Genomic DNA, 57,671 nt, shown 5'->3' on the forward strand with positions numbered 1-57,671 from the left:
CTCGACCATTCTGCCATCCTCCAAACGTTCTATTTCATTCTCTTCATGACCTCAGGCATACTGCGGTCATGAATACGCTGCCTGACTTAAGCCAACTGACCCATGAACAACTGCTGGAATTCACCAGACAGTTGGCAATGCAGCATCAGTCTCTAGCACAATCTAAACAACAACTGGAACAATCAAATCAGCAATTAGATGCCAGAGTTCAACATCTTGAAGTCACCAATCAGCAATTAGATTCTAAAGTTCAACATCTTTCCATTCTCAATCAAAAATACGAGCATGAACTCGCACTATTTAAACAGCACAAATTCGGCAGTAAAAACGAACATCTCACTGCAAAACAAATCCACCTGTGGGACGAAGCTGTTGAAGAAGATATTGCCGCGGTTGATCTGGAACTGGAACGGCTGAATGCAGATAAAACCAATGCAGCGACACAGAAAGCCAAAACCAATAAACCTAAACGTCGACCACTGCCAGATCATCTACACACCATCCGTATTGAGCATGAACCTGCATCAACCCAATGTGCTTGTGTGGATGCCAACTCCGGCGTATCGGCGAAGATGTCAGTGAAAAACTGCATTTCAGACCGGCACAGTTCTATAAGGAACAGCATGTGCGTGGTAAATGGGTCTGTGATCAGTGTGACACTCTGACTCAGCAAGCGATGCCCGCCTATGTGATTGATAAAGGCATTGCTTCACCTGAATTACTCAGCCATGTGCTGGTATCGAAGTATGCCGATCATTTGCCGCTGTACCGTCAACGTCTGATCTATCAGCGGGCGGGAATCGAACTTTCTAGATCAACTTTATCTGACTGGATAGGTCGCTGCGGTGTAGAACTGGAACCTCTGGCTAATGCCTTAAAAGAGGTGGTACTACAACAGCAGGTGCTGCATGCAGATGAAACACCGGTCACCATCATGCGGATGGGTGAGAATGATAAAAAACCGAAGAAAGGTTATGTCTGGGCCTATGCCACTACACAGTACAATCCAGTTCAGGCGGTGATCTATGACTTTCAGGATAGTCGTTCAGGCCAGCATGCTGCAGAGTTCTTGAAAGGCTGGCAGGGTTATCTAGTCTGTGATGATTACAGTGGTTATAAAGCACGCTTTAAATCAGGCCAGGTCATTGAGGTGGGCTGCATGGCCCATGCACGTCGTAAATTCCATGAACTGCATGTGACCAAAAAAAGTCAGGTCGCTGAACAGGCATTAGTGCTGATTCAGAAACTGTATGCCATAGAAGCAGAACTCAGGAAAAAGACCGATGGTACAGCAGAACAGCGCCGCGAATACCGACAACAGCATAGTCAACCGGTGATGCAACAACTGTATGAATGGCTCAACCAACATCATCTGACAGTGCCATCGAGTTCTCCCACCGCCAAGGCCATCAATTACACTCTGAAGCGTTGGCCAGCCTTAAGCCGCTATCTGGATGATGGCAATCTACCTATTTGCAATAATTGGGTCGAGAATCAGATGCGTCCCTGGGCGTTGGGGCGCAAGAACTGGCTGTTTGCAGGTTCGCTGCGCAGTGGTCAGCGAGCGGCAAACATCATGACGTTAATCCAGTCAGCAAAGCTGAATGGGCTGGATCCGTATGCCTATTTAAGTGATGTGCTGAAAAGGTTACCGACACATAAAGTGACCCAAATTGAAGAATTGCTGCCGCACTGCTGGAAACCTAAATCGAATTAAAAAATAGGTATGGGATTCAGCGGACGCTTACGAACGTCATGGCTAAAAACACAAAAGGCATATTTCAACTTGCATGAATTGCAAATGAAATATGCCTATATGGATCACATGACTATTTTATCGTGTTTAAATTATAGTGTTCTAAAAGTGCTGAGGCTAATTTTTGCCTATTAGCCTTTTTTCACCAAATAATGAAATTCTTTATTGCCTTGCTCATCTAAGCGTTCTTCTTGCAATAACAACTCATGCCCCAAATGCATGCAAAATTTTGGAATATCCCAAGACGTCGAATTGTCAGTTGCAAACACTTCAACCACATCGCCAGACTTAGATTTGCGAATGGCTTGATGCAGCATCATCACAGGTTCAGGGCAACGCAAACCGCGGGTATTCAGTTGAATACTAGGTGTGACAGGAAGTTCAGACATGCACAGACTCGATATTAAAACATCGGGCTAGTTTAGCATAAAGCGCAGCCTTGTTTTATGTGTTCCCGCTACGCATAGCAACACATCTCGTGACGTAATTGCCGTCATTTTCTCCCAAGATTAGCAATAGACAACTGTATTTTCTAAGGTATGATTAAGCTAAGTTTTTTAGATATAAAGAGTCTTTAGGAAAGATCATGCACGAGGAATCAGGCCCATCGTGGGGTATGCGTGGCCTAAGAAAATGGTTAGGCACTGCACCAGAAACCCGCGATGAATTGCTAAAATTAGTACAAGATTCACGTCGTTTTTTAGAACCCGATACGGTGGCAATGCTCGAAGGTGTTCTGGATTTACCTGCCACCAAAATCCGTGAAGTCATGACCCCACGTACCGCCATGATTAGCTTACAAGAAGATGATGAGCTACTCGACATTTTGCATGTACTGGTCGAATCGGCACATTCACGTTTTCCTGTGTTCTCATCTGACCAACCCGACAACGTGGTGGGGATTTTATTGGCAAAAGATTTATTGCCTTTACTGACCGAACAAAGAACCAAAGTCGATATTCGCGCCTTAATGCGTCAGCCGTTATTTGTGCCTGAAAGTGCTCGTTCAGACCAAGTATTGCGTATGCTCAAAAACACCCAAACCCATATTGCAGTGGTGATTGATGAGTATGGCACCACTTCGGGCTTGGTTACTTTAGAAGATATTTTAGAAGAAATTGTCGGTGAAATTGAAGATGAACACGACAATATTGACGAAGAAGCAGAATACATCATCCCCGATCACGACCCAAAAACGGCAAATACTTGGTTAGTACAAGCACTTACACCAATCGAACATTTTAATAATGTTTTAGATGCAGATTTTTCTGACGATGAAGTAGAAACTGTGGGCGGTTTATTGCTTCAGGAAATTGGTTTGGTGAGTGATTTGCAAGGACAAGTGATTGTGATTGGCAACTGGGAGTTTACCATTCTTGAAGCAGATGCCCGCACTATTCATCTGATTCGAGCCGTACGTCAATGAGGACTTTTTTTTCCAAGCTGTCTAATCCTGCAGAACATCAACAACTGCCCTTAATTTATCCATTAATCATTGCCCTATTGGCAGGTGCAGTGTTTAGTTTGGCACTTGCTCCCTATCATTACTGGTGGATTGCCTTACTTTCACCTGCTTTGCTGTATGCGACTTTAAGCAAACGCACCCCGAAACAGGCCTTTTTGATTGGTTGGTCTTACGGGATTGGGTTGTGGTTTGTCGGAGCATTTTGGCTCTATACATCCATTCACGTCTATGGCGACACCAATGCCTTTTTAAGCGTGCTGATGATTGTCATTATGGCGCTGTTGATGGGTTTGTTTACTGCCGTACAAACGTGGTTATATCGTCGGTTTTTCCCTGAAACACCACTGACTTTTGCACCGCTATGGGTATTTTTTGAATGGGCGAAAACTTGGGTCTTTACAGGTTTTCCATGGCTGTTTGCAGGTTATGCCTTCACCGAACGCTTTTTGGATAGCTATGCACCGTTGTTTGGTATTTTCGGGGTGTCTTTTGTGGTCATCTTGCTGGCCTGTGCGTTGGTTGAAGTCCTTAAAAAGCGTATCTTCTGGCTGATTCCATCGGCAATTTTACTTTTGGGTGCATGGGGTGCAGCACAACTCAGTTTTGTAACTGCAAAATCTGAAAAGCCACTCTCGGTTTCTCTGATTCAAGGCAACATTCCTCAAGACTTAAAGTGGCTAACCGAATACCAAATTAAGACCTTGGAAATTTATACCCGCTTGACCCGAACTGAATGGGGACGCGACATTATTGTTTGGCCTGAATCATCCATTCCAATGTTCCAGACCGATATTGAACCGTTTTTGGATGCCATGAAAACACAGGCTGAAAAAACGGGCAGTTCGTGGGTGACAGGTATTCCGTATTGGGACTTGCCTGAATCACAAGTGCAGCAACATCCAATGTATTACAACAGCATTATGGCAACGGGAGATGCGGCTGAAGGCTTGTATAAAAAGCAGCGTCTGGTGCCTTTTGGTGAATATATTCCGCTTTCAGGCTTACTGAGTTGGGTACTACCTGCGATGCAAAATGACCCATCCATGAGTGGTTTTTCACGTGGAGCGTCTGAGCAAAAACCGCTTGCAATTAAACAGCATCATTTGGGGGCAGCCATTTGTTATGAGGTGGCTTATCCGAACCTGACCCGCCGCAATGCTAGCCAAAGTGACTTTTTGGTAACAGTATCCAATGATGCTTGGTTTACGGGTACTGCAGGGCCATTGCAACATTTACAAATGGTACAAATGCGCGCCAAAGAAAATGGACGCTGGTTTGTTCGTGCCACCAATACAGGTGTGACCGCATTTATTGACCATCATGGGCATATTGTCAAACAAGCGCCAATGGATCAGGAATTTGTGCTGCGTGGTGATCTGCCTGCCATGCAAGGTCAAACACTGTATACCCAACTCAGCGATTGGCCTGTGCTGATTTTCTCATTGCTGTTGTTAATTATGGGGTGGATTTATCGACCACGTCAGGTGGATGTGTCGTTTAAATCACGTCGTTAATAGTACTGTTCAATAGCGGCTAGAAATAACCATTCATAAAAAAACCGAGCATTAAGCGCTCGGTTTTTTTTGGAGTTCACTGAATCAATATATAGACTCAACTCATCTTCTATTAAGGCTGATAATAAATGTCGGCATCGGTACCTTCACCACCCTGCTGACCATCTGCACCAAAAGAATACAAGTCAAATGGACGACCTTCTGAACCCGGAATCACATATTGGATGTCATTATCCCAACTGTCTTTCGGATAGCCTCCTTTCACATAACCGCCTGGTAACCAGTTTTTAGCCGAAGCAGGCTGATTCACCAAGGCATCTAAACCACCATCTTGCATAGAGGGATATTTTTGATTATCAAGTTTGTATTGATCGAGTGCACCTGCCACACCTTTTAAGGTAATTACCGTGGTATCGACTTTGGCTTTTTCACCACGTCCCATTACATTCGGTACGATTAAAGCCGCCAACACACCTAAAATTACAATCACCACCATGACTTCAATCAGGGTAAAACCTGACTGTTTGCTCGATTGCTTCTGTTTCATTCAATCTCTCTCATTTATTGATATCAATTCGACATTTATTTTCGGTTCAGTCTGAAGAACCATGCTTTAAATTGATTTAAATCATATTGTTCATATTCACAATTGGCAGCATTACCGCAATCACAATCACCAGTACAATACTCGCCATCAGTACCAACATCAACGGTTCTAATAATGCCAACAGGGTAGAAATCAGTGTGGTCACTTCACGGTCTTGCATGTCTGAAGCACGTGACAGCATACGGTCTAACTCGCCCGAGGCTTCACCACTTTTGATCATTTGTACCATCATCGGTGGGAAATAACCACTGCGCTCTAATTGCGTCGCCAAGTTACCACCTTCAGTGACTTTTTCTGCCGCCAAATTGACCGCATCACGAATGACCCAGTTGTTACTGACCGCAGCACCAATTTTTAGCGCATCCACCAAAGGCACACCCGACTGAGTCAAAATAGACAAGGTACTGGCAAAACGCGCGGCATTAATCCCACGTGATAATTTTGCAAATAACGGCAACTTTAAGGTTAAACGGTCAAAGGCATAATGCCCTGCGGTGGTGCGTAAAAAACGCACCAACAACAATACCCCCACCACAGAAGCCACCAGTAAAAACGGCCATGCAACACGAATAAAGTCACTGGCTTTCATTAATGCCACGGTGATCCACGGCAAGGCATCTTTGCTCTGATCAAAGGTTTTAACAATATCGGGTACGACATAAGTCATTAAACCCATCACAATCGCAAAAGACATCAGCATTAAAATGATGGGATAAATCATCGCCCCTTGAATTTTTTTCTGCATGGCAAAGCGGTTTTCGGTGTAATCTGCCAATTGTTCCAGAATTAAATCCAAATGCCCCGAACGCTCGCCTGCGGCAATGGTGGCAATATATAAGTCTGGAAAACGCCCCGATTGTTGTAAAGCATTGGCCAGTGAATAACCTTCCAAAACTTTGGAACGCACCGACATCAGCAAATTTTGCACATGGGCTTTTTCACTTTGTTTACCCACAGCGCGAACGGCTTCTTCCAAAGGAATCGCAGCAGCCACCAAAACCGATAACTGACGGGTCAGCAAAGCTAAATCATAGGCGGTGATTTTTTTCTGAAACCATTGTTTGCCACTGTGTTTATCTTTTTGTTCAACGGCATCGACACTGACAGGAATCCATTCTTTGTCACGTAATTGCTGACGGATTTGTCGTGCAGAATCACCCTCTAAAACACCTTTTTGCTGCTTCCCTGAAGCGTCAATGGCAGTAAATTGATATGCTGGCATTGTAATGCTCTAATTTTCCAAAATTTCTTGCAACGCAGTTGCGTCTGACCACTAAAATCATTCATATTCTTAGATATAAATTCTGTGCTCACTCTAACACATGCCAAAGTCGAGCACGAAGCCATTTTTCACAGGACGATACGACTTTTTCTATGCCAGATTCAACTTTAGACCCACAGCCTGTTTATCGTATTCGAGTGGCTGTGCCCGTATATCTTTACGACTGCTTCGATTATATGCTCAGTGCAGCACAATATCAGCAAGCAGAAGTGGGTGCGCGGGTCTTGGTTTCTTTTGGTCGGCAAAACTTGGTCGGGATTATTGTCGAAAAACTGGCACTCGATACTCCAATTGATCCACGCTTTAAACTCAAAGCCATTAGCGAACTGTTAGATGAGCAAGCGATTTTAGACCCTAAAGTTTTAACTTTGTTGACATGGTCGGCACAATATTATCAATTCCCGATTGGTGAAGTGATGCAAAGCGCCTTGCCTAGTTTATTGCGCCAAGCCAAACCCTATAATTTATTGGCACGCACTTGGAAATTATTGGACGCACATGCCGAAACTAAAATTACACGCTCGGAAAAACAACAAGAAGCCTATAAAATTTTAAAGCTGCATCCTTCGGGAACTTCTGAAAATATTTTAAATTTGGCAGGCATTGAAACAGCAACCCTAAAAGCCTTGGCGAATAAAGAAATTTGCGCATGTGTTTTGGAAGCCCAAGATTTTAGCCCAATGCCAGTGACTTTGGCGCAAATGCCTTTAACCCCTAATCCAGATCAGAAAAAAGCCATCGACAGCGTACTTAAAGTACGGCAGCAATATAAGGCATTTTTACTGGATGGTTTAACGGGTAGCGGTAAAACTGAAGTGTACTTACACATCATGCATGAGGTACTAAAACAGGGCAAACAAGTGTTGGTGTTAGTACCTGAAATTGGTCTAACGCCACAAACCATTAGCCGTTTCCAATCGCGTTTTCACTGCCACATCGCCCTCTTACATTCAGGTTTAAATGATTCCAAGCGTTTGCAGGCGTGGCAAGCCGCACAAACGGGCAAAGCCTCGATTATTTTAGGTACACGTTCTGCGATTTATACCCCATTGCCAAATTTAGGCTTGATTATTTTAGATGAAGAACACGACCTGTCTTTTAAACAGCAGGAAGGTTTTCGCTACCATGCCCGTGATGTTGCGCTCTATCGTGCCCATCTGGAAAATTGCCCTGTTATTTTAGGTTCGGCAACTCCAAGCATTGACAGCTATGCACTAGTCGATCAAGGCAAAATGCAATGTCTGGAATTAAATCAACGCGCGGGCACGGCACTCATGCCCAAAATCCACCTGATTGATTTAAAAATTGCCAAAAAACAGCACGGTATTAGCCAACAATTGATTGATGAAATCAAAAAACGCTTGGCTAAAAAAGAACAAGTTTTGGTGTTTTTAAACCGACGCGGCTATGCACCCGTATTGATTTGTGAGAGCTGTGCATGGCAAGCCAAATGCCCGAATTGTGATGCCAACTTTACCTTGCATCATCAACCTTATACACATTTGCATTGCCACCACTGCGGTACGATTCATCGTAAACCTGAGCAATGCCCTGCCTGCAACCATGCAGAACTCAAACCAATTGGCATGGGCACTGCCAAAGTCGAAGACAGTTTAAACGAGCTGTTTCCCAATGTAGATGTGATTCGGGTAGATCGTGACTCAACCAGTCGTGTTGGCAGTTGGCAAAAAATTTATGACCGTATTCAACGCAGCGAACCACTGATTTTATTGGGCACGCAAATGCTGGCCAAAGGGCATCATTTTCCGTATGTGACATTGGTGGCAATTTTAGATATTGATTCAGGCTTACTTAGTGTGGATATTCGCGCACCTGAACGCACGGCTCAACTGATTGTGCAAGTGGCGGGACGTGCAGGGCGTGGTGAGCATAAAGGTGATGTTTATTTGCAAAGTGTGCGTCCTGATCATCCACTTCTCACCACATTGGTCGAGGGAGATTACCGCAAGTTCGCCAAACAAAGTTTAAAAGAACGCAAAGCTGCACAATTACCGCCTTATCGTTACAGTGCTTTGATTCGCTGTGAATCTAAAAGTCAGGAATTAAACCAGCAATTTTTACAACAACATGCACAATGGCTTAGAGAACATTCAGAACAATTAATTGAAATTTGGGGGCCGATTCCTGCGCCAATGGAACGTAAAGCAGGACGTTTCCATGCACACATGGTGTTGTTGTCTAAAGATCGGGCACGCTTACATTTTTATATCAGGAACTGGTGGCAAAATATGTTGCATGAAAAGCCATCCAGCATGAAACTAAGTTTAGATATAGATCCGCAAGAATTTAGCTAATACTGTAAATTGAAACTTAGCTGTATCAACACTTATTTCAATAATCCACCGCTTTAAACTTTGGATGACCACATGTCCTTATTGTTACAAATAACCATTTTTCTAGGCGCTTCATTGGTTTTGGTTCCCTTACTAAAACGCTTTGGTATTGCGACCGTATTGGGCTATTTGTTTACAGGCATTTTGCTAGGGCCTAGCGTATTCAATATTGCCAGCGACCCCGATGATATTCAGGAACTGGCAGAATATGGTGTGGTGTTCCTGATGTTTATTATTGGCTTAGAACTGCGTCCACAACGGCTGTGGGAAATGCGCAAGCCCATTTTTGTTTTGGGTAGTTTACAGGTCGGCATCACGGGTATTCTACTTGCAATCTTGGCTTTTTTTGCCTTACAGCAAGGCATTGCCTCAAGTGTGGTGATAGGTTTTGCACTGGCACTTTCCTCTACAGCCTTTGTGCTACAAATGTTGCAAGAAAAGCAGCAACTCAACAGCAGTTATGGACAACAATCCTTTTCCATTCTGCTGTTTCAAGATATTGCCGCTATTCCTTTAATTGCCATCATTCCCATGTTAGCAGGTGCAGAATCGACTCATCATGGCATTGCTTATTTTGCTGCAATCATGGCGACCTTTAGCGGTTTGTTCTTATTTAGCCGTTATCTCATGCGTCCATTTTTTCGTTTTGTGGCTAAAAGTGGCGCACATGAACTGATCACTGCTGTCGGTTTATTCATTGTACTTGGCGTGGTCAGCATTATGGATGTGCTGGGCATTAGCACCACCTTAGGTGCATTTTTAACAGGCGTATTGTTGGCAGATTCCGAATTTAGACATGAGTTAGAAGCCAGTATTGCCCCATTCAAAGGCTTATTGCTAGGCTTATTTTTTATGACCGTCGGGATGAGCACCGAACTGGCAATCTTAATGAATACCCCTTGGCTGATTGTAGGCGGTGCATTGCTGCTCCTGCTCATCAAACTGATTAGCCTCACGGCCATTGCCCGTTATTTCCAATATTCTTGGCGCAATAGTTTGTTGTTGGCGACTTGCTTGGCACAAGGCGGTGAGTTTGCCTTTGTGGTGCTCAGTGTCGCACAAAGTGAAAGTGTGCTCAGCCAGTCCATGCTGCAACCACTGACCTTAATTGTGACTTTGTCGATGGTGTTGACCCCAATTTTATATTGGTTGATGAGCAGTCAAATTATTCCTCGCTTAGAACGTGAAAAATCGCCTGAATATGACGAAATTCCCGATACACATCACCCCATGATTATTGCGGGTTTTGGTCGTTTTGGACAAATTATTGCCCGTGTGGCGTACTTGCAGCATCTGCACTTTACTGCCATCGACAGCAATATGGATAAAATTGATTTTGTGCGGAATTACGGCGGTAAAGTCTATTATGGCGATGCCACTCAACCTGAAATTTTACGTGCCGCAGGCATCGAGCATGCCAAAATCTTTATTCTAGCCATTGATGATATTGAAGACTCAATGAACGTGGCACGGCATATTCGCCTGAATTATCCAGCGCTAAAATTACTGGTACGCGCTCGTGATCGTCATCATGTGCACTTATTGCGCGATTTAGGCGTTACCTATATTTGGCGTGAAACGTATTTATCCTCTTTAGGCATGGCCTATCAGGCTTTGCGCGATTTGGGCATTAATGAAAAAGATGCCTATAAAAGCATTGAGTTGTTCCGTGATTATGATGAACAACTCTTGGCACAACAGCAGCACATTTATACCGATGAACAAAAAGTATATGAAACCCATCGTAACGCTTTGGCAGAACTGGAACACCTGTTTGAAAGTGATGCACAAAACCGTGAAATGCCCTTGGGTGTCGATTTAAAACGCGGCTTGCATAGCAGTCATATTGATGTAACACGTGATGCAGCAAACTGACTTGTGTTTTACAATATTGCCACCATTAAAACAGGGTTATGGAGAATTTTATGTCTGATTTACGCCAACGCTTTTTTATTGAAGATAGCCCTGTTCGTGGTGAAGTAGTTCATCTCGAAGAAGCTTTGCAAACCATTTTGAAACAACGTGATTATGTGCCTGCGGTACAAGTGTTGTTGGGAGAAATGCTTTGCGCCACTGCCCTACTGGCCAGTACCCTAAAAATTAAAGGGCGTATTAGCTTACAAATTCAGGCATCTGGCACATTTAAATGGGCCATGGCGGAATGTAACCACTTGGGTGAAGTGCGTGCGTTGGCAGACTACGAACAAGACCCGCGCTTTTTAAGCGCTGAAGACAGCAGTACCGTCCTGAAAAGTTTGGTCAGTCCTGTACTGTTTATTAATATCGAGCCTGAATTTGGTGAGCGTTATCAAGGTATTGTGCCTTTGGACAAAGCCAATTTAGCTGAATGTTTAATGCAGTATTACGACTTATCGGCACAAATTCCAACTCGTATTGTGTTGGCAAGCAATGCCGAACGTGCGGGCGGTTTGCTGATTCAATTGTTGCCGCGTAACAGTGAAGAAGAACAACAACGGGTCGATGAAGATTTATGGCCGCGTGTGACCATGCTGACTGAAACCTTAAAAGCGGAAGAATTGACTGATTTAGACGTCAATGAAATTTTGTACCGTTTATACAATGAAGAACAAGTGCGTTTGCCTGAAGTGGAAGCCTTACGTTTTGGTTGCACTTGCTCCAAAGAGCGCTGTGCCAATGCCTTAATGCAAATTGGTGTTGCTGCGGTACGTGAAACTTTGGAACATCAGAACCCTATTACTATGGATTGTCAATTCTGCAGCACACAATATAGCTTTAGTGCCGAAGAAGCCTTAGGTTTATTTGGAGAACATCTCAGTTAAATGGCATGGTGAATACCATGATTAATATGTGATGTAATGCTGAAAATTCATCAAAAATGAGCAGTACATTCTGCTCATTTTTTATTTACGTGATGACCATCGTCAAAACCTATTATTTTATTACTTTTCATGTGATTAATTTCACAAAACTTTCATGCAATTACTAGAAAATACCGCGTAAATTGGGTATAAATAATCCCATATTTTTTTTATGCCTTTATATATTTTAGGCTGCTTCTTCTCTGGGATATTGATTTTATGAACACCCTGTTCTTTTCTCGTTTAGCATTCATCAGCGCGATTTGCTGTTCAAGTTTAGCTTATGCAGCCAATGCAGACCCACTTTTGGGCAAATGGAAAACATTAGACTACCGCACAGGTTTTTCATTGTCTGACGTAGTCATGAGTAAAGATAAACAAGGTGCGTATGCCGCTACGATTATAGAACTACGTGCGGTTCCTGGCGCACCGCGTTTGGAAAATTGCACACTCTGTACGGGTAAAAATAAAGATAAGCCACTGTTAGGTTTTGTGCCATTAAGTCACTTAAAAGCTACGCCAAGCAATCAAATTGAATTTTATGAAGGTGACTATTTAGACCCGCGCACAGGTAAACAATATAAAACTCGTGCACGTTTAAGCAGCAATGGCAAACATTTAACCCTTTATAATGTAGACCTTGCCACCAATGCCAGCCGCAAAATGACGTGGGTGAAATACTGATATTATTCCTCACCAATGCGATAAAAGCTGTGTTCTGCACACTTTTATCGGAATGATTAGATTTAAATTACCAACTCCATAACACTTATATCTTTTCCTGCCTGACATCTCACACTGCTCAATTTGCTTGTTTATTACATTCTTGCTATAAAACCCGAAATAGAATTTTTACTCTATTTTTTAAAATAACAATTTTGGGGATGCTGTTCATGAAAATAAATTTCAGAGGGATTTTTGCGGGTTTCGTTTTAACAACCCTCTCAAGTGTTGGCTTTGCAGAAAGCGATCTACTGGTCGGTAAATGGAAAACCATTGATGATCGCACAGGTTATTCACGTGCCGATGTCGAAATTCGCAAAAAGCCAGATGGCACTTATGAAGGCATTATCGTGGAAACCCGTAATATTCCGGGTGCAGAAAAAATGGTGATTTGTAGCAATTGTCCAGGTAACTTAAAGAATAAACCTTTTATTGGCTTGCCATTTATTTGGGGCTTTAAACAAGATGCTAAAAACCCACGTGAATTTAACCAAGGTCATGTTTTAGACCCAATTGGCGGTAAAGTTTATAAAGGCAAAGCTCGTTTAAGCGCTAACGGTAAGCGCCTCACCTTACGTGGCTATGTAGGTGTTTCAGTGATTGGTCGCAGCGTGACTTGGGTAAAATACTAATTCCAAAAACTAAGATATTGATTTACAGGGTTCTTTTTAAAGAGCCCTTTTTATTACCAAATTTTGAAACAATCCTTTTAAACACCGTACGACCGTTCAATCCAAAATATTGAAATAAAGGATGGCATTGAATAAAAAATAGACTAATATCTATAAGACATCTATACGCACAAGCCAAATTGACACATCAATATAACAGGCGTGAGCACAGCAAAGGGTTGGCTGAATTTCACCAAAGGAATACAAATAAAAGATTCTATTACAGCGTACACAGGCTAAATTAAAGAGAATCACTTATTGGATATCCACCAATTATTGATGTAAAGCAATCCCTCATTTCAGGCGAGCCAACTCGTTTGAATTCGATCAGAAGGAGTATGCCATGACCACTATTTTATATCGTGAAATCACTTCAGACGGACAGCACACAGAAATTATTGAAGAATTTACCCAGTTAGATTTAAAAAAATTTGCCGAAGCGTGTGGGCAAAGCCCTGAATGGGTCTTACAACTTTTAGAATATGACATCCTGCCTTCCCGCCCTGCCGAACGTATCCACCAATTTTTTGGTGAAGATATCAACCGTGCACGCCAAGCCTATCGGCTGCAACGTGATTTTGATGCCAGTTTTTCAGCTGTCGCCATGATGCTTGACCTGATTGATGAAGTGCAAAAATTACGTAAAGAAGTTAAACATCTGAATTTTCAACATAGTTAATCCTCACGCTCTAGTTGTGTGATTCATCACCTTGCTAGAGCGTTTTTCTTTCTATGCCCGTAAATTTTTTTGATGAGAATGATCTACACAATGAAAACTAAAGACTGCAACAAGAAGATTAAAAATATGTTTCCTGAGTTTCGTGATTTAATTCAGGGATTACGCGACAGCAATCCACATTTTTCAAAAATTTTTGAAGATCACGAACAGCTAGACCGTGAAATTAGCCAGTTAGAGCTTGATCCTGTGCATCAGATTAATGATGACATTGAAGCGCTGAAACGCAAAAAATTAAGACTGAAAGATGAAATGTATCACTTGCTGCTTAAAGCGCAAAATGATCAATTAGCTTAAAAGCTCATACAAGTCTAAACCGTACATCTAAATGCAATGATATGCAGGACACAGCAAGAAAAGGCAAAAAGCAAAAAAGATGGCATATTCAAATCTGAAGCTAGTGTTCAAAAATCTGCCATCTTGAGCTAAATGTCTGACTATCCTGCTCAATCTGTGGATAAGCTTATCAGTCCTATGGATAACTTTTGAGGTCTGTGGACAACTTTTAAATCAATACATTATCTTGTGAATCCGCATTGGATGCAGGACTCAATCCATCACCACATCCGTAAGTTTATCTTCTAGATCATTTAAGTTTAGTCAGTTTTTCAACTTCTTTAATGGTGCCTTTCACGGTTTGCTTAATGGGTTCATAGTCTAAAAACCAAAATAAATTCATGGGTTGGTCATTATGTTGCTGTGCCAACATATCAATCACACTTTTTTCACCCAGACCGACAAGGTGCCTACGATAAAAATAATACAGCAACAACAAAGTAGTCATCACCATTACCCCAAGCATGATCCAAAAGGCCTGTGCGTGTTTCAGCCCCGGCATAAACTCAAAGTTCATACCATACACCCCTGTAAATAAAGTCAAAGGTGCAAAAACTGCGGTAATGATGGCTAAAATCCGCATGTTTTCATTGGTCTGGTTGGCAATAGCAGAAAAATGCAGATCAATTGCGGTTTGCACTGCAGAGCGTAAGCGAATGGTATGCTTTTGAATTCGTTCAATGTGACTGGTCAAATCATCCAAACGTACCAAAATAATATCCTGCCGTTCACTACGTTTTTTGCCACGTAAATGTGGGTAGTTATCGACAATTTCATCACGCAATTCCTGCAAGGCTTCTATTTGCTCTTCACATAAATTTTCAACTTGCTGAAACGCCATATTTTCTTGCAGCAATTGATGCCAACGGGTAAAACGACGATGTCCCTGCAACAACTCTTGTTGCCAATATTCCACACGGCGGGTTAGCGGCATGCGAATATCCAAGTAATCATCCGCTACCAAATTCAGTAAACGCAACGTTAAATCTAATGGTGTTGCTGCCAGTTTGCGTGCTTTATTCTGTTCTTCAATCGGGCGTTGTACCGCTGCTTCCACACGTGACAAATAGCTTTCCATGACTTTATTGCCCTGTTCCCGCACACTAATCAAAATCTGCGGTGTCATAATAAAGCTCATCGGCGTAGTGGCCAGTCCAAAAATCCGTTCATGTTTCTCCCCGACTTGTTGCCCTGTTGCAATACGGTCTTCGGGTGTGATCAGTTTACGGAAAATCAATAAGTCATAATCATCTAAAGTATCAAACGCACATGGATGCTCTATATTTAAAATATCGCGCACATGATATTCATTGAGCGATAATTGACTGTACTGAAAAATCTCTTGTTGCCACTGTTCTGCACGGTTAAGCACATCATCACGGGTGCAATCAATCCAGATAAATTCAGGCTCAAGCCCTTCAATTGCCTGTTTTTGCACATAAATATTGGTTTTATGATTGGTATGCAGATAAAAATAATAACTTTGCATAGAACGGGCACTCTATTTCAGTTTTTTTGTACGGTTTTTTGAGATTTTAAGATGTACTCAGTTTAAGCATGGATCAGGCTTCTTTTCAAATACATGCTGTAATTTATGCCGCTTTTCATACAACAAAGATGGTTTGTACGATGCAACAAAATTTTTAGCATAAAAAAACCCGCATTCAGATTGAATACGGGTTTTTTGACCATTTCAGATCATCAACACAGCATTACGCTTGTTCGATATCTTTCATAGTTAATTTGATACGACCACGGTTGTCTACATCAGCAACCTGTACTTTCACTTCCTGACCTTCTTTCAACACGTCTGCAACGTTGGCAATACGCTCATTTGAAATTTGAGAAATGTGAAGTAAACCGTCAGTACCCGGAAGGATATTTACGAACGCACCGAATTCAACAATACGGATTACTTTACCTGTGTAAATTGTACCCGGCTCGATTTCAGCAGTTAAAGCCTGAATTTTTGCAACAGCAGCTTGTGCAGCAGCTTTGGTTTCACCAAATACGCGCACTGTACCGTTGTCTTCAATATCAATTGCCGCTTTAGTTTCTTCAGTAATTTGACGGATGGTTGCACCACCTTTACCAATTACATCACGAATTTTGTCTGGGTTGATGTTAATCACTTGGAAAGTTGGCGCATGCATTGAAATTTCTGGACGCGCACGTGAAATCACTTGGTTCATTGCATTTAAGATATGCATACGACCCGCATAAGCTTGGTTTAATGCAACTTCCATAATTTCTTCGGTGATGCCTTCAATCTTGATGTCCATTTGCAGTGCAGTAATACCGTTGGCAGAACCTGCAACTTTAAAGTCCATGTCGCCAAGGTGGTCTTCATCACCCAAAATGTCAGAAAGTACCGCGAAACGCTCGCCTTCTTTCACTAAGCCCATTGCGATACCCGCAACTGGTGCTTTCAATGGAACACCTGCATCCATAAGTGATAACGATGCACCACAAACAGACGCCATAGAAGATGAACCGTTTGATTCAGTAATGTCAGATACGATACGAATTACATACGGGAAGCGATCTGCTGCAGGAAGAACAGCTTGCACACCACGACGTGCCAAACGACCATGGCCAATTTCACGACGTTTAGGGCCAGACTCACGACCTGTTTCACCTACAGAGTATGCAGGGAAGTTGTAGTGCAACATGAAGTTGTCAGTTTTAGTACCCGATAAGGTATCAACCATTAAGGCATCACGTGTATTACCTAAAGTGGTGGTAACCAAAGCCTGAGTTTCACCACGGGTAAACAATGCAGAACCGTGCGCACGGTCTAGAACGCCAACCTGTACGTCAAGCGCACGAACGGTTTTGGTGTCACGACCATCAATACGTGGTTTACCAGACAAGATGTTGTCACGTACGGTACGGTATTTAAGATCTTCAAAGAGTTCGTTCAAGTCATCTGCAATGCCAGTTTCGTCATTTTCAGGAACGAATTGCGCAACGGCTTCTGCTTGAAGTGCATCTAATGCCGCATAACGGTCTTGTTTGATGGCAATGGTATAAGCTTCAGAAATTTTTGCTTCAAACGCTTCTTTTAATTTTGCACGAAGGTCTTCGTTTTTCTCAGGAGCAGTCCAAGTTGACTCAGTTGCACCAGCAGCTGCAGCAAATTCTTTGATCGCTTGAATCGCGATTTGCATTTCGTCATGACCGTAAAGCACTGCGCCTAACATTTGGTCTTCTGAAAGTTCTTTCGCTTCAGATTCAACCATCAATACAGCAGATTCTGTACCTGCAACCACAAGGTCAAGGTCAGATTGCGCCATTTGTTCAAAGTTCGGGTTCAGTACATATTCGCCGTTAATTAAACCCACACGCGCCGCACCAATTGGGCCACGGAACGGTGTACCTGCAATTGCAAGTGCAGCAGAGGTACCTAACATTGCAGCAATGTCAGCTTCCATTGTTTTGTCAGAAGATACAACAGTCGCAGTGACTTGAATTTCGTTGTAGTAACCTTCTGGGAACAACGGACGAATTGGACGGTCAATTAAACGTGAAATTAAAGTTTCTGCTTCAGAAGCACGGCCTTCACGCTTACCATAACCACCTGGGATACGACCTGCAGCATATTGTTTTTCTTGATAGTTAACAGTCAGTGGGAAGAAATCTTGCCCCGCTTTTGCTGTTGGTTGAGCAACCACTGCAACCAATACAGTCACGCCGCCCATAGTAATCATCACCGTGTTGGCTTGACGCGCTACACGACCAGTTTCAAGTACAACTTGGTGCTGACCAAATTGGAATTCTTTACGAATAATATTAAACATCGACATGTTTTATTTTTTCCTAGTTCTTGTGAACAATTATTCTCGTGGAGACCCCTAAGGTTTGGCATTCACAATACAATTGTTTAGGTAAATGACAAAGCTTAGAAGCCGACCTCACTCGAATGAAACACGATTTTTAAACACAAAGAAGGAGCGAATCATTCGCCCCTTCCACTGATCTAGCCAAGGCTAGATATACTTTAGTTTTCAGTAATACAGCATTCAACATGCAATAGTCCGAAAATAAAAGCTTAAATCGAATTAACGACGTAAACCTAAAGCAGCAATCAATGCGCTGTAACGAGTCACATCTTTGCCTTTAAGGTAGTCAAGTAACTTACGACGTTGGTTAACCATACGGATTAGACCGCGACGGCTATGGTGGTCGTGTTTGTGCTCTTTGAAGTGACCTTGTAAGTCATTGATTTGAGCAGTTAAAAGTGCTACTTGAACTTCTGGTGAACCAGTGTCGTTTTCAGCACGAGCAAATTTAGCAATGATCTCTGCGCGATCTGCGTTTGTTAAAGCCATTCGATTTCTCCGAGATGCTTAATAAAAAGATTTGATACCGATCAATTGATTGCTCAATTGACTGCCGTGCATCACTACAGCAAGGGCATTATTTTAAGGCAAAAACGTGCCGATTGCAAAACAGAACGACAAACAAGCACTTTTAATTTTGAGATGTACCAATAAAAGTATGATTTATGCTAAGGGTATACACATCATGTTAGGTATAAAGTGTCTAAGGAAAATAAATATACAATTGTATATGATTGATAATATGTAATATTTTGCCAACTGCTTTTCATCCACTGGAATATTTTGCCGTTAAAATAAAACAGCCCGAGCATAGCTCGGGCTGTTTTTTGCGCTGTAGTTTCTTGTCTTATTATTCTTATTGTCTTGTTTATTGTGGTTATTTGCGCGTTTTCGCGTCTTATTCTCTGAACATTCCTGTTCTTGCTTTCACGTCCTTGTGTGGTAGATTTTGCCACAATACTAAAGTGAAAGAAGTCGTATTTCTCGTATCTGTTTGTAAGCTTTTTCTTACAACAGGTAAGCATTGTCAGCATTTTGCAAATCACCCAAACTTACAGGCATAAAAAAGCCCTGTAGTCTCTCCCAAAACTACAAGGCTTAGCGGCTGTAAGTTTCCTCTTCTCACTCACGTCCTGTCAGTTCGCTGTCTTTCGACATTTATCGTTATTATTCTGCGATTATGCTCAACTATCCCTATTGAGCTTTTTATGTGAAGTCATCTTCTCAAAAAGATCTTGAAATCTCTATGCGCAAATTTCTCGAATCAATGTAAGCCATTTCGTACAAAACCATCTCTTATTCAGTTTTACTTAACAATCCAAAGCGTCATTAATTCTGGCTAATAAACCACTGCTGCGACGGGTACGAATCATCAAAGCTTGCTGCAAAGCTTGCGCATCAACCAACAAACTTACGACTTTTTTAGCACGGGTAATGGCAGTGTAGATCAGCTCCTTACTCAGCAAGTTTTTTGCCGCAGCATCCAACACTACAGCTGTATGAGTAAATTCAGAACCTTGCGATTTATGAATAGTAAGTACAAATGCGGTTTCAATATTTTTAGGTAAGCGTGTTGCAGGCACCCACTTATTTAAACTTGGAAAATATACTTCAAACTGGCGCTGATCATTCTGCTCTCGCATAAAACAGATGCCAATATCACCATTCGACAACCCCAGTTGATAATCGTTATAGGTCATCATGACGGGGCGTCCTGCATACCAATCGCCATGTTTGGTTTGTTTTAACTGTTGCAACAAGCGTTTTTCAATCTGCAAATTCAGTTGTTGTAAACCCAAATGACCATGACGAATTGCGGTTAAAATACGGTAATCATCAAATACATTCACCACATTCTCAACATGCGCTTGAAATGCTGTACTTGATTGTTCCAAGCCCAAAGTATGTGCTTTTAATACCGCTACATAAGCCTGATAACCATACATCAGCTGATCATAATAATGCGCTAAATTTTCCGCTGAAATTTGCCCATTTTGCTGAGGTAAATATTGCAGTTGTAGGGCATCTATTTCGACTTGCTTAAATTGAATTGGCTTTAATTCACCTGCTGCCACGACTTGCTGTTCAAACTCAGCCAAAACCTGTGCAGGAGAATGTTCTTGCTGAATAAACTTCGCCATTGCGCCAATTTTTGCACCTTCAGCAAAACGACGTGTGGTCACTAAATTGACACGGTTATTTGCGAGTTCAGGCACTTGCTGTAAATCGGCCAATACTGTACCGACATCGACTGAAGCCAATTGATTGGCATCGCCCAACAGAATTAAACGTGCCTGCGCAGGAATGGCAGCCAATAACATCTGTGACAGGCTTAAATCCAGCATCGACGCTTCATCGACCACAATCACGTCATAAGGTAGAGGTTGTTTAGCGTGAAAACGTGGCTTGCCTGTATTGCCTAAGCCCAATAAACGATGCAAAGTCACGGGTCGTAATTGACGTAAAGCATCGACATTAAACATTTGTAAAGCTTGACTATTCAAGGCATTTTGCAAAGCTTCATCCATCCGCTGTGCCGCTTTGCCTGTTGGTGCAGCCATCGCAATCCGAATATTTGGCAAAGCTTGATTAAGCACCGCAACAATATGCGCCAAAGTATAGGTTTTTCCTGTACCTGGCCCACCAGTGATAATACTTAAACTTTGAGTTGCCGCAGTCTGTAACGCTTTTTGCTGCTGTGGATCTTGCAATAAATTAAGCTGTTCGGCTTGTAATTCAAAGGACAAAGGCGGCTGCGCCTGAATCCGTAAAATATCGCTAGCAACCTGATGTTCCAGTTTCCAGTAGCGATACAAATACAAACGCTGCCCATCAAATACAAACGGTGCAATTTGTGGATCAGGATTTAAAGCGCTACGCTGCAAGTTCATGTGCAAATGTTGCAATGCCGCCACTTGTTCTGCGGTTGCAGGAATACAGCTATCCCCTTGCTGAATAGCATCGAGTACCTGTTGCATCAAAATTTGCGCTGAAGCATCAAAAGTGACATTGCTAAATGGCGGCTGACATAGGTAATCCATCCACGCCTGCATTGGCGTTTGAGCTGAATTTAAGTGAATATGCTTGTTTTCCACACAGTTATCCTCAAAGTTATCCACAGGATAAGCAATTGTTTTATTAAGTCGATAAGCTGACTTAGCGTTATTTTTTAAGTTCAAAGTAACCCAATATTTGATCTAGTTGCAGAATAAATTCCGCATCTGGCCGCCAATGACAAACCCCTTGCCCTGCTTGCCCCTGCATACCACGCAAATACAAATAACTGGCTCCACCCAAATGTTGCCGAATATCATAATCTTGCAAACGACTGCTCAAATAACGGTGCAACGCCACCAAATACAAGGCCGCTTGTAACCAATAACTCGATTGGGTCATGTTGTGTTCAAGGTTGGTTTTTTCATAATCGCGCTGATCGGCACCCAAATAATTACTCTTATAGTCGGCAATGTGATAACACTGCCCATCAAAATAAACCAAGTCAATTGAGCCTGTCAGATAACGCGCAGTAGCGGCTTCATTTAAATCTTGAATAGGATGTCCCGCATCTTCAAACAATTGCTGAATTGCTTGAATAAATAAGCGCTGATCTGCCAACGCCAAATAGAATGGAAACTCTGATAAATAATGTGCAGTAGATAAGGCGGAAAGCTGGAAAGTATCGTGCAAAGGAGTATTCAACACATCCTTCAGCCACTCGGTCATGTGCGCAAAAATATCTGCTTCCTGCACAGTCGCGCTGCCTTTGGCAGTGTCGAGTTTTGCAATCAAATCTACCAATAACACATCTGAATTAAACTCTTTGTCGTTATGAAAACGGCGTTTGACTTCTTCAAAAATGTCATCATGACTGGCTTGAAAGTCGATATATTCAAAGAGTTTATGTAAAAAACTCCCCGCTTGAGTACCACGCTGAAAATTAGCTTTGATCCATGCAATCGGTTGAGCCACCTGTACGATTTCCTGTTCCGTTTCGACAGGTTCCTGATTGATTTCGTCGGCGGCAGCAGCCTGCTCCTCGCTTGCCAATGCCAAAGTATCGCTACGCATGGCGGCAGGTAAATGTTGTGCCAAGCCACTAAAACTGGTTTTGGTTCGTGGATAAAAGCGACGCTGCGGAAAATCTGCAGCTTCAATCTTAATTTCTTGCACTTGTTCAAGTTGTAATGCTGCCGCCAATTGTGTCAGAGGTGCTTCATCACAGCTCCATGCTGCTGCAATTTCTGCTGAACTTGGCGCTTGTAAACGCCAGACATTTAAACCAGCAGATTTTGGTGCAGCCTCTTTTTTACCTTCTTTTGCAGGCGTAGGCTGTTTTAGCATCGCATAGACCCGATAACTGGCACGGGTGAGTGCCACATACCAAAGCCGATTCAACTCTGCCAAACGGCGCTCACTGTGCTGCTGCATTGCTGTGGCATCTATGTCTTTATGTTTAATGGCAATGATACGTTGCTCAATGCCTTGCTCTTCCTGCGTTGCAAACACCAAAGCAGACTTGTCAGATTTGGGCGGCTGATCTGCCGACATCAAAAAGACCACTTTAAACTCCAAGCCTTTGGACTGGTGAATGGTCATCAATTTCACGCCTGCCGCATTAGAAAGTTTTCGTTCAATTTCCCAATCGCGTTTGGCAGGTGATTCAACTTGCTGTAAATACCAGTAATACAGCATGTAAGCCCCTTGATGGCGTTCACTTTGACGACTCAGCAATTCGGTTAAATGGCGTAAATTCACCACATGCCGTTCATTGTCAAAACTGCGTTTTGCCACCAAATTTTCCCAAATTTTAAATAAGTTCAGGCAGTAATTCCATGCGGTTAAAAAGCCTTTATTGACCCACATTTCCCGAATGCAGTCGAAGTCATAAATAAACTGACCTAACCCCTGTTGCTCAAGTTCAATCAACTGTTGCAGGTTATAACCCAATAAACGTGTCAGTAAGGCACGCTTGACCTTGGCTTCATCATAAGGATGTAAAATTGCAGTTAAAATTGCCGCCACATCTTTGGCTAAAAAGCCTGTAAAAACACTGCGCTGGCTACTTCTATTGACCTGAATTCCAATCCGCTCAAGCTCGTATTGGGCTTGATCTAGCTTTTGATGACTGGTCGATAAAATGGCAATATCATCAGCTTGCAAAGCAACTTTGCCTTCAGAATGATCAAAATATAAATCGCCTGCGATACCTTGATTTAATAACGCGCGAATTTTCCATGCAATTTGAATGGATTCATCCTGATCATGTTCCACCGTCACCCAACGCAGCGGTGCAGGATTGACCTGTTGCCGATCCATTAAAGCAGGATGAGGACGTGAACCTGCAATGACAGGTTCATAAATCACTTTCTCACCAAAAGCGGGTTGGCGTTGAAATAGCTCGTCCACCACACAGACCAACTCTTTCACTGAACGATGATTTTGTCTGAGTGAATAAATGCGACCTTGCTTTTTCAGCACGTCATCACGGGCATTGTTATAGGTCAGCATATCGCCACCGCGAAAACCATAAATCGCCTGCTTAGGATCGCCCACCATAATCATGCAACCGCGCGCATACCACTTCGGATTACGCCAAATTTGCGCCAGCATGTCGTCTTGATCTTGGTTAGTATCCTGAAACTCATCCACCAAAATCAGTGGATAACGGGTATGCACAAACTGCGCAAAACGCTGCCCACGTTCGCCCTGCAACGCTTCGGCTAAGCTGCGAATTTGTTGGGCAAAAGTGGTTTCCCCTTTTTGCTGTAAAAGTTGCGGTAAACGCTGCTTGACGTGTTGTACCAAATAGAATTTTAAATTGGTATCCACCAATTCAATTTGACGCTCAAAATTAAGTTTGGCATCCACAACTGCTTTAATTTTTCGGATTACAGGATGATCAAAAAAAGCATCTTGCACCTCTTGCGTACATGGCGCTTTCGCTTTGTTAAAAATAGATTTTCTGAGCTTACCGTCTTGATTCAAATATAGTGCAAAGACCGCATTAAACAATGCGGCAAGATGTGAATTAAAATAATGTTCTAAAGGGCTGTGCTTAATTTTTTCAATCAGTTTTGGCAAAGTCACTGTAAATAGTGGCTGCAACCCCTTCTTATCACTCCCCGCGACATAATCGGAAAAATTAAAGCTATATTCACCATCATAATATTCTTTTAATTCTTCAATTTGCGTCATGGTGATACTGGCTAAATTCTGCAACGCCTCTGCTAAATCTTGTACATCCAATTGTGCCTGATCTATGCCCTGAATCTCTGCCGATGCAAAATTCAAACTGGTATTGACCAACCCCTCATAGTCTGCTGCAGATTTCAACCGCCCACATAACAGCATATAGTCCACAACATGCTGAGGCTGTGCTTGAATCCATTCACGCAGCACATCATGCACCAATTGTTCAGTATAGACCGATGCTTGGTCGGTAATATTGGCGCGCTCAATTTTGCCGCTTTCAAAGGAAAATTCACGCAATAATTTTTGGCTAAAGCTATCCAGCGTTCCGACAAATAATTCATCGAGTTGTGCAATCACCAAGTTCAAACGTGAACTGGCATAGTCCAGTTTTAAGCGATATTCCTGCAGAACATTTTTGAGTAAAGGGTCTTGTAGTTGTGTAATTTTTTCTGCAAGGGCACGCTGATCTAAAGACTGGTTTAAACACTGATCGATATATTGTTGGGTTTCAAGCAAACGTGCACGAATACGACTTTTTAGCTCGGCTGCTGCGGCACGGGTAAATGTGGTCGCAATCACCTGATTAGGCAAATAATCTTTCAGGAAAATCCGCACCATCAAACTAGATAAAGTATAGGTTTTTCCTGTACCTGCCGATGCTTCAATCCAATGCAAGCCTTTGAATTGCATCTCTTGAATTGGGTCATAACAAATTGGGAATGGGCTAGATGAGTTCACGCAGATTCCCCTTGTTTTTGAAGATTTTTCGCAGATTCATAATTTTCAATGATGGGCTGATACAGTCGATGGCTATATTGCTGAAATGCCTCAATCAACAACGGTTCAGTTTCACTGTCTTGAAAAATAAATGACCAGTCTGGGTGATTTTTCTCACTTTCATCAATAAAGCTCCTCCTAGCACCGTCATGCCAATGTTTTACGAAGCTTTCCATATTCAAAACTTGATCGGACTGAGCTTCATCCCACTGAATTTCAAATTCTTTTTTATCTTTCATTTTTAAAACCAAAGCCGCAGGCAATAACACAGGATATTGCTGTGCGTGTTTCCAGAACTCAAACCACTGGGCTAAATACTCGTGTGCTTGCTGTGCATGGATATTGGCAAAATGAATCACCGCATCTTTACACACCACAATCCGCTCTAAATCTTGATGTTCTGTGTTCTGATAGGCCACCCAAAACAAATATTCCAACCACACTTCGGCATATTTTCTTGGTCTGGCACTCGCTGCCACCACGCTACACCAAAGCTTTGTCGGCTGTTCAGGCACTTGAATACGGATATGCAAATGCGGATTCATTTTCCAAAGCTGTTGCGTTGTTGTGGTTGCCTCGTCTGCAAATTGCTGGAGTGTGTCACGTAAATATTGCTGTTCTTGCAGTCCCGTTTGAAACGTGGCATTTAAGGTTTTACCCACAGGCAAGGTATCTTGCAACAAGCTTTCTGCATCTTGCTCGCCATGTTGCAGTAAAAAATCACGCACACTATATTTTTCCAAGCCATTTAAAATCAGCGGCTCGTGGTTCATTGCAGCAGTGTCGGATTGTAAATTTTCGACCCCAATCGCTTTTAAATAGGCACGCGCAGGGAAACACACATCTCGAATCCATTGCATACTGTCGAGTACCACCACGTCTTGTGGCAATAATGGATATTCACCAAACCATGCTTCGCGTGGTGTGGTTTCTTGCTGCATTTGTTTGGCAACCCGATACCATTGATCTTTAAAGCGAACTTCACGGCTTTCGGCAAAACGCAGTTGATCAAAAGGTTGCAAACTATGCAGGTAATAAAGAGATTTCAATTGCGCAGGAATCTCGACACCGTTCAAGTTTAAGCGTGAATCGCTAGCCCTATCGGGATGTTTCACAATCAATTCCAAATGCTGCACAAATTCCTGCACCAGCACGGATGGATCACGTACCTCACCATCGCTGACATCAAAACCGTTATAAAATAACCAAACACTGTCTTGCGCCAACAATAAACTGTCTAAAAACGCCCCCTGATCATCCTCAATGCGTGAACGATCTCCCAGTTGTGGTTTTAATAGTTGCATCAAATCAAAAGCCAATTGCTGATCACGACTTGGGAACACGCCATTGTCCAAATTCAACATCACAATCAACTTATATGGCAGCGGACGAATTGCACCAATTTGGCTAAAGGTAATGGCGCCCGATGGACTGGCTTGTTCGAGTTGGGTTTCGAGCTGGGCTGAAATTTCTTGCAGAATATAATCCAGCGGTAAGCTTAAATGACGCAAATCTTGACCCGACTGCACATCAAAATAACTGGCTAAGGTCAGCATACGGTCATGTTTTTGCACCAAACTAAACACCGATGCCAACACATCTACCCCTGCATCCTGAAACTCACTCAGGTCTTGCATCAGTTGTTTAAGCCAATATTCCACCGTTTTGGCTTGCCCCAATTCATGCTGAATTAGCCAATCACGGCGCTGTGCAAAATCCTGATAAATTTGAACCAGTTTAAAAATCAATTCAAAATCGCTACTTTGCACATCGGCATAACTTAAAGTGTGCTGAACCACGCAATGCTCTGGCACTGCAACGCCCAAAGCCAAACGATCTAAAGCAAACTTTAAGCTGAACCGATAATCTTGATCATCTGCACTCAGGCTGCGTTTTAAATGCTCGGCATCTAAACCACGTTTAAAACCTGCATTGGCCAACAACTCATTCATGCGCTCAATGTTGTTTAAATTCAAGGCATAACGCTGTTGTGTGGCAGCCAAACTCAACCAGTCGCCAAACTCCTCAAAGCTAAAACGTCCTTGTACTAGCGCTATACGCCCAACCACCGCACGCCAAGCATTATGAATGTCTAAAGAGCTGATGCCTGCAATTTGAATAGGCAAATACACACTATCTTGACTGAGTTGATGCCCTAAAGTAGCTTGATTCTGCTGTGCTTTTTGTTGTCCTTTCTGATAGAGATCACGCTCACTTGGCGGTGCAGCAAATACGCTGCGAATTAAAGACTCTTGTTCTTTGAGTTTCGGACTCAATACCAAAATATCACTGGCTTGGCGGCTGTCATCTTGTCCTAGCCATGCAATTAAACGATCTTTGAGTACCTCAAGCTGACGTAAACTTGAATGACACACATGAATTTGCAATGACTCATCGGCAGGATCTAAGTCATACGCCTGCGCGACTGGCTCAACCAAATTCAATACATCCGATTGAATTTTACCCAGTAAATGCTGCGGCTCTTCTTCAGGGAAAAGATCATACCACTCGCCTTCATCACCACTTGACAACGCCGCCAATAAAGAAAAGTGATCACGTGCCTGTTTACCAAAGCGTGTCAGCAAAGGATGATGTGACTCGCGCATATCGGCATTAAATTCGCCATTATATTTTTTGATATATGCAGCAATATCATCATCACTTACGGTTTTATTTTGACTTTCCATCTCACGAATAAAACGACTTTTGATTCGCGCATCCATGTTTAATTTCCACTTAGGATCGACCATGTCTGCCCAATATTCTTGCGATGGGTTGTAATGCAGAATAAAAATATCCATATACTGCGCCAAACGGCGGATAAACAGCAACTGACTTGGCGGCAAATCCAATAAGGTAAAAATCACCAACTGTTTGGGTAATTTGTTAATACACGAATTTGGATTTTCAGGCTCGCCCAAAGCTTGCCAAAATTGCAGATCAATCTCCTGCATTTTTTCAAAATCTGCATGAAAAATATGCAACCACAACCAACTTTGCCATTGCTCTAATTCTTCGGCTTGCTCTTGAGTAAATGCGGCTATTTCCAATGCCGCTTGTTTTTCTTCTTCGCTCTCAAAGTTTTTAGGGATATAAATTTGCTGCTTTAAGTTCAGGCGTTTCTGCTGTCCCCAAACCGCTAACCAATTGCTTTGACATTGGCAGACACCCTCGCAGCCTTTTTGGCAAAAACCACGATAAACCATGTAATTGCTAAATAAACGTGAAACTTTATCTGCCACCCAATACAGCATGTTTTGCTTTTTGAGCTGCTTTTCTAAACCCTGTGACAATTGCTCTGCGCTGTCATAAATTCGCTGAATCAAACGATGTAAAGCATGCTCGGCAGGAAGTGGGTTTTGTTCGTGTTGTATCCACGGTTGTAAGTCATAAAACACACGCCATTGCATCACAATACGCGGAATATTTGCCTGACGCACCCGATCTTTATCGTCTAAAACTGCCTGATAAGCGGCCCATTGAAAGGCACGAATACGATGATGAAATTCAGTATTGGCACTAATGCCTTTTTGCTCGGCTATTTTTTCCGTCAGCCACTTTTCTACTGCCACTGAAGGCACAATAAAATGCTGGGTTTGTAGCACCTGAAGCGGATTCGATGTCGGTTGACGTATGGTTTTCAGCATTTCATTGACTAAAACTTCTATACGTTGGCTTTGTATGACATGAATCGCCATAAGGTATCCTTTAATTTATTTTGAATAAGAATGTATTAAATGTACTAGAAGGCCGTTGATCTATCATTTGCCTCAAGCACAACAAAAGAATAAAGATTATTGGCTATACACTTACAACGGTGTATGACACTTTACAAGCATACTTTTATTGCCTACTTTATTCAAAAAGTGCTTTGAATAAAGTGGTTTAATTTACCAAACAGCATACGATTATCCGCCATTTTAAGGTTGTACTTATGATAAAAAGAGAGACAATTCCAGACAGTATTGATCCAAGCCTAGACTTGGAAATGATTCGTGCAGAATGCCTAGAACTGGTCAAAAAACGTGCCTATTTTTCTGCAGGTGCAGCCATCATTCCTGTGCCGTTCTTAGACGTTGTCATTGATGTGGGCATCTTGTCGCAACTGATTCCAGAAATTAATGCACGTTTTGGCTTATCTCCTGAGCAAGTCAGCGTGTATGATCCTGAAACCCGAAAAGTCCACTGGAGCGAATTGCGTAAACGCGGTGTGGAATTTTCAGGCTTAGTCGTGGCGCGTACTGCAGTAAAAAAATCCCTGAATAATGTCGCAGCCAAGTACATCACCAAACAAGTCACCAAGTTTATTCCATTGGGTGGACAAATGGTGGCAGCAGGTTTGGGTTATTTTATTATGAAAAAAATTGCCGAAACGCATGTTGAAGAAAGCTATAAACTGGCAAAAAGCATTCAGCTTAAACAAGCCAAAGTTGTGAATGCTTAATTTTTAAACTAAACAGGCTCAAATTCAGCTAACTTAACACGCAGTCTTTGCATCCTCGAGGCAGATTATTCTGCCTTGAGTTGTTTCAAGATGGTTCTTAAAATTTCCAAACGTGCTGCATTTTTGTCATTACTCGGAATGATGTGCCACGGTGCATATTCGGTACTGGTACGTTGCAGCATATCTGCCGCTGCCACCAAATAATCATCCCAACGGCTACGGTTGCGCCAGTCTTCATCTGTAATTTTAAAACGCTTATGTGCGGTTTCCTGACGTGCTTTAAAACGCAGCTCCTGCTCATCTTTACTAATGGCTAACCAAAATTTGATGACGACAGTTTGATGATCATTTAAGTCTTTTTCAAAACGGTTGATTTCGTCATAAGAACGCTGCCATTCCAGTGGGCTAATCAAACCTTCTACACGTTCTACCAATACCCGCCCATACCAAGAACGGTCAAAAATATTGATTTTTTCTTCAGGCAGAATTTTCGTCCAAAAACGCCACAAATAAGGACGACTGATTTCAAAGGCTTCAGGTGCACTAATGGTGTAAATTTCGTATTCACGCGGATCCAGTTTTTTTACAATCCGTTTAATCGCGCCGCCTTTGCCTGCTGCGTCCATTCCTTCAAAAACAATGCTGACATTACGGTTATCTAAACGCAGTGCATCTGCCACTTTTTTCGTGAGTTTCTTTAACTCTGCTTTATAGTCATCCTCATTGACCGATTCAGATACAGGATTAAGCAAAACTTCTGGAATTTCTGCAGCTTGCCAAGTGATGCCCGAACTGGTCGGATGCACAGGACAATGCTCTAAAGCACGTAAAATATGCTGTGCAAATTGTTGATCGCGGATGGTTTCATCTTCGCAATCAATCATAATCCAGTCATCGGTAAAGCGTTGGCGCAGCTTTTGCAAGCTGTCATATTGCTTTTTATTGCGCCAATCCAAGCCGTGCAATTTATGCCAATGCACTTCGCTCGGTTCCATATCATCTAGTCGTTTTTGTAGTGATTTCCACGATAAATCGAACCAGATTTTAATGACATCCACATGGTTATTTTTTAAGTCTTCTTCATAGGCACGCATTTTTTCGACATAGTTATCAAACATGGTGTCATCAATTTGTTTAGACACATGCATGGCTGTGCTTAATAAGTCACTATACCAATTGCCAAACATCACCATAATTTGACCTTCGGCAGGAATAAAACGTGCATAAGGCTGCCAAAGTGTCTGTTTGGGATTAAACGGGTGTGGCGCATCGGCTTTTACCCTTAAATAACGCGGATCGACCCATTCCCTAAGTTGTTTGACCGACTCTCCTTTCCCCGCCAATTCAATGCCGCTCACTAAAATCAGCAAACTTTTGGCATTTTTTTCACCTTTGGTATTTTTTAAAGCATATTGGGCTTCAATTAGCTCGACTGAAAGTTGTTCTTCTTCCATGAGTTTAAATTCAGTATGTGCTTGTGACATCATCTACCCTATTGTTGTGTTATTTAAGCTCTGCTGATCATTCGTCTATATTTACGATATTAGAATGAGCGACAGACTTTGATCAGTATACGAATATCGACCCATTTTTTAACAACTTTTCGCGTATTTTTGTAGATTAATCTCACACACTGACCTTTGCCGTTTGGAATTCTGTGTAATTTGTCATAGCGACGAGATCAAACTCACATTAAGATTTGCCCATTCAACTCAATAATGAGACACCCTATGTCTAAACTTGCTGCTTTAGATGAGCTGTTAGAACTGTATTATCAATTTAAATATCATAAAAATCCTATGCTTTTTCAACGCTTACAAGATGTTCAAGCATGGCAAAAACAGCGTATGCAACGCACCCATGCCACACAGTTTGCCGAAAAGCACAATGTCTTGATGGCCGAATATTTTTTAAACCGCTTATATGGCGGTCCAGATTTTGACGCTTTGGCAGGTCAAATTGCTCGCCTACTGAAATATGCACACAAAGCTGAAAAAATCATCCCTGAAAATGCAATAAAAACAGGGACTTCTGGGGTAAGTCTGGCGATTTTGGCAGTGCAGTTAGATGAACAAGTCGCGATACAATTGCTACAGGACTATCCTGAAAATATGCCTTTAAATGATGAGATGATGCGTCTGACTTATTTAAAGCTCGATCAGGGCGAAGCACGCTTAAAACAATTAAATATGTTGGATGAACTGGGTAAAAACCTAGATAAATATATGCGCTCTTTTGTGGTCTATACCGCTTTTAAAATGTGTAAAGGCGCGGCGCAAAAATACAGTTTTCAAATTATGTATGAGTTTATGCAAGATGGCTTTTTAGCCATGAAACCATTAAAGTCTGCAGAGAAATTTGTGAAGCAATTTACTACCACAGAACGGGAAATTATTGCCAAAGTACATGCAGGTGATTTACATCCATTTTCATAATCCCAATGTGTGAAATAACCAACACTTATTCAGCACACTTACGCTATCTTTGGTTTTTTCTGTATATTATTCATAACAATTGCATGATGATTACTGTACAAGTGCTTAGAATCTGTCATCATGCATACACTGCAGCCTTAAGCCTTTTTATCCTGAGGAGTGACTCCAATGTCGAATGAAAATCAAACGCCTACCGCTACTCCCGAGTCGGCACAACCAACAGACAAAGTGAGTCCATTCTTAACCGAACCTCTACCGCAAGGCGCTCCACAAGGTCAGCAACAATCTTTAGAACAAAAATTAACGGATACACCTGTTACGGGTTCAGTGCCAAAATATAATTTGCCGCGCGGTGCCAACACAGGCAATGTCGGTGCAACCACACACTTCGGCTACCAAACCGTCAGCAGTGAAGATAAAGCCCAGAAAGTCGCAGAAGTCTTCCACTCGGTTGCAAGCAAATACGACATTATGAACGACTTAATGTCATTTGGTATTCACCGCTTATGGAAACGCTTTGCGATTAATATGTCAGGTGTACGTCGTGGTCAGCGCGTACTGGACATTGCAGGCGGTACGGGTGACTTAGCCAAAGTCTTTAGCCGTGAAGTTGGCCCTACAGGTCATGTGGTACTGTCAGATATTAACGAATCTATGCTGAATGTTGGCCGTGACCGTCTAATTGATGCAGGCTGTACCAATGTCGATTTCGTGTTGGCGAATGCCGAAACTTTAGAACCATTTGAAGACAACAGCTTTGACTTACTGACTATTTCATTTGGTTTACGTAACGTGACCGATAAAGATGCAGCTTTGGCAGCGATGTACCGCGTACTCAAGCCGGGTGGTCGTTTATTGATTTTAGAATTTTCAAAACCAGTATTTGAACCGTTCTCAAAACTCTACGATTTATATTCATTCACAGCATTGCCATTGATGGGTAAAATTGTCGCAAACGACTCAGAAAGCTACAAATACTTGGCTGAATCTATTCGTATGCACCCAGATCAACGCACTTTAAAAGGCATGATGGAACAGGCAGGCTTCCAAAACTGTGATTACCACAACCTGACTGGTGGTATTGTTGCCGTTCACCGTGGTTTTAAACTCTAAGGCGTACCGCAATGTGGTCAATTCTCGCCCTTGGTGCAGTTGAGAAACTGATTCATCATGTTATTGATTTGGATGCGATTACTCGCATCCAGCTCAACCAACTACACGGCAAAATGTTGCGTGTGGTGCTCGATTCGCCACAGCTTTCTGTAGATGTCTTTTTTGATGACAACAAAGTTCGTTTAGAACCTACTGCAACAGGTCACAGCGAGCAGCCTTCTATTTTTGAGCATGAGAAGCGCTCTAGCTTCGCAAGGTTTGATCAAGCGCAAAATATCAGCCCCGCAACGACCACTTTGCATGTTAAAAATGTGGTGCAATTGCTCAAACTGTTGCTATCCGATGAAGTGGGCAATATTCCCCTACAAGGTGACTATCATCTTTTACAAGATATTCAGCGCATTATGCAGCAGGCTGAACTAGACTTGGCCGCACATTTAAGCCCTTGGATTGGTCCTGCTTTGGCTCATGAAGTTGGCAAAATTCAGCTTGCACCCAAGCATTTAAAACGCAGTCTACACAGCCATTTGTTCTTTGCTGAAGATGCCCTAAAAGAAGACAGTGGTCTATTTGCCCCACGCTGGCAAATGGATGACTTACAACAAGACACGCGCATTTTTCAACAAAATTTAGACCGCGCCGAAGCCAAAATTCAACAGCTACAAACGCAGCTTGATGCACAGCCAGATACCGCTTCTGACACCTTAAACTCCACTCAACCCTAGGGAATAAGTCTTTATGATTCCGCACGTTTCACGTTTACTCGAACTTTGGCGCATTGCCGCGCACTATAGACTCGACACGTTGTTTCCTGCGGAAGAACTACCAGAAAAGGCACGTCATGCGCTCAGTTTTATTCGCATGCACCCTGCGGCTTGGTCAAGTAAAGAACGTAAAAACCCGCTGAAGCTCAAAGAAGCTTTAGAAGAAATGGGACCATTGGCAATTAAACTTGGGCAATTGCTGTCTACGCGTCGTGACCTGATTCCGCCTGAAGTTTTACAGCAATTGGTGTTGCTACAAGACCGTGTCAAACCATTCGGTTCTGACGTGGCACAAATGCGAATTCAGCAATCGCTCAAGGCAGACATCAACACCCTGTTTGCCCGTTTTGATGAGCAACCTTTAGCAGCAGCCTCCATTGCGCAAGTCCATACCGCTGCCTTGCATGATGGTCGTGAAGTCGTCGTTAAAGTCACCCGTCCCGATATTCGCCAGCAAATTCTACAAGATTTTGAAATTCTGGAATGGCTCGGTGCAGCACTGGAAAAACGTCTGGAAGCGGCACGCGCTCTACATTTATCTGAAATTATTCAGGACTATCGTCAAATTATTCTCAACGAACTGGATTTGACCTTAGAAGCGGATAACACCCGCCGCATGCGTCACTACTTTACAGGCTCAAGCATGATGTACGTGCCTGAAGTCTATATGGACAGTAAAGATGTGATGGTGGCAGAGCGCATTACAGGTGTGCCAATTTCCGACACGGCAACCTTTGATCGTTTGGGGATGAATCGTGCCGATTTGGCAGAAAAAGGCCTCACGATTTTCTTTACCCAAGTGTTCCGTGACAACTTTTTCCATGCCGATATGCATCCTGGCAACGTCTTTGTGGAAACCATCAATCCGAATAATCCGCGTTTTATTGCGCTAGATTGTGCGATTATGGGCGAGCTGTCCAAGCATGACCAAATGACCGTAGCACGTATGTTGCTGGCGGTGATGAACAGCAACTTTATGCAGCTGATTCAAGTGGTACACCAAGCTGGCTGGATTCCACCGGGCACAGATCAAGATGCTCTCGCCCGTGAAATGCGCCGTACTGTCGGGCCAATGGTGTCTAAACCGATGCACGAATTGGACTTTGCAGGCATTCTGATTCAGGTCATGGATATTGCACGTCGTTTCCATTTGGAAATTCCACCGCAATTGATGCTACTCCTGAAAACATTGGTGCATGTTGAAGGCTTGGGCACAGACTTATATCCAGAACTGGATATCTGGAAACTGGCAAAACCAATTTTAACGGATTGGATTAAAGCCAATATGAATCCAGTCAAAAATGTCAAAGAAATTGGGCAGCAAATTCCCGACCTGTTACTGGGTGCGCAAGACTTACCAAGTTTAATGATTGACAGTTTAAATGGTTTAAAAAACCAATCGGCTTGGCATTCCAAACAATTGCATGAATTACAAAGCATGCGTCTACAAATGGAACATCAGCAAAAACGCAGCTGGATTTTTGGCAGCATTATGGCCATTTTCCTCTCCATTGCGATTATTGCACCGTGGTATGTCTCTATTGTTTTAATCGCGTTGGCAAGTTTCTTGGCGATTTGGCGTATAGCTAAATAAAGCCACATTGCTTGATAACAAACTGATTAGACGATAAAAAAATTAGAAAGCCTGTTTTAAAGCAGGCTTTTTTATCACGCTGATTTTCTCTAACTCATCCTAAAAACTACCGCATGACTCATCAGTCACCAAGTGATGCCTCTCGCCATTGTTGTAAATATCACCACGCCTACAATTAATGCACATTTGTAGCGTTATAGATCAAGCATGACTCAGATTTTGCATAAACGTGTCCCTGCACTTAGTATTCGCGCAGGACATCTGGCACGCCAACTGATTGAACAAGAAGGCTTACATGCCCAACACGTCGATATTATTCCAGGTGCAGCAGGAGGCCCCAAAGGCATAGGCATTCAGGGCTTAGACCAAGCTATTTTTGGCGAGTTTTTTGCCCAAGCCCCAAAGCGTCGTACTGTGGTCGGTTCTTCAATTGGCAGTTGGCGCTTTGCCAGTATTTTGGCGTGGGGCGCAAAACAAGGCACTGAACGCCTGTCCGATTTATATACCAACTTGTATTTTCATAAAAAAATGTCGCGCCAAGAAGTCGCTGAGATTTGTCAAAATATGCTGTTTGAACTGATTCAGGGACAGCAACAACAACTGATTCAGCATCCTGACTATCACCTCACGGTCATTTCCGTCAAAGCTCAACATATTTTCCAAAGTGACCAAGCCTTGCCTTTGCTTGCGTCTGTGGCAGGAATTATTGGCAGCAATGCCATTGCGCGCAAACACAACCGCTTATTTATGCAGCGTGTCATCAGCCAACCTGCGCAAGGTCAGCAGTTTATGGTAGAGGATGATTTTGTCACCCATTACCAAGCCCTGAATGAGCAGAATGTCGCACCGTGGCTGCTCGCCTCAGCGTCTATTCCCGGGGTGATGTCTGCTATTCGTGACATTCCTGATGCGCCCGTGGGCAGTTATCGGGATGGTGGCTTAATTGACTACCATCTAGATTTACCTTACCAAAGTCAGGGCATTGTGCTGTACCCACACTTTACCGACAGCATTACCCCTGGCTGGTTTGATAAAATGTTGAAGCATCGTAAAGCCAATCCTGAAAATCAGGCCCGGACACTCTTGCTATCACCTTCGGCAGAATATTTAAGCAGCTTGCCTTTAGGCCGTTTGCCCGATCGTAAAGACTTCACCTTAAAAGGTTTAGATCAGGCACATCGCATTCGCTTATGGAAACAATCGGTGGCAGAAAGTCAGCGTTTGGGCGATGAATTTCTGGAAATGGTGGAAAAACAAAACTTCCCTCAATTTATGCAAACGCTTTGACAGTACAAATCTGGCAAGATAATTTAGGTAAATTGTCTTGAATCACGTACACTATAGGGACGATGCAAAATCGTGCGCTCAGAAAATAGCGTCCATACAATTTAAATTAATTTTGGTGAACAACTCATGAATAACTTGCAATGGCTCGATGAAGTAAAATTTAACGAACAAGGATTAGTGCCTGCCATTGCACAGCATCATCAAACAGGACGTGTGTTGATGGTGGCGTGGATGAACCGTGAAGCCTTGGCACTGACTGCCGAAAAAAATCAGGCGGTGTATTTTTCACGTTCACGCAATAAATTGTGGCACAAGGGTGAAGAATCTGGACACTTTCAAACTGTGCACGAGATTCGTCTAGACTGCGATGCCGATGTGATTATCCTGCAAATTGAACAACATGGTGGAATTGCTTGCCACACAGGGCGTGAATCTTGTTTCTATCGCAAACTCACCGCCAATGGTTGGGAAATTGTAGATGCACAGCTGAAAGACCCGAATCAAATTTATGGTGAACAAGCCGCCAATGCTCACACCTTAGCCATGAGCCAATCAAAGGCACAAGCTGAACAGGTTGAAGTTTTGGCTTATTTAGGGCAAATGATGAGCGAGCGCAAAACCGCTAATCCTGACTCATCTTATGTAGCCAAGCTATACCATAAAGGCTTGAATAAAATTTTGGAAAAAGTCGGTGAAGAAACCGTGGAAGCAATTATTGCCGCCAAAGATTTCAACACCGAAGCCAATGCCAACAACAAAAATGACCTGATTTATGAAGTGGCCGATTTATGGTTCCACAGCATTGTCATGTTGGGTTATTTCGATATTGAACCGCAAGTGGTACTGAATGAATTGGCTCGTCGTCAAGGTTTATCAGGCTTGGTTGAAAAAGCCAACCGTAGCCATTAACGCGAAAAGCCAACCCTGATCTGTGTCTGTAATCACCAAGCCTCGCCCGACCTATGAGCAAGCCACTGCTATAGATAATGCACGTCTGGGCAAATCTTTTAAAGTGATTGCCTATGCAGGTACAGGTAAAACCACGACCTTACAAATGATCAGTGATGCCATGCCAGAACGGCGTGGCATGTACTTGGCATTTAACAAAGCCATTGCCGCAGAAGCACAAAGTAAATTTCATCGTCAGGTCGATTGTCGTACATTTCACTCGCTTGCATATCGCAGCGTTCCACGTGGAGTCACCGACAAATTACGCCTACCTCGTTTAAGTCCAAGTTTTATTGCCAAAGAGTATCGTTTAGAACCGATTACCCTTAGACGTATGATGGGCGGACGCTATGAAAAATATGTGTTGATGCCAAGTCGTTTAGCCAGTTTGGTGGCCAATGCCGTGAGTCATTTCTGCTCGACCAGTTCGCAATACCCTGCCCCACGACATTTACAAGCACCCAGTTGGTTGCATCCAGATGACATCGACACCTTACAAAAGCATCTTTATCCTGCGGTAGAACGACGCTGGTTGGAGTCAATTGACCCGAATCATCAGGCAGGCATTGGACACGATATTTATCTGAAACTTTGGGCCTTGTCTGAACCCAACATTCCTGCAGATTATGTGCTGTTTGACGAAGCTCAAGATGCCGACCCGCTCATGCTGGGCATTTTACTCAAGCAACGTAATACTCAAGTGATTTATGTGGGCGATGCGCATCAGCAAATCTATGCTTGGCGTGGTGCAATCAATGCCATGCAGCAATTACCTTTGCCTGAATCACGACTGACCACATCGTTCCGTTTTGGTGAAGAAATTGCCCTGACCGCCAATGCCATTTTAGGTGGGCTGAATGAAACCGTGCCACTCTTGGGCAATCCAGAATTACATTCCAAAGTGGTCAACAAACCGCATACCAAAATGCGTGATGCGATTTTATGCCGTACCAACGCCCGTGCCATGGAACTGCTACTGGCAGGTTTAGTGCATGGCGATAAAGTCAGTCTGCAAGCCGACCATGTGCGCTTAAACCGTTTTGTGGATGCTGCCGCGATGCTCAAACAAGGCAAACGTGTGACCGACGTTCCGGAACTGGCATGGTTTAACTCTTGGCATGATGTACATGAATATTGTGAAACCAACGATGGCAGCGACATTAAACCTTTGGTCAAACTGGTGGATGATCATGGTACTAATCCACTCAAACGGGCGTTGGCAAAAATCACCCCAATTGACCAAGCCGACTATATTATTTCGACAGCGCATAAAGCCAAAGGTTTAGAATGGAATCGGGTACATATTGAAGACGACTACCAATTTAAACTGAACGACAAAGAGCATAAAATTAGCGATGAAGAATTAAGATTACTGTACGTGGCATGCACACGTGCTAAAGTCAGTTTAAATATTCATCATATTTACGATTTGGTACAACAACTGAAAATAAAAATGCCGACATCGTTACGCAAAGCGGTGGGGTAATTGCAGCAGGTGCGCTATGAAAATTACATCGGTTCATTTCAGACACATCACCCATTTTGCAGACCTAAAACTCGAACTCAATTATCACGACCTGCCCATTACGCTTATTTTGGCAGACCAAAGCGCGGGTAAAACCTCGCTGTTACGATTTAGTTATCAAGCACTGACTTGGTTTGCCGCTCGCTATAAAGACTTACGCACTGCGGGTTTGGTGATGCAAGATCAAGATATTTTGTTCAACCGCTTGCAAGCTAAAATTGATGTTTGTGTGGAAATTCCAGCAGAAATAGGCAGTTTGGCAGAATCAAGCAACACGCAAATTGAAAGCACCCAACATTGTGACTGGCAATTATATAAAACCCTGAATAGTAGCGGCGTAGGAGTAAGCAAAGCAGAAACCGCCAAGCTTGAAAAAATGGTGCAGCTCTATCAACACGCCATTAAACATGACCCGATGCAAGGTCTACCGCTGATTGCCTACTACCCTGCAGAACGCTTCGTGAATGAAGTTAATTTACTCAATAAAAATAATCCGCTGATTTTACAACCTGGACATGCCTACGAAATTGCTGCGATTCCATTCACGACATTTACTCGTTTTTTTGAATGGTTGCGGGAAATTTCCGATATTGAAAATGCCCAAAGTGCGCAGCTTTTACACAAGCTATATCAGCAACAACAAAGCGAACTCGCACAAACCCTGAATCAGTCCTTATTGCATGCCTATACCCAAATGCATGCACCGAGTTTACAAGCACTGAAAGATGCCTTACAAATCGTGCTGCCTGAAATTGAAGACCTATATCTACAACATCTGCCTAAATTACAACTCATGGTGCGCTGTCAGGGCAAAGATATGCTGTATCAGCAATTGTCGAACAGTCAGCGCAACTGGATTGCTCTGGTAGGCGATATTGTACGTCGCCTCTGTTTGCTAAACCCAAACAGTTTGTATCCGTGTCGCGAGGGAGATGGTATTTTGTTGATTGACCAGATTGATCATCAGCTCGATCAACAACAGGCCGCACAAATACTGACTCGTTTACATCATGCTTTTCCGCGCTTACAAATTATTGCCACAGGCAACCGCAGCGAACTTTTGGAACAAGCGGAACGCTTTCAATGTTTAAAACTGGAACATCAACAGCTGCATCCCATCGCATGGCAAAGTTTACAACCGCAGTTTGCAGAAATTTATGCTGATGTGCTAGAAACCACTCACACGACAGAAGACGTCAGCCTACAAGAACAAAACCCAACACAATTAGGCACGGCTGAAATTTTGCAGCAGATTCAAAACCATTTAACTGCCGAACAAAAACAGGAATTGCTGCAACGCTTACAGCAATTGGATAGTGAGCCAACACCTGATCAATTGCCTGAATCTTAATTGCCGAAGTCTTTCAACGCATACTTGGGCAAAAAGCAAGGAAATACTTTATCCCGCATATAACAGACGGTATATAATGACTTTGCTGTATGCAAAAAAAATTGATGTTGTTTTATTCATGTAATAAAATCAGATTAATTTTGAACTTTTATAGTAAAATCCGATTTTGCTGTAGTTTTTAAAGTTGCGCAATACAACTTTTTTTATACCTTGAATAGTGTCTATTGACCTTTCAAACACGGTGAATGCTGTAAAAATGCAGCAGATGCAGATCAACTTCATCCATAGTTCAACTAGGTTGTAGATTGACGCATCTAAATATTTTTAACACAGCTTTAACCAAACCAAGCACAACCTTATTCGCTGCATCGTCAGCGAAAGATCAGCATATTTTTTGCTGCTTGAGCCGCCTAGCCATGTAAAATTATTTTTGCATGATCTTGTTTTGAGTTTAAGTTGCGACAATACGCTCATCAAAACAATAGACTACGTGTTTACTGACACGACTGATTGGCTTTCAAGATTGAATCTTTTGGATGGTGTGTTGCTGTCCTGTAATCCTTGGAAGATAAGATTCATCCTTTAGGTTTTCAACCTATTCACGACAATGGATATGAGTGTGCTACCGATTATTATATTGTTACCGTTAGTACTGGGCACAACCCTTGTCTCGTGGCTGAAACAATTTTCACGCGGGGTAACGGCTTTAGGGGCGATTGGCGTCAGTCTGAGCAGTCTTATTCTGCTCCTGACTCAAGCAAAAGCAGTCTTTAATGGCGAAACGATCATTCAAACATGGTCTTGGCTGCCACAGTTGGGGATTGATTTAAGCTTTCGTCTAGATGCGCTTGGTTTATTATTCTCCTTGCTGATCACGGGGATCGGCACACTCATTTTTATTTATGCCTATTATTATTTAAGTCCACAAAACTCGCTCAGTAAACTCTATGTTCTCCTCATGCTGTTTATGGCTGCCATGTTGGGAATTTCGCTCTCCAATAACCTGATTTTGTTGCTGACTTTTTGGGAACTGACCAGTATTTCCTCTTTCTTATTGGTGGGTTATTGGAGCAATTACGAGGCAGCACAACGCGGCTCACGTATGGCACTGACCATTACAGGCATGGGCGGACTCGCCATGCTCGGTGGTTTTGTGTTATTGGCGCAAATCACAGGCACCTATCAAATTGACCAAATCTTAATGATGACTGAACAAATTCAAAGTCATCATTTATTTGTACCAACTTTATTGCTGATTTTATTGGGTGCATTTACCAAAAGTGCGCAATTTCCGTTTCACTTCTGGCTACCCAATGCCATGGCTGCACCCACGCCTGTTTCTGCCTATCTACATTCGGCAACGATGGTCAAAGCAGGGATTTTCTTGCTGGCGCGCTTATTGCCAATTTTTGCAGGCGCAGCGTTATATCACAACCTAGTCACCTTTATTGGTCTATTTACCCTGTGTATGGCAGCATTCTTTGCCATTTTCAAAGAAGATTTAAAAGGCTTATTGGCGTATTCCACCATCAGTCATTTAGGTCTGATCATGTGCTTACTCGGCATTGGTTCACCGTTAGCAGTAGCTGCTGCAATTTTCCACATCATCAACCACGCCACCTTTAAAGCGGCCCTGTTTATGATTGCAGGAATTATCGACCACGAATCAGGCACACGTGATTTACGTAAACTTAGTGGCTTATGGCAACTATTACCCTTTACCGCCACCCTCACTATGATTACCGCGGCCTCTATGGCTGGCGTACCGTTGACCAACGGCTTTTTATCCAAAGAAATGTTCTTCACTGAACTGGTAGCAAACTTATCTGGCCCTGTACTGTTGGTTTCTGCAATTGTTGCGACACTGGCGGGTATTTTTGCAGTGGCCTATTCAATACGTTTGGTACACGGCGTTTTCTTTGATGGTCCAATTGGTAAAGATGTCCCAAACAAAGAAGCTCACGAACCTCCGTTTGGCATGCGTGCACCCGCAACTTTATTGGCTGTTTTATGTATTTTAGTCGGCTTGATGCCTGCCTTATTGGTCGAGCATATTGTCAATAGCACGACTCGTGCCAGTACCCAACTGTCGCAGTTTGAAGGCATACATCTGGCAATTTGGCATGGCTTTAATCTTCCCCTGCTGATGAGTGTTATTGCACTGCTTGGCGGGATCATTTTCTATTTCTCGCTCGCCAAAGGTGGAAAAATCCGTGAAATTGACCTCGACCCACATTTAGGTCAATTCCAAGGCAAACTGCTGTTTGAATTATTCTTAAAACATTTGCTACAAGTTTCACGCAAAATCAAACGTAAAACCGAAAATGGTTCACTGCAAAGCTATTTGGTGTGGATCATTGCTTTTACGGTATTCATGGTCGCGCTACCATTATTCAATCAGGGATTAACAACTGGCACACGTGAACTCACACATGCGCCTATGATTGCCATTGTTTTATGGTTATTGCTGTTCTCTGCCTGTTGGATGATGCTGTGGTTCCACCATGAGCGCATCAAAGCTGTCTTAATCAGCGGTGCAGTTGGCTTGGTCGTCACCATGATGTTTGTCGGACTGTCTGCTCCCGACTTGGCACAAACTCAAATCACGGTTGATGTCGTCACCACTGTTTTATTGCTGATGAGTCTATCGCTGCTCCCACAATTGACCCCGTATGAATCTAGCCGTTCACGTCGTTGGCGAGATGCCTTCATTGCGATTGGTGGCGGCATTGGTATCGGCTGGATTGCGTGGCTGGTTATGACTCGCAACCACAATTCAATTTCATGGTTCTTTAATCAGCAATCCATTCCACTCGGTGGCGGAACCAACGTGGTCAACGTCATTTTGGTGGACTTCCGTGGTTTCGATACCTTTGGCGAAATTACCGTCTTGGGCATTGCCGCGATTGGTACGCTGTGTTTAATGGATGGTATGCGTGCTCACGGCACCATCATGACGCAGGGTTTAACTTATCGTTTTAATCCTTCACCGTTGATGTTACGTATTACCGCCTCATGGATTTTACCTATCGCCCTTGTGGTCAGTCTGTATATTTTCTTGCGCGGTCATAACTTACCAGGTGGTGGCTTTATTGCAGGCTTAATTACCGCAATGGCGTTGATCATCCAATACATTGCGCTTGGTCAAGACCACACCGAACAAATGCTCAAAGCTAAATCTGGACGTTTATACGAAATCTGGATTGGCGTGGGTTTAAGTATTGCAGGTCTGACAGGACTTGCCGCATGGTTCTGGGGACGTCCATTCCTCACCAGCGCACATATTTATGTCAATCCTCCGATTATTGGTGAAATGCACCTCGCTTCGGCTGCCTTATTTGATGTAGGCGTGTATGTCACGGTGGTTGGTGCGGTAATGTTGATGATTTCTGTCTTGGGCGACTCACGTCACTCAGGCATGTCTGGCCCACTTCCAAAGGAGTAATGCAATGATTAGTATTGAGTTTTTAATTGCGTCTGCCATTGGAATGTTAGTCGCGACAGGAATCTATTTAATTTTACGTGCCCGTACCTTTCCTGTGGTTTTGGGCTTGGCGATGATTGGTTATGCCGTCAATATTTTCTTATTCAGCATGGGGCGTATTCAGCTCAATGCACCTGCAATTTTGACTGAAGCTTCAAAAGTCACCGACCCATTACCACAAGCCTTGGTATTAACCGCAATTGTGATTGGTTTTGCCACCACCGCATTTATTGTGCAATTGGCGCTGCGTAGCCGTTATGAAACAGGGACAGACCACGTCGATGCCAAAGAAGAACATCCACTGCTTGACCCACGTGAGGATGAGCCATAATGACTGATTTCCTCCAATTTTGGCTACAGCATTCACCTATTTTTAGCATCCTGATTCCAACCTTTACCGCATTTATTTTAGTGCTATTAGGCAATCCGGGCTTTGGTTCACTCTCACATGACTGGCGTCAGCCATGGCGTCGTGGCATTAGCTATCTTTCTGCCACACTCGGTTTAGTCACTGCAATTAGCTATTTAATTCAAGTCAGCAGTGGGCAAATTATTATTTATAATTTGAGCGAATGGGCCGCCCCGTTTGGCATTATTTTAGTGCTAGATCAACTGTCTGCCCTCATGTTGGTACTGACTTATTCACTTGCCTTGCCATTACTGTGGTTTTCCAGCAAAAAATGGGATGAACGTGGTCGCTATTTTCATACCATGGTGCATTTCCTACTCATGGGACTTTGCGGTGCATTCCTCACAGGCGACTTATTTAACCTGTTCGTATTTTTTGAAATCTTGTTGCTCGCCTCGTATGTGTTGTTATTGCACGGTCAAGGCAAAGCACGTTTTCAACTCGGGATTCATTACGTCACCATCAACCTGTTGGCCTCTGCCCTGTTCCTAATTGGTTTGGGGATGATTTACGGCAGTGTCGGCAGTTTAAACATGACCGATGTGGCACGTCTTATTCCGCTACTCGATGCTGATGCACATAAAATTGCGGTGGCAGGTGGCTTACTGCTATTTGTGGTATTTGGTATTAAAGCCGCTATGCTTCCTGTCGGTTTCTGGCTTCCTAAAACCTATGCCGTGGCGACAACCCCTGTGGCAGCCTTATTCACCATCATGACCAAAGTGGGTGTGTATGCCATTTTGCGGGTTAATGGAACCGTATTTGATGATGCACTGAGCCATAAAATCCTACAAGACTGGTTGCTGCCGATTGGTCTAATTACCTCACTGTATGGGGTCATTGGCGCAATTGGTGCAGAGCGCTTACGTCGTTTTGTCGGTTTTATGGTGCTGTCTTCGATTGGTACGATCCTGATCGCCATTTCGATGCTGAACACACAGGCATGGTCAGCCGCACTGTATTACTTAGTACACAGTACCTTAATTGCAGCGGCTTTCTATTTGCTGTGTGGCTGGATTACCTCACAACGTGGCGCATTTAAAGATCACTTCAATATTGCCCCGCAAATGAAGCAACACAAAGTACTGGCAATCACATACTTCATGATTGCCTTAATGATGGCAGGTTTGCCACCGTTTAGTGGCTTTTTGGGCAAGGTCTTTATTTTGCAAGCCACCGCCAATATGGCACATCAAGGCTGGATTATTGGCATTATTCTCTTGGTCAGCTTGCTGAGTATTATTGCATTCACCCGTGTCGGCTTTATTTTATTTTGGCGCGCGACCAAACCTGAAGATGATGCGCAAACTGAAGCCTATTATGAATATCAGGCACTACCTGCGATTGCACCGCCCCGTAATGACCGTGTCATTTATTTTCTCCTAACGGGTTTAGTGCTGTACGTGGTATTTGCCAATCCAATTCAACAATATATGCTGAATACTGCACAGCAGATTCAACATAATGCGGCCTATGAAGCACTGATTCTGAAAAAAGACCGTGCTGCAAATGTGATTAGCGTACAACCTTATGATCCATTGTACTTACCTCAAACCAAGTACGGTGGCGAAGCAATTGACACCAATGCACATTTAATTCCCTATGTGATTGATCCAAACACCTTGGAAGGCGAGCATATTTCTGACTATAAACAACGTCAGATTCAACAGCAAAATCGTGAGGAAGCACAGCAACCTAGCGATACTCAACTCAAACCTGCGGAGCCCTAAACATGCAAAAAACGAGACCAAAAACTTCGTTTTGGGATAACCTGCTGCCACACCCGTTTGTATCTGTCTTGGTGGCACTGAGTTGGCTGATGTTGGCGCATAGTGTTTCTGCAGGGAATCTGTTGATGGCACTGGTCTTGGCGCTCTTGATTCCCAAACTGATCCAGCCCTTTATTGCGCGTACACCAGACATCAACTGGACTGCAGCCATTCGCTTATTCTTCGTGGTGGTCTGGGATATTATGATTTGTAATATTCGTGTCGCAAAACTGGTACTTGGCCCAACAGACCGTATGCAGCCAAAATGGTTCCGTGTCCCTCTCGAAACACAACACGAACAGGTCAACAGTATTTTGGCGATGATCATTACCACCACACCAGGCACGGTTACAGCAGGTATTGACCAAGACCGTGGCGATATTTTGGTGCATGCCTTAAACACTGCAGATGAAAGTGTAGATATTCAAGACATCAAAAATCGTTATGAAAAACCGCTGATTGAAATTTTTGGTGCACAGTCAGGAGAAAAGCAATGATGATTCTGCCTTATGCACTTGGAATCTGCATGGTTGCGATTACGCTGTCCATGTTTATGTGCCTATATCGCCTGATTATTGGCCCTTCAATTGTAGACCGCCTGTTGGCCTTGGATACCTTGTTTTTAAATGCGACCTGCTTGGTGGTGGTTCTGGGTATCTATTGGACCAGTACCTCATTATTTGAAGGTGCGTTATTGGTGGCGATGCTAGGCTTTGTGTCTACTGCAGCACTGGCGCGTTACTTCACCAGTGGTCATGTGATTGATTAAGGAGAATGAACATGCAATTACTCATGGAAATTTTAGTGTCATTCTTTTTAATTATTGGCGCATTTTTCATGTTGGTGGGCGGCATTGGCATGGTTCGCCTACCCGACTTATTTATGCGACTGCATGCCCCTACAAAATCCAGCACTTTAGGACTAGGCAGTTTCTTAATTGCAGCCATTATTTATGCGGCATTTGAAGGACGATTTGGCTTTGCAGAAGTATTAATCACCCTATTTGCGTTTATTACCGCGCCTGTTTCTGCCAATTTAATGGCACAGGCAGCACTGCATTTACGTTTACGTTCGATGAGTGGCAATGTGCCTGAAACCTTAGACCGTCCATTACCGTGGCAACGCCAACGTCGTAATTTACGTCGTTATGAAAAAAAGTCCCATGATGATTTGGTCTAGAATATTAGTCAGGCATTAAAAAAAGCATCGTATCCGATATAACCTTGCTTACATTGCAAAAGCTCAAACATGATAGACAAAAAAATGCCACCCGAAGGTGGCATTTTTTATCATCACTGATTTATTCTTCATCTTGCTTAGGTGCTGCAGGAGGTAAATCTTTTACCGCTTCTGCAATCAAACCAAACATATAGTTACCATAGGCATTGGTTTTATCGTAGTGAAAACGCAAACGCGGGGTAATACGTGTCTTAATACGACGGCTTAACTCATGGCGCAAGAAGCCTGATGCTTTATTCAACACATCCAAGGTTTCTTTATTTGCCGTTTCGCTTTGCTCATCGCCTAATTCACGTCCCATGACGGTCACGTACACTTCCGCATATCCTAAGTCTGGGCTCACCTTCACTGCAGAGATGGTCACAAGACCACCTAAGCGTGGATCTTTCAGCTCTTGGCGAATCAGTTCTGACAGCTCACGCTGTACTGTATCCGCCATACGCTTCAGACGTTGACTACCCGCCATTAAAGACTCCGTTTAATCAATTGAACATCGTACACTTCAATCTTATCAAGTGGTTTGATGTCTTTATAGCCTTTTACTGCAAGACCACATTCCATACCTGCGCGAACTTCTTCCACCACGTCTTTATAACGACGAAGTGACTCAAGCTCACCTTGGAATACCACCACATCATCACGTAATACGCGAATTGGTTTGTTACGGTGAAGTACGCCTTCAAGTACCATACAACCTGCAGCTGCACCGAACTTACTTGAGTGGAACACTTCACGCACTTCTGCAACACCCAAAATAGTTTCACGGTGTTCAGGTGCAAGCTTACCGCTCATCGCATCTTTCACATCATCAATTAATTGATAGATGATGCTGTAGTAACGAATGTCAATACCATCGGCATCGGCTTTTTGACGCGCAGTATTGTCAGCACGTACGTTAAAGCCCAGTAATACAGCTTCTGAAGATTCTGCAAGCGTAACGTCAGACTCAGTGATCGCACCTACGCCTGAACCAATCACACGTACACGTACTTCATCGGTAGACAACTCGCCCAATGCAACAATCAAGGCTTCCAAAGTACCTCGTACATCGGTCTTCAATACCACATTGACAAATGGAACGTCTTTTTTGCCCATTGATGCCATGATGTTTTCAAGACGCATTGCGCTTTGACGCTCAAGACGTTTTTGACGCTCACGATCCATACGCGCATCGGCAACTTCACGTGCTTTCTTCTCGTCATTTACAACAAGAACTTCGTCACCTGCCATTGGCGCTTCAGGTAAACCTAAAATTTCAACTGGAATTGAAGGACCTGCAGATTTAATACGCTTACCGTTTTCATCAGTCATGGCACGTACGCGACCATAAGATGAACCTGCAAGTACCAAGTCACCTACATTCAAAGTACCGTTTTGTACCAGAATTGACGTCACTGCACCGCGACCTTTATCTACACGCGCTTCAATCACCACACCTTGCGCTGCACCTTCTTCAGATGCTTTCAATTCCATCATTTCTGCTTGAATTGAAATTAAGTCAAGAAGTTCATCAATACCTTGACCTGAATGCGCCGAAACCATTGCAACAGGTACGTCACCGCCCCATTGTTCAGGTACGATTTCTTTGGTGGTCAATTCATTCAATACGCGGTCTGGATCAGCCGATTCTTTGTCCATTTTGTTAATGGCAACAATAATTGGCGTACCCGCTGCACGCGCATGGTCAATGGCTTCTGCAGTTTGTGGCATCACACCATCATCTGCCGCAACGACCAATACCACGATATCTGTCGCTTTCGCACCACGTGAACGCATTGCAGTAAACGCTGCGTGTCCCGGTGTATCTAAGAAGGTGATAATGCCTTTATCGGTTTGTACGTGGTATGCACCAATGTGCTGGGTAATACCACCCGCTTCGCCTGCAGCCACTTTGGCACGACGAATACGGTCAAGTAATGATGTCTTACCATGGTCAACGTGACCCATGATGGTCACCACTGGTGGACGTGTCGTTTGAACACCACGTGCCTCTTCAGCAGCTTCAAGTAAGTTATCTTCAGCTTGCGTATCAGATACTAGAACTGGGTTGTGGCCCATTTCCTCAACTACAAGTGCTGCAACTTCTTGCTCAATCGCTTGGTTTTGCGTAACTAACTCACCCATTTTCATGAGTGATTTAATAACTTCGCGTACTTTAACTGCCATTTTTGCAGCCAAGTCCGCAACCACAATCGTTGCACCAATTTCAACATCATAAACTTGTTTTTTAACTGGTTTTTCAAAGCCGTGCTTGTTGGCTTGGCTCGTTTTCAAACCGCGTTTATGTGAGTTTTGGCTGAAAGACTGTTCTTCCTGACCACGACGACCACCTTTTTTCGGTGAACGTGTATTGGTGGTGCTGGTACCACGCTTGATTTCACGGTCTTCTTTGGCAAATGAATCTTCATAAGCCTGACCCACAAGACCAGCCGCCAATGGAGAATCATCTACCACACGAATGGTAGCGGTTGCATCTTCATTTGAGTATTTAGATGCCATCTGACGCATTTGCTCAAGCGTACGTTGCTGCGCTTCTTCAGCAGCTTTACGACGTGCTGCTTCTTCAGTCGCTTTCAACTGAGCTGCTTGCGCTTCACGCGCTTTCTTTTGCTCAGGTGTTTCAGTGACTTTCACTGCTTGCTTCACAATTGGCTTGTTGGTTGACTTACGTTTCACCACAACCGCAGCTTTTGCAACTTCTTGCTTGGCTGTTTCTTGCTTGGCTGCTGCACGCATTGCATCTAAAGCTTGTTTCGCTTTTGCGGCACCTGCTTGAGGCGCGTCTGCTTTCGCTTTGCTCTTTTCTGCCACGTCACGTGCTTGCTGTTCTGCTTGCGCTTTTTCAGCTGCTTCCGCCTGTGCTTTTGCCAGTGCTTCCGCTTTAATCTGTTCAGGATCTGGCTTTACAAATGTATGCTTCTTGCGAACTTCTACATTAATCGTTTTCGCTTTGCCCGAAGTACTTGCCACTTTAGCGGTACTGGTGGTTTTACGTTTCAACGTGATTTGTCCTGCTTTACCCTCTTGACCGTGAACCTTTTTTAAATGGTTCACTAGGGTACTTTGTTGTTCCGTGGAAATAATATCGTCAGCGTTACGCTGTGGTAAACCTGCGTCACGAACCTGTTCCAGGAGTTTCTCAACTGGACGACCTACACTGAGCGCTAACTCTTTAATCGACTTGTCCGTCATATATTACCTCCTAGTTAAACCATGATTCGCGCGCTTTCATAATCAATTGACCCGCTTTTTCTGTACCTAAACCTTCTATATCTTCGATATCGTCAGTCGCTTGGTCAGCTAAATCATCAACTGTAATGACACCACGAGCGGCAAGCGCATAAGCGATCTCTTGTGTCATGCCTTCCATTGCTAGAAGTTCTGCACTCGGATCTTGGATATTTTCTTGCTGTTGCAATGCGTCTGCCAATGCCACTTCTTTGGCACGACCTTGTAACATTTCAACAATTTCTTCATCTAAATCAATTTCGTCAAATGTTTCCGCAGGAACATACGCAATTTCTTCTAATGAAGTGAAGCCCATTTCTACCAATGCCATCGCCAAATCTTCAGCAATGTCTAGACGTGAAACAAACAAGTCCAAGTATTGTTGCGCTTCATTTTGCTGACGTGCGTGATACTCTTCTTCAAGCATCATGTTCAGCTTGTAACCTGTGAGTTCAGAGGCTAAACGTACGTTTTGACCTTGTGAACCAATTGCACGTGCCAACTGATCGCTGGTTGCGAAAATAATGTCGGCAGTACGTTCTTCTTCATCAATCACAATACCCGATACATCGGCTGGCTCTAAAGCACTGGCGATATATTGTGCTGGATCATCAGACCACACCACAACATCAATACGCTCACCATTTAACTCTTGCTGTACCGCTTGGATACGTGTACCACGCATACCAATACATGCACCTACAGGGTCAATACGATGGTCGTTGGTTTTTACTGCAATTTTTGCACGTACACCTGGCTGACGCGCTGCTGCTTTAATTTCGATGATTTCTTCAGAAATTTCTGGAATTTCTTTTTTCATCAATGCAATCAGCATTTCAGGCTTGGCACGTGACAACAACAATTGTGCACCACGACCTTCACGGTTCACGCTGTACAAAATTGCATTCACACGCTGCTTAGGACGCAAAATTTCTTTGGCGATCATTTCTTCACGCGCCAAATATGCTTCTGCATTGTCGCCCAAATCAATAATAAAGCCATCTTTGGTTTGCTTTTTCACTTCACCGTAAATCAGCTCGCCTACTTTGGCTTCATAAGCATCTGCAACCAATGCGCGTTCTGCTTCACGAATTTTTTGCACAATCACTTGCTTGGCAATTTGCGCAGCAATACGACCGAAGTCAATTGACTCAACTTCAAGTTCGCGAATATCGCCAATTGACCACTTTGCAGGGTCTACATCAGAAATTGCATCTTGGCATGCAGGCATTTCATGATCTTCATCTGCCACCACTTCCCACTGACGGAAAGTGCTGTAGTCACCTGTTTTACGATCAATTTCCACACGTAAACGTGCTTCTTCTGAGTTTGTGCCTTCGTAGAATTTCTTTTTCGTCGCAGCAACAAGAGCCTGTTCAAGCGCCTCAAAAATTGCCTCACGACTTACACCTTTTTCGTTACTAACCGTTTCAACGACGGTAAGAATTTCACGTGCCATAAGTCACCTATTCGTTCAGATTCTTATTAATTTGATTAATCTTGGTAAATCAGGTTTGCTTTATCAATATTGTGACTGTCAATCTCCAATACCTGCTGTTTTTCCACTTCGACCTGAATGGTTTCATTTTCCAGATCTACAGCAACCAATTTCGCTTGAAATTTACGACGGTTTTCTACAGCACTGATTAAACGTAACGCAATGGTTTGCCCAATATATGCAGGCAATTGCTCTAATTGGAAAAATGGACGATCCCAACCCGGAGAGGATACTTCAAGTGCATATTCACCTGAAATTGGATCATGCACATCAAGCATTGCACCAACTTGCTGGGTTACACGTACACAATCTTGCACACCAATACCACGACCTTGCTCTAATTCGCCATCTTCATTTAAGACAGGTTCTGCATTTTCATCGACAGCTTTGTCGATATAAATACGTAACAAAGAACGCTTACCTTGTGGAATAAACTCGATTCCCCAAAGATCCACATCACATGCTTGCACTGCTGGCGCAATTAAGTCCTGAAGTGCTTGAGTTTTATTTGATAGCTTCATTTACTCTCGTCATTCTGCTGCGGTTCAATGGTCTTATTTGACCACTACACATTCATACAAACTATAGTAGTAGTGAAACATGACACTTTGACTTTAGGCCGCGCACGGCTTGTATCGACACTACACGATAGCCAATAAAAAAGGGCGTAATCGCCCCTATTCTTGCACAGTAAAACCAATATCCACTGTGCAAAAAGGCCCACCTAGTTGTGAGCCTCTTTAGAAACTTGGTTGCGGGGATTAGACTAAATCTAACCATCTTTGCTAGTTTATTATGCTGAATTCAATCAACTAAAACTAACGTACCACACCATTAGAAACTTGGTAGCGGGAGCTGGATTTGAACCAACGACCTTCGGGTTATGAGCCCGACGAGCTACCAGACTGCTCCATCCCGCATCAACGTGCAAAAATTATATACAAATATGAATAAGTTTTCAATCAAACTTAGCATTTTTGCCTGACTTAAGTTGCACCTTAGTCAGTATAAAGCGTAAAACTCATATTAGAGCATAATCACACTTTTAAAATATTGGTAGCGGGAGCTGGATTTGAACCAACGACCTTCGGGTTATGAGCCCGACGAGCTACCAGACTGCTCCATCCCGCAACAACATGTAAATACTTATCTCAACCTAAAATAATTTAAGTTGCCTACGCTTAATTCACGATAAGCTTAGGATTGATTGGTAGCGGGAGCTGGATTTGAACCAACGACCTTCGGGTTATGAGCCCGACGAGCTACCAGACTGCTCCATCCCGCATCAACAGATTTGCTGCTTAACACCAACTTATGTTTTCTGGATTATAAGTTGGTGCGGAAGGGGGGACTTGAACCCCCACGCCCGAAAGCACTACCACCTCAAGGTAGCGTGTCTACCAATTCCACCACCACCGCAGCTGTGACGCATTCTAGTCGCATCATGCGAAAAAAGAAAGTGCTAAATAAAATTATTCAGCGCTTTTAGGCGCAGTTGGTGAAGTTTCAGGCGATACTGGCTGTGCAGGTGCAGTCGTTTGTACAGTCTGCAAACTGTATGCACCTGTGATTTGTTTCTTGGCAAACACCGCTAAAGTTAAACTGGTTGCAAAAAACAATGCTGTTAAAATTGCCGTTAAACGGGTTAAAAAGTTACCTGAGCCTGACGCACCAAATACGGTTGCCGCACCACCGCCACCAAAAGAAGCACCTGCATCTGCACCTTTACCATGCTGAACCAAAATTAGTCCAATCATTAAAATGGCTAAGATAATATGTACTACCAGCACAAATGTTTGCATGCTGAACTCCTCATTATTGTGTATTTGCAAAGGCTTGCGCAATTTGATGGAACGATGCCGCATTTAAAGATGCACCACCAACCAAAGCACCATTAATGTCTGGGCAGGCTGCTAACTCTACGGCATTTTCTGGTTTTACACTACCACCATATAAAATCGGTAGAGTCACAGCATAAGCGGTGATTTGGCTTAAACCTTCACGGATTTTTGCATGCATGGTTTGCGCATCTTCAGGTGATGCGGTCTTGCCTGTGCCAATTGCCCAAATAGGTTCATAGGCAATCACAATCTGTTGCCATTGCTCAGCCTCAACCACGGCAGCAATATCACAAATTTGTTGCAAAACAACTTGCTCTGCCTGACCACTTTCACGTTGTTGCAGACTTTCACCCACACAATAAATAACTGTCAAACCTGCCTGCAAGGCATTTTTAACTTTTTCATTCAAAATGCTTGGTGTGTCTGCAAAAAGTTCACGACGTTCTGAATGCCCAACCAATACATAATCAATTTGACTGTCTTTTAGCAATTCTGCACTGACTTCGCCTGTATATGCACCCAAACCCGCAATACGGGAAAGGTCTTGTGCAACGGTATAGACAGGACGTACTGCTTCGCTCAATGCAGCTTGAATTTGAGTTAAAGCCAAAGTGACAGGTGCAATCCCCAAATGACACTTTTCAGCCTCTACAGGGCTGTCTTGTAATAATGTTTTAAATTCAGAAATAAGTTGCTGAGCATCGGCATGTATCGGATTCATCTTCCAATTGCCAACCACCCAAGGCTTAATCGTCGTAGCCGACATAGAATAACCTGCAAAAACAATTCATTTAATCGCGCACATTCTACACGCAAATCACATTTCTGCTGAGTTTTTTGTACAAGCTTTGCATCAAACTGCTGCATGAAGTATCTTTTCATGGCAGGACTTACAATTTTTTTAGCAGATTAATGTAACTGGTTCATGCTTTTAGGCGATACTTAGGTGGTGACAGCACTTTCAGATATGGTATTTTTGTGCAACAAAAGTATAATTTTAAGATACCAATTATAAACAATCTTGATTTTGAGGACGTTGGGGAATGTCAGTACAACAAGCTACACCTAGATTTACAGGTTTTATTCGACGTTTGGTCGAAGATGGGCTCGTTTCTGCTGAAAATATGCAAACTGCCATTAAAGCCGCACAAAAAGATAATGTTGATATTGTTCCCTATCTCATTCAAAACCTAAATATCGCGCCTTTAATCATTGCTGAAAAAATTTCTAATGAGTTTGGCGAACCTATTTTTGATTTAAGCGTGTATGACTCTGCGCTCATCGTGCGTGAAGGCATTGATGAAAAGCTTTTCAGCAAATATAACCTTTTACCTATTTTTAAGCGCAATCACCTGCTTTACGTTGCGACCAGTAACCCGACCAATATCGAAGCAATGGATGCCATTCGTTTCAACAGTAAAATGAATATTGAAGCCATTGTGGTCGAACACGATAAATTGGTAAAACTGATTGAACAAAACTTTGCGAGTGAGTCTGCTTTTGAATTTGAAGATGATGACTTCGATCTCAACTTTGAAGATGGTAACAGCGAACCAGAACAAGCTGCAGAAGATGAACCGCAGGGTGATGAATCCCCAATTGTTAAATACATCAACAAATTACTGATTGATGCAATTCGCATGGGTGCTTCGGACTTACACTTTGAACCGTATGAAAAAACCTATCGAGTGCGTTACCGTGTCGATGGTGTATTACGTCAAATTGCCACCCCACCCTTACAGTTAGCTAACCGCTTGGCATCACGTTTAAAAGTGATGTCCCAAATGGACATTTCTGAAAAACGTGTGCCGCAAGATGGTCGTATTAAATTAAAACTATCTAAAAACAAGTCCATCGACTTCCGTGTGAACTCGTTGCCAACCTTGTTCGGTGAAAAAATTGTACTGCGTATTCTTGACCCATCTAGCGCGATGCTAGGAATTGACGCTTTGGGCTATGAACCAGAACAAAAAGAATTGTTCATGGAAGCCTTAGAAAAACCGCAAGGCATGTTACTGATTACAGGTCCAACGGGTTCGGGTAAAACGGTATCGCTATATACAGGCTTAAATATCTTAAACAGAGAAGATACCAACATTTCCACCGCCGAAGACCCTGTGGAAATTAACTTAGAAGGCATCAATCAGGTTAACGTCAACAATAAAGTAGGCTTAACCTTCGCTGCCGCCCTGAAATCTTTCTTACGTCAAGACCCTGATATTGTCATGGTGGGTGAGATTCGTGATCTTGAAACTGCAGAAATTGCAATTAAAGCTGCCCAAACAGGTCACATGGTTTTATCTACCCTACACACCAACAGTGCGCCAGAAACTTTAACGCGTTTACGCAACATGGGCGTTCCTTCCTTTAACATCGCAACTTCGGTAAACCTCGTCATTGCACAGCGTTTGGCACGACGCCTATGCCCGCATTGCAAAGCTCCTTCCGATATTCCAAAACAAAGCTTATTGGAAATGGGCTTTACTGAAGCCGATTTGAGCAATCCAGAATTTCAGGTCTATCAACCTGTAGGCTGTTCTGAATGCCGTGAAGGTTATAAAGGACGTGTTGGTGTTTATGAAGTGATGAAAGTCACACCAGAAATTTCTAGAATTATTATGGAGGATGGTAATGCCATCCAAATTGCTGATGCGTCAGCAAAATCGGGGTTTAACAATCTGCGTCGTTCGGGGTTACTTAAGGTCATGCAGGGGGTGACTTCATTGCAAGAAGTCAATCGTGTGACCAGTGAATAGTTGTAAAATTTAAAATAAGGATAAATACGCATGGCTGTCAAAAAAGCACAGATGATGCCCACCTTCGTTTATGAAGGGATTGACCGCAAAGGGGCTAAGTTAAAAGGGGAAATTCCAGCGCGTAATATGGCCTTGGCAAAGGTCACATTGCGTAAACAAGGGATTACCATCAAGACGATTCGCCAAAAGAAAAAGAATATTCTTGAAGGCTTAATGAAAAAACGGGTGTCGACCTTAGACATCACTATTTTCACGCGTCAGCTTGCCACTATGATGAAAGCAGGTGTGCCTTTGGTACAAAGCTTTGAGATTGTTGCCGAAGGTCTTGAAAACCCCGCCATGCGTGAAGTGGTTTTAGGCATTAAAGGTGAAGTGGAAGGCGGGAATACCTTTGCTGGCGCATTGCGTAAATATCCTCAATATTTTGACAACCTATTTTGTTCTTTGGTCGAATCTGGTGAACAATCGGGTGCCCTAGAAACCATGCTAGATCGTGTCGCGATCTATAAAGAAAAGAGTGAGTTACTCAAACAAAAAATTAAAAAAGCCATGAAATACCCTGCAACGGTCATTGTGGTGGCCGTGATTGTGACCATTATTTTGATGGTGAAAGTCGTACCTGTGTTTGAAGAGTTGTTTAGCTCTTTTGGTGCGGACTTGCCTGCCTTCACTAAAATGGTGGTCAACATGTCACAATGGATGCAGAAATACTGGTTTATTCTGATTATTGTGATTGGGGTCATGATTGCAGGTTTCTTGGAAACTAAAAAACGCAGTAAAAAATTCCGTGACTTCTTAGACAAAGCGGCACTGAAAGCGCCTATTTTTGGTGACTTGGTCTATAAAGCCATTATCGCGCGTTATAGCCGTACTTTAGCCACTACTTTTGCT

The 57,671-nt window shown here is 43.1% G+C and carries 42 protein-coding genes, 4 tRNA genes and 1 pseudogene (1 of these 47 running past the window's edge); 27 read left to right on the forward strand and 20 right to left on the reverse strand.

Annotation, left to right across the window (positions count from 1 at the left end; genetic code table 11):
• Positions 1-68 precede the first annotated feature (68 nt).
• Positions 69-1,717 (forward strand): annotated as a pseudogene (locus tag FTU09_RS06650) (IS66 family transposase).
• Between the two features lie 170 nt (positions 1,718-1,887).
• Here FTU09_RS06650 and tusA read toward each other — a convergent pair.
• Positions 1,888-2,145, reverse strand: coding sequence for a sulfurtransferase TusA (gene tusA, locus FTU09_RS06655; protein ID WP_004975955.1), 258 nt, complete (start codon positions 2,143-2,145; stop codon positions 1,888-1,890).
• Positions 2,146-2,342: 197 nt separating this feature from the next.
• Between tusA and FTU09_RS06660 the strand changes: the two genes are divergently transcribed.
• Complete coding sequence (locus FTU09_RS06660) at positions 2,343-3,182, forward strand: CBS domain-containing protein (RefSeq protein WP_004975954.1); 840 nt, start codon at positions 2,343-2,345, stop codon at positions 3,180-3,182.
• Entirely contained in the window at positions 3,179-4,735 is a 1,557-nt protein-coding gene (lnt, locus tag FTU09_RS06665; protein WP_004975952.1) for an apolipoprotein N-acyltransferase, read from the forward strand. Before FTU09_RS06660 ends, lnt begins: the two co-directional genes overlap by 4 nt.
• A gap of 112 nt (positions 4,736-4,847) precedes the next feature.
• Here the strand turns inward: lnt and gspG are convergent, their stop codons facing one another.
• The gene (gene gspG, locus FTU09_RS06670; protein WP_019836048.1) at positions 4,848-5,282 is read right to left on the reverse strand and encodes a type II secretion system major pseudopilin GspG; all 435 of its coding nucleotides are present in this window, start codon (positions 5,280-5,282) and stop codon (positions 4,848-4,850) included.
• Between the two features lie 76 nt (positions 5,283-5,358).
• Positions 5,359-6,564, reverse strand: coding sequence for a type II secretion system inner membrane protein GspF (gene gspF, locus FTU09_RS06675; protein WP_180079863.1), 1,206 nt, complete (start codon positions 6,562-6,564; stop codon positions 5,359-5,361).
• A gap of 152 nt (positions 6,565-6,716) precedes the next feature.
• Here gspF and FTU09_RS06680 point away from each other — a divergent pair, with 152 nt between their 5' ends.
• From FTU09_RS06680 to FTU09_RS06710, 7 genes are all read left to right on the forward strand, one after another.
• On the forward strand, positions 6,717-8,939 hold the full coding sequence (locus FTU09_RS06680; RefSeq protein WP_180079865.1) for a primosomal protein N': 2,223 nt from the start codon (positions 6,717-6,719) through the stop codon (positions 8,937-8,939).
• Between the two features lie 72 nt (positions 8,940-9,011).
• Entirely contained in the window at positions 9,012-10,853 is a 1,842-nt protein-coding gene (locus FTU09_RS06685; RefSeq protein WP_180079866.1) for a monovalent cation:proton antiporter-2 (CPA2) family protein, read from the forward strand.
• A 50-nt stretch (positions 10,854-10,903) separates the two neighbouring features.
• Positions 10,904-11,779 (forward strand): Hsp33 family molecular chaperone HslO, encoded by an 876-nt coding sequence (gene hslO, locus FTU09_RS06690; RefSeq protein WP_004975941.1) that lies wholly within the window; start codon positions 10,904-10,906, stop codon positions 11,777-11,779.
• 258 nt (positions 11,780-12,037) lie between these two features.
• Positions 12,038-12,502: a DUF2147 domain-containing protein gene (locus FTU09_RS06695; protein ID WP_004975938.1), complete on the forward strand. Its 465-nt coding sequence runs from the start codon at positions 12,038-12,040 to the stop codon at positions 12,500-12,502.
• A gap of 209 nt (positions 12,503-12,711) precedes the next feature.
• Complete coding sequence (locus tag FTU09_RS06700) at positions 12,712-13,173, forward strand: DUF2147 domain-containing protein (RefSeq protein ID WP_004975935.1); 462 nt, start codon at positions 12,712-12,714, stop codon at positions 13,171-13,173.
• Positions 13,174-13,555: 382 nt separating this feature from the next.
• Positions 13,556-13,891, forward strand: a complete 336-nt coding sequence (locus FTU09_RS06705; protein ID WP_096901332.1) for a chaperone modulator CbpM — start codon at positions 13,556-13,558, stop codon at positions 13,889-13,891.
• 90 nt (positions 13,892-13,981) lie between these two features.
• Positions 13,982-14,245 (forward strand): YdcH family protein, encoded by a 264-nt coding sequence (locus tag FTU09_RS06710; RefSeq protein WP_131261090.1) that lies wholly within the window; start codon positions 13,982-13,984, stop codon positions 14,243-14,245.
• A 289-nt stretch (positions 14,246-14,534) separates the two neighbouring features.
• Here FTU09_RS06710 and FTU09_RS06715 read toward each other — a convergent pair whose 3' ends face one another.
• The 6 genes from FTU09_RS06715 to FTU09_RS06740 all read right to left on the reverse strand — a co-directional run bounded on the left by FTU09_RS06715 (position 14,535) and on the right by FTU09_RS06740 (position 28,793).
• Entirely contained in the window at positions 14,535-15,773 is a 1,239-nt protein-coding gene (locus tag FTU09_RS06715) for a magnesium transporter CorA family protein (protein WP_180008399.1), read from the reverse strand.
• A gap of 223 nt (positions 15,774-15,996) precedes the next feature.
• Positions 15,997-18,084 carry a polyribonucleotide nucleotidyltransferase gene (gene pnp, locus FTU09_RS06720; RefSeq protein ID WP_171257431.1) on the reverse strand — a complete coding sequence of 696 codons (2,088 nt, stop codon included), beginning with the start codon at positions 18,082-18,084 and terminating at the stop codon, positions 15,997-15,999.
• Positions 18,085-18,345: 261 nt separating this feature from the next.
• Complete coding sequence (gene rpsO, locus FTU09_RS06725) at positions 18,346-18,615, reverse strand: 30S ribosomal protein S15 (protein WP_004975922.1); 270 nt, start codon at positions 18,613-18,615, stop codon at positions 18,346-18,348.
• An 821-nt stretch (positions 18,616-19,436) separates the two neighbouring features.
• Positions 19,437-21,179 (reverse strand): exodeoxyribonuclease V subunit alpha, encoded by a 1,743-nt coding sequence (recD, locus tag FTU09_RS06730; RefSeq protein ID WP_218945015.1) that lies wholly within the window; start codon positions 21,177-21,179, stop codon positions 19,437-19,439.
• A gap of 109 nt (positions 21,180-21,288) precedes the next feature.
• Positions 21,289-25,008, reverse strand: coding sequence for a UvrD-helicase domain-containing protein (locus tag FTU09_RS06735; RefSeq protein WP_180079893.1), 3,720 nt, complete (start codon positions 25,006-25,008; stop codon positions 21,289-21,291).
• Positions 25,009-25,052: 44 nt separating this feature from the next.
• Positions 25,053-28,793: an exodeoxyribonuclease V subunit gamma gene (locus FTU09_RS06740; protein WP_180079868.1), complete on the reverse strand. Its 3,741-nt coding sequence runs from the start codon at positions 28,791-28,793 to the stop codon at positions 25,053-25,055.
• A 236-nt stretch (positions 28,794-29,029) separates the two neighbouring features.
• On the opposite strand from FTU09_RS06740, the gene FTU09_RS06745 reads away from it, so the two are divergent.
• Positions 29,030-29,539, forward strand: a complete 510-nt coding sequence (locus FTU09_RS06745; protein WP_218944916.1) for a hypothetical protein — start codon at positions 29,030-29,032, stop codon at positions 29,537-29,539.
• A 65-nt stretch (positions 29,540-29,604) separates the two neighbouring features.
• On the opposite strand, the gene FTU09_RS06750 is transcribed toward FTU09_RS06745, so the two are convergent.
• Entirely contained in the window at positions 29,605-31,023 is a 1,419-nt protein-coding gene (locus FTU09_RS06750) for a phosphate--AMP phosphotransferase (RefSeq protein ID WP_104852966.1), read from the reverse strand.
• Positions 31,024-31,269: 246 nt separating this feature from the next.
• Between FTU09_RS06750 and FTU09_RS06755 the strand changes: the two genes are divergently transcribed.
• The 14 genes from FTU09_RS06755 (at position 31,270) to FTU09_RS06820 (ending at position 47,397) form a co-directional block, all read left to right on the forward strand.
• Positions 31,270-31,974 (forward strand): hypothetical protein, encoded by a 705-nt coding sequence (locus FTU09_RS06755; protein WP_004975910.1) that lies wholly within the window; start codon positions 31,270-31,272, stop codon positions 31,972-31,974.
• Positions 31,975-32,142: 168 nt separating this feature from the next.
• Complete coding sequence (ubiE, locus tag FTU09_RS06760) at positions 32,143-33,087, forward strand: bifunctional demethylmenaquinone methyltransferase/2-methoxy-6-polyprenyl-1,4-benzoquinol methylase UbiE (RefSeq protein ID WP_004975907.1); 945 nt, start codon at positions 32,143-32,145, stop codon at positions 33,085-33,087.
• A gap of 11 nt (positions 33,088-33,098) precedes the next feature.
• Positions 33,099-33,812, forward strand: a complete 714-nt coding sequence (locus FTU09_RS06765; protein ID WP_178866014.1) for an SCP2 domain-containing protein — start codon at positions 33,099-33,101, stop codon at positions 33,810-33,812.
• A 13-nt stretch (positions 33,813-33,825) separates the two neighbouring features.
• Positions 33,826-35,445 (forward strand): AarF/ABC1/UbiB kinase family protein, encoded by a 1,620-nt coding sequence (locus FTU09_RS06770; protein ID WP_096901336.1) that lies wholly within the window; start codon positions 33,826-33,828, stop codon positions 35,443-35,445.
• 207 nt (positions 35,446-35,652) lie between these two features.
• Positions 35,653-36,732 (forward strand): patatin-like phospholipase family protein, encoded by a 1,080-nt coding sequence (locus FTU09_RS06775; RefSeq protein ID WP_180079871.1) that lies wholly within the window; start codon positions 35,653-35,655, stop codon positions 36,730-36,732.
• Between the two features lie 126 nt (positions 36,733-36,858).
• Positions 36,859-37,641: a bifunctional phosphoribosyl-AMP cyclohydrolase/phosphoribosyl-ATP diphosphatase HisIE gene (gene hisIE, locus FTU09_RS06780; protein WP_004975893.1), complete on the forward strand. Its 783-nt coding sequence runs from the start codon at positions 36,859-36,861 to the stop codon at positions 37,639-37,641.
• A gap of 22 nt (positions 37,642-37,663) precedes the next feature.
• Positions 37,664-39,166 carry a UvrD-helicase domain-containing protein gene (locus FTU09_RS06785; protein WP_004975892.1) on the forward strand — a complete coding sequence of 501 codons (1,503 nt, stop codon included), beginning with the start codon at positions 37,664-37,666 and terminating at the stop codon, positions 39,164-39,166.
• A 16-nt stretch (positions 39,167-39,182) separates the two neighbouring features.
• The gene (locus tag FTU09_RS06790; protein ID WP_180079873.1) at positions 39,183-40,556 is read left to right on the forward strand and encodes an AAA family ATPase; all 1,374 of its coding nucleotides are present in this window, start codon (positions 39,183-39,185) and stop codon (positions 40,554-40,556) included.
• A gap of 607 nt (positions 40,557-41,163) precedes the next feature.
• On the forward strand, positions 41,164-44,001 hold the full coding sequence (locus tag FTU09_RS06795) for a monovalent cation/H+ antiporter subunit A (RefSeq protein WP_180079875.1): 2,838 nt from the start codon (positions 41,164-41,166) through the stop codon (positions 43,999-44,001).
• 4 nt (positions 44,002-44,005) lie between these two features.
• Complete coding sequence (locus FTU09_RS06800) at positions 44,006-44,371, forward strand: Na+/H+ antiporter subunit C (RefSeq protein ID WP_004975886.1); 366 nt, start codon at positions 44,006-44,008, stop codon at positions 44,369-44,371.
• Entirely contained in the window at positions 44,371-46,179 is a 1,809-nt protein-coding gene (locus tag FTU09_RS06805) for a monovalent cation/H+ antiporter subunit D (protein ID WP_179989699.1), read from the forward strand. The genes FTU09_RS06800 and FTU09_RS06805 overlap by 1 nt, the downstream gene beginning before the upstream one ends.
• A gap of 2 nt (positions 46,180-46,181) precedes the next feature.
• Complete coding sequence (locus FTU09_RS06810) at positions 46,182-46,715, forward strand: Na+/H+ antiporter subunit E (protein ID WP_004975882.1); 534 nt, start codon at positions 46,182-46,184, stop codon at positions 46,713-46,715.
• On the forward strand, positions 46,712-46,987 hold the full coding sequence (locus tag FTU09_RS06815; protein ID WP_004975880.1) for a monovalent cation/H+ antiporter subunit F: 276 nt from the start codon (positions 46,712-46,714) through the stop codon (positions 46,985-46,987). Before FTU09_RS06810 ends, FTU09_RS06815 begins: the two co-directional genes overlap by 4 nt.
• 11 nt (positions 46,988-46,998) lie before the next feature.
• Positions 46,999-47,397: a Na+/H+ antiporter subunit G gene (locus FTU09_RS06820; protein ID WP_004975877.1), complete on the forward strand. Its 399-nt coding sequence runs from the start codon at positions 46,999-47,001 to the stop codon at positions 47,395-47,397.
• Between the two features lie 121 nt (positions 47,398-47,518).
• Here the strand turns inward: FTU09_RS06820 and FTU09_RS06825 are convergent, their stop codons facing one another.
• From FTU09_RS06825 to tpiA, 10 genes are all read right to left on the reverse strand, one after another.
• Complete coding sequence (locus FTU09_RS06825; RefSeq protein WP_004975876.1) at positions 47,519-47,923, reverse strand: ribosome-binding factor A; 405 nt, start codon at positions 47,921-47,923, stop codon at positions 47,519-47,521.
• Positions 47,923-50,649, reverse strand: a complete 2,727-nt coding sequence (gene infB / locus FTU09_RS06830) for a translation initiation factor IF-2 (RefSeq protein WP_178866000.1) — start codon at positions 50,647-50,649, stop codon at positions 47,923-47,925. The genes FTU09_RS06825 and infB overlap by 1 nt, the downstream gene beginning before the upstream one ends.
• A gap of 10 nt (positions 50,650-50,659) precedes the next feature.
• Entirely contained in the window at positions 50,660-52,144 is a 1,485-nt protein-coding gene (nusA, locus tag FTU09_RS06835) for a transcription termination factor NusA (RefSeq protein WP_096901341.1), read from the reverse strand.
• Positions 52,145-52,179: 35 nt separating this feature from the next.
• Positions 52,180-52,704, reverse strand: coding sequence for a ribosome maturation factor RimP (gene rimP / locus FTU09_RS06840; RefSeq protein WP_004975871.1), 525 nt, complete (start codon positions 52,702-52,704; stop codon positions 52,180-52,182).
• A 322-nt stretch (positions 52,705-53,026) separates the two neighbouring features.
• Positions 53,027-53,103: transfer RNA gene (locus FTU09_RS06845), tRNA-Met, on the reverse strand.
• 134 nt (positions 53,104-53,237) lie between these two features.
• Positions 53,238-53,314, reverse strand: a tRNA-Met gene (locus FTU09_RS06850).
• Positions 53,315-53,391: 77 nt separating this feature from the next.
• A tRNA-Met gene (locus FTU09_RS06855) sits at positions 53,392-53,468 on the reverse strand.
• Between the two features lie 49 nt (positions 53,469-53,517).
• Positions 53,518-53,602, reverse strand: a tRNA-Leu gene (locus FTU09_RS06860).
• A 53-nt stretch (positions 53,603-53,655) separates the two neighbouring features.
• Positions 53,656-53,985, reverse strand: a complete 330-nt coding sequence (gene secG / locus FTU09_RS06865) for a preprotein translocase subunit SecG (protein WP_180079877.1) — start codon at positions 53,983-53,985, stop codon at positions 53,656-53,658.
• Between the two features lie 13 nt (positions 53,986-53,998).
• A complete protein-coding gene (gene tpiA / locus FTU09_RS06870) occupies positions 53,999-54,790 on the reverse strand; it encodes a triose-phosphate isomerase (protein WP_180050033.1) in 792 nt (263 codons plus the stop codon).
• Positions 54,791-55,067: 277 nt separating this feature from the next.
• Here tpiA and pilB point away from each other — a divergent pair, with 277 nt between their 5' ends.
• Both pilB and FTU09_RS06880 read left to right on the forward strand, forming a co-directional pair.
• A complete protein-coding gene (gene pilB, locus FTU09_RS06875) occupies positions 55,068-56,780 on the forward strand; it encodes a type IV-A pilus assembly ATPase PilB (protein ID WP_179996326.1) in 1,713 nt (570 codons plus the stop codon).
• A 30-nt stretch (positions 56,781-56,810) separates the two neighbouring features.
• A protein-coding gene (locus FTU09_RS06880) for a type II secretion system F family protein (protein WP_179997302.1) crosses the window boundary here: on the forward strand, positions 56,811-57,671 show its 5' portion. 366 nt of this gene lie beyond the right edge of the window; 861 of the gene's 1,227 nt are visible here — the first part of the coding sequence; it begins with the start codon at positions 56,811-56,813; the stop codon falls past the right edge of the window.

It is taken from the genome of Acinetobacter sp. YH12058, from assembly GCF_013419805.1.
GTDB lineage: Bacteria > Pseudomonadota > Gammaproteobacteria > Pseudomonadales > Moraxellaceae > Acinetobacter > Acinetobacter towneri.

Coding starts and splice junctions, on each gene's coding strand:
- secG (WP_180079877.1), bottom strand. CDS start 53,985: ATGCAAACATTTGTGCTGGTAGTACATATTATCTTAGCCATTTTAATG.
- FTU09_RS06755 (WP_004975910.1), top strand. CDS start 31,270: ATGTCTAAACTTGCTGCTTTAGATGAGCTGTTAGAACTGTATTATCAA.
- FTU09_RS06800 (WP_004975886.1), top strand. CDS start 44,006: ATGATTAGTATTGAGTTTTTAATTGCGTCTGCCATTGGAATGTTAGTC.
- FTU09_RS06765 (WP_178866014.1), top strand. CDS start 33,099: ATGTGGTCAATTCTCGCCCTTGGTGCAGTTGAGAAACTGATTCATCAT.
- ubiE (WP_004975907.1), top strand. CDS start 32,143: ATGTCGAATGAAAATCAAACGCCTACCGCTACTCCCGAGTCGGCACAA.
- FTU09_RS06770 (WP_096901336.1), top strand. CDS start 33,826: ATGATTCCGCACGTTTCACGTTTACTCGAACTTTGGCGCATTGCCGCG.
- FTU09_RS06820 (WP_004975877.1), top strand. CDS start 46,999: ATGCAATTACTCATGGAAATTTTAGTGTCATTCTTTTTAATTATTGGC.
- pnp (WP_171257431.1), bottom strand. CDS start 18,084: ATGTTTAATATTATTCGTAAAGAATTCCAATTTGGTCAGCACCAAGTT.
- infB (WP_178866000.1), bottom strand. CDS start 50,649: ATGACGGACAAGTCGATTAAAGAGTTAGCGCTCAGTGTAGGTCGTCCA.
- FTU09_RS06715 (WP_180008399.1), bottom strand. CDS start 15,773: ATGCAAAGTTATTATTTTTATCTGCATACCAATCATAAAACCAATATT.
- FTU09_RS06695 (WP_004975938.1), top strand. CDS start 12,038: ATGAACACCCTGTTCTTTTCTCGTTTAGCATTCATCAGCGCGATTTGC.
- FTU09_RS06745 (WP_218944916.1), top strand. CDS start 29,030: ATGATAAAAAGAGAGACAATTCCAGACAGTATTGATCCAAGCCTAGAC.
- FTU09_RS06775 (WP_180079871.1), top strand. CDS start 35,653: ATGACTCAGATTTTGCATAAACGTGTCCCTGCACTTAGTATTCGCGCA.
- lnt (WP_004975952.1), top strand. CDS start 3,179: ATGAGGACTTTTTTTTCCAAGCTGTCTAATCCTGCAGAACATCAACAA.
- pilB (WP_179996326.1), top strand. CDS start 55,068: ATGTCAGTACAACAAGCTACACCTAGATTTACAGGTTTTATTCGACGT.
- rimP (WP_004975871.1), bottom strand. CDS start 52,704: ATGAAGCTATCAAATAAAACTCAAGCACTTCAGGACTTAATTGCGCCA.
- FTU09_RS06790 (WP_180079873.1), top strand. CDS start 39,183: ATGAAAATTACATCGGTTCATTTCAGACACATCACCCATTTTGCAGAC.
- FTU09_RS06680 (WP_180079865.1), top strand. CDS start 6,717: ATGCCAGATTCAACTTTAGACCCACAGCCTGTTTATCGTATTCGAGTG.
- gspG (WP_019836048.1), bottom strand. CDS start 5,282: ATGAAACAGAAGCAATCGAGCAAACAGTCAGGTTTTACCCTGATTGAA.
- FTU09_RS06825 (WP_004975876.1), bottom strand. CDS start 47,923: ATGGCGGGTAGTCAACGTCTGAAGCGTATGGCGGATACAGTACAGCGT.
- FTU09_RS06795 (WP_180079875.1), top strand. CDS start 41,164: ATGGATATGAGTGTGCTACCGATTATTATATTGTTACCGTTAGTACTG.
- FTU09_RS06685 (WP_180079866.1), top strand. CDS start 9,012: ATGTCCTTATTGTTACAAATAACCATTTTTCTAGGCGCTTCATTGGTT.
- FTU09_RS06815 (WP_004975880.1), top strand. CDS start 46,712: ATGATGATTCTGCCTTATGCACTTGGAATCTGCATGGTTGCGATTACG.
- hslO (WP_004975941.1), top strand. CDS start 10,904: ATGTCTGATTTACGCCAACGCTTTTTTATTGAAGATAGCCCTGTTCGT.
- gspF (WP_180079863.1), bottom strand. CDS start 6,564: ATGCCAGCATATCAATTTACTGCCATTGACGCTTCAGGGAAGCAGCAA.
- tusA (WP_004975955.1), bottom strand. CDS start 2,145: ATGTCTGAACTTCCTGTCACACCTAGTATTCAACTGAATACCCGCGGT.
- nusA (WP_096901341.1), bottom strand. CDS start 52,144: ATGGCACGTGAAATTCTTACCGTCGTTGAAACGGTTAGTAACGAAAAA.
- FTU09_RS06700 (WP_004975935.1), top strand. CDS start 12,712: ATGAAAATAAATTTCAGAGGGATTTTTGCGGGTTTCGTTTTAACAACC.
- rpsO (WP_004975922.1), bottom strand. CDS start 18,615: ATGGCTTTAACAAACGCAGATCGCGCAGAGATCATTGCTAAATTTGCT.
- FTU09_RS06710 (WP_131261090.1), top strand. CDS start 13,982: ATGAAAACTAAAGACTGCAACAAGAAGATTAAAAATATGTTTCCTGAG.
- recD (WP_218945015.1), bottom strand. CDS start 21,179: ATGCAGGCGTGGATGGATTACCTATGTCAGCCGCCATTTAGCAATGTC.
- FTU09_RS06735 (WP_180079893.1), bottom strand. CDS start 25,008: ATGCAATTCAAAGGCTTGCATTGGATTGAAGCATCGGCAGGTACAGGA.
- tpiA (WP_180050033.1), bottom strand. CDS start 54,790: ATGTCGGCTACGACGATTAAGCCTTGGGTGGTTGGCAATTGGAAGATG.
- FTU09_RS06660 (WP_004975954.1), top strand. CDS start 2,343: ATGCACGAGGAATCAGGCCCATCGTGGGGTATGCGTGGCCTAAGAAAA.
- FTU09_RS06705 (WP_096901332.1), top strand. CDS start 13,556: ATGACCACTATTTTATATCGTGAAATCACTTCAGACGGACAGCACACA.
- hisIE (WP_004975893.1), top strand. CDS start 36,859: ATGAATAACTTGCAATGGCTCGATGAAGTAAAATTTAACGAACAAGGA.
- FTU09_RS06810 (WP_004975882.1), top strand. CDS start 46,182: ATGCAAAAAACGAGACCAAAAACTTCGTTTTGGGATAACCTGCTGCCA.
- FTU09_RS06750 (WP_104852966.1), bottom strand. CDS start 31,023: ATGTCACAAGCACATACTGAATTTAAACTCATGGAAGAAGAACAACTT.
- FTU09_RS06805 (WP_179989699.1), top strand. CDS start 44,371: ATGACTGATTTCCTCCAATTTTGGCTACAGCATTCACCTATTTTTAGC.
- FTU09_RS06740 (WP_180079868.1), bottom strand. CDS start 28,793: ATGGCGATTCATGTCATACAAAGCCAACGTATAGAAGTTTTAGTCAAT.